The 57,301-nt window shown below is 34.1% G+C and carries 60 protein-coding genes and 2 tRNA genes (2 of these 62 only partly in view); 19 read left to right on the top strand and 43 right to left on the bottom strand.

The features are described 5' to 3' along the window. The 6 genes from clpP to CCY98_RS03730 form a co-directional block, all read right to left on the bottom strand. A protein-coding gene (gene clpP / locus CCY98_RS03750) for an ATP-dependent Clp endopeptidase proteolytic subunit ClpP (RefSeq protein ID WP_112057252.1) crosses the window boundary here: on the bottom strand, nucleotides 1–564 show its 5' portion. It extends 27 nt beyond the left edge of the window; 564 of the gene's 591 nt are visible here — the first part of the coding sequence; its start codon is at nucleotides 562–564; its stop codon lies beyond the left edge, outside the window. Next, on the bottom strand, nucleotides 561–1,865 hold the full coding sequence (gene tig, locus CCY98_RS03745) for a trigger factor (protein ID WP_112057251.1): 1,305 nt from the start codon (nucleotides 1,863–1,865) through the stop codon (nucleotides 561–563). Before tig ends, clpP begins: the two co-directional genes overlap by 4 nt. A 92-nt stretch (nucleotides 1,866–1,957) precedes the next feature. After that, a complete protein-coding gene (locus CCY98_RS03740) occupies nucleotides 1,958–4,522 on the bottom strand; it encodes a DNA translocase FtsK (protein ID WP_181566541.1) in 2,565 nt (854 codons plus the stop codon). A gap of 921 nt (nucleotides 4,523–5,443) precedes the next feature. Further along, nucleotides 5,444–5,542, bottom strand: a tRNA-Sec gene (locus CCY98_RS08430). Between the two features lie 80 nt (nucleotides 5,543–5,622). Beyond that, nucleotides 5,623–6,696 (bottom strand): flagellar biosynthesis protein FlhB, encoded by a 1,074-nt coding sequence (gene flhB, locus CCY98_RS03735; protein ID WP_112057250.1) that lies wholly within the window; start codon nucleotides 6,694–6,696, stop codon nucleotides 5,623–5,625. Beyond that, nucleotides 6,689–7,246, bottom strand: a complete 558-nt coding sequence (locus CCY98_RS03730) for a molybdenum cofactor guanylyltransferase (RefSeq protein ID WP_112057249.1) — start codon at nucleotides 7,244–7,246, stop codon at nucleotides 6,689–6,691. Before CCY98_RS03730 ends, flhB begins: the two co-directional genes overlap by 8 nt. 89 nt (nucleotides 7,247–7,335) lie before the next feature. Between CCY98_RS03730 and moaA the strand changes: the two genes are divergently transcribed. From moaA to CCY98_RS03715, 3 genes are all read left to right on the top strand, one after another. Next, nucleotides 7,336–8,301 carry a GTP 3',8-cyclase MoaA gene (gene moaA, locus CCY98_RS03725; RefSeq protein WP_112057283.1) on the top strand — a complete coding sequence of 322 codons (966 nt, stop codon included), beginning with the start codon at nucleotides 7,336–7,338 and terminating at the stop codon, nucleotides 8,299–8,301. A gap of 111 nt (nucleotides 8,302–8,412) precedes the next feature. Then, nucleotides 8,413–8,850 carry a DNA starvation/stationary phase protection protein gene (locus CCY98_RS03720; RefSeq protein ID WP_112057248.1) on the top strand — a complete coding sequence of 146 codons (438 nt, stop codon included), beginning with the start codon at nucleotides 8,413–8,415 and terminating at the stop codon, nucleotides 8,848–8,850. Between the two features lie 180 nt (nucleotides 8,851–9,030). Further along, the gene (locus CCY98_RS03715; protein WP_112057247.1) at nucleotides 9,031–9,798 is read left to right on the top strand and encodes a complement resistance protein TraT; all 768 of its coding nucleotides are present in this window, start codon (nucleotides 9,031–9,033) and stop codon (nucleotides 9,796–9,798) included. A 49-nt stretch (nucleotides 9,799–9,847) separates the two neighbouring features. Here the strand turns inward: CCY98_RS03715 and dgt are convergent, their stop codons facing one another. Next, nucleotides 9,848–10,939, bottom strand: a complete 1,092-nt coding sequence (gene dgt / locus CCY98_RS03710) for a dGTP triphosphohydrolase (protein ID WP_112057246.1) — start codon at nucleotides 10,937–10,939, stop codon at nucleotides 9,848–9,850. 80 nt (nucleotides 10,940–11,019) lie between these two features. On the opposite strand from dgt, the gene CCY98_RS03705 reads away from it, so the two are divergent. After that, entirely contained in the window at nucleotides 11,020–11,721 is a 702-nt protein-coding gene (locus CCY98_RS03705) for an MBL fold metallo-hydrolase (protein ID WP_112057245.1), read from the top strand. A 47-nt stretch (nucleotides 11,722–11,768) separates the two neighbouring features. Here CCY98_RS03705 and CCY98_RS03700 read toward each other — a convergent pair whose 3' ends face one another. Continuing rightward, complete coding sequence (locus CCY98_RS03700) at nucleotides 11,769–13,403, bottom strand: lactate permease LctP family transporter (protein ID WP_112057244.1); 1,635 nt, start codon at nucleotides 13,401–13,403, stop codon at nucleotides 11,769–11,771. A gap of 229 nt (nucleotides 13,404–13,632) precedes the next feature. Here CCY98_RS03700 and CCY98_RS03695 point away from each other — a divergent pair, with 229 nt between their 5' ends. Genes CCY98_RS03695 through queC form a run of 4 tightly spaced genes read left to right on the top strand, consistent with a single transcriptional unit; the run spans nucleotide 13,633 to nucleotide 17,143 of the window. Beyond that, nucleotides 13,633–14,358 (top strand): (Fe-S)-binding protein, encoded by a 726-nt coding sequence (locus CCY98_RS03695; protein WP_112057243.1) that lies wholly within the window; start codon nucleotides 13,633–13,635, stop codon nucleotides 14,356–14,358. A 10-nt stretch (nucleotides 14,359–14,368) separates the two neighbouring features. Continuing rightward, a complete protein-coding gene (locus CCY98_RS03690; protein WP_112057242.1) occupies nucleotides 14,369–15,811 on the top strand; it encodes a LutB/LldF family L-lactate oxidation iron-sulfur protein in 1,443 nt (480 codons plus the stop codon). Next, the gene (locus tag CCY98_RS03685) at nucleotides 15,804–16,451 is read left to right on the top strand and encodes a lactate utilization protein C (protein WP_112057241.1); all 648 of its coding nucleotides are present in this window, start codon (nucleotides 15,804–15,806) and stop codon (nucleotides 16,449–16,451) included. The genes CCY98_RS03690 and CCY98_RS03685 overlap by 8 nt, the downstream gene beginning before the upstream one ends. A gap of 17 nt (nucleotides 16,452–16,468) precedes the next feature. Next, nucleotides 16,469–17,143 carry a 7-cyano-7-deazaguanine synthase QueC gene (queC, locus tag CCY98_RS03680; RefSeq protein WP_112057240.1) on the top strand — a complete coding sequence of 225 codons (675 nt, stop codon included), beginning with the start codon at nucleotides 16,469–16,471 and terminating at the stop codon, nucleotides 17,141–17,143. A 13-nt stretch (nucleotides 17,144–17,156) separates the two neighbouring features. Here queC and CCY98_RS03675 read toward each other — a convergent pair whose 3' ends face one another. Next, nucleotides 17,157–17,540: a group III truncated hemoglobin gene (locus CCY98_RS03675; protein WP_112057239.1), complete on the bottom strand. Its 384-nt coding sequence runs from the start codon at nucleotides 17,538–17,540 to the stop codon at nucleotides 17,157–17,159. Between the two features lie 9 nt (nucleotides 17,541–17,549). After that, nucleotides 17,550–17,990 carry a copper resistance protein CopD gene (locus CCY98_RS03670; protein ID WP_112057238.1) on the bottom strand — a complete coding sequence of 147 codons (441 nt, stop codon included), beginning with the start codon at nucleotides 17,988–17,990 and terminating at the stop codon, nucleotides 17,550–17,552. A 102-nt stretch (nucleotides 17,991–18,092) separates the two neighbouring features. Here CCY98_RS03670 and CCY98_RS03665 point away from each other — a divergent pair, with 102 nt between their 5' ends. Beyond that, nucleotides 18,093–18,662, top strand: coding sequence for a Crp/Fnr family transcriptional regulator (locus CCY98_RS03665; protein ID WP_112057282.1), 570 nt, complete (start codon nucleotides 18,093–18,095; stop codon nucleotides 18,660–18,662). A 199-nt stretch (nucleotides 18,663–18,861) separates the two neighbouring features. Here CCY98_RS03665 and CCY98_RS03660 read toward each other — a convergent pair whose 3' ends face one another. The 23 genes from CCY98_RS03660 to CCY98_RS03550 form a co-directional block, all read right to left on the bottom strand. After that, nucleotides 18,862–19,986 (bottom strand): NnrS family protein, encoded by a 1,125-nt coding sequence (locus tag CCY98_RS03660; RefSeq protein ID WP_112057237.1) that lies wholly within the window; start codon nucleotides 19,984–19,986, stop codon nucleotides 18,862–18,864. Further along, the gene (locus CCY98_RS03655; protein WP_112057236.1) at nucleotides 19,979–20,668 is read right to left on the bottom strand and encodes an ATP-binding cassette domain-containing protein; all 690 of its coding nucleotides are present in this window, start codon (nucleotides 20,666–20,668) and stop codon (nucleotides 19,979–19,981) included. The genes CCY98_RS03660 and CCY98_RS03655 overlap by 8 nt, the downstream gene beginning before the upstream one ends. 8 nt (nucleotides 20,669–20,676) lie before the next feature. Next, on the bottom strand, nucleotides 20,677–21,471 hold the full coding sequence (locus CCY98_RS03650) for an ABC transporter permease subunit (protein WP_112057235.1): 795 nt from the start codon (nucleotides 21,469–21,471) through the stop codon (nucleotides 20,677–20,679). Continuing rightward, nucleotides 21,468–22,460: an ABC transporter substrate-binding protein gene (locus CCY98_RS03645; protein ID WP_258438425.1), complete on the bottom strand. Its 993-nt coding sequence runs from the start codon at nucleotides 22,458–22,460 to the stop codon at nucleotides 21,468–21,470. Before CCY98_RS03645 ends, CCY98_RS03650 begins: the two co-directional genes overlap by 4 nt. A gap of 11 nt (nucleotides 22,461–22,471) precedes the next feature. Beyond that, entirely contained in the window at nucleotides 22,472–24,364 is a 1,893-nt protein-coding gene (locus tag CCY98_RS03640; RefSeq protein ID WP_112057234.1) for a TonB-dependent receptor, read from the bottom strand. 603 nt (nucleotides 24,365–24,967) lie between these two features. Further along, nucleotides 24,968–27,211 (bottom strand): flagellar hook protein FlgE, encoded by a 2,244-nt coding sequence (gene flgE / locus CCY98_RS03635; protein ID WP_112057233.1) that lies wholly within the window; start codon nucleotides 27,209–27,211, stop codon nucleotides 24,968–24,970. A 212-nt stretch (nucleotides 27,212–27,423) separates the two neighbouring features. Further along, nucleotides 27,424–28,098: a di-trans,poly-cis-decaprenylcistransferase gene (locus tag CCY98_RS03630; protein WP_112057232.1), complete on the bottom strand. Its 675-nt coding sequence runs from the start codon at nucleotides 28,096–28,098 to the stop codon at nucleotides 27,424–27,426. After that, entirely contained in the window at nucleotides 28,099–28,857 is a 759-nt protein-coding gene (locus tag CCY98_RS03625) for a hypothetical protein (RefSeq protein ID WP_112057231.1), read from the bottom strand. It abuts the gene before it with no gap. Then, nucleotides 28,854–30,074, bottom strand: a complete 1,221-nt coding sequence (coaBC, locus tag CCY98_RS03620; protein WP_112057230.1) for a bifunctional phosphopantothenoylcysteine decarboxylase/phosphopantothenate--cysteine ligase CoaBC — start codon at nucleotides 30,072–30,074, stop codon at nucleotides 28,854–28,856. Before coaBC ends, CCY98_RS03625 begins: the two co-directional genes overlap by 4 nt. Before the next feature lie 2 nt (nucleotides 30,075–30,076). Then, nucleotides 30,077–31,894, bottom strand: coding sequence for a penicillin-binding protein 2 (gene mrdA / locus CCY98_RS03615; protein ID WP_112057229.1), 1,818 nt, complete (start codon nucleotides 31,892–31,894; stop codon nucleotides 30,077–30,079). Continuing rightward, a complete protein-coding gene (locus CCY98_RS03610) occupies nucleotides 31,895–32,359 on the bottom strand; it encodes a hypothetical protein (protein WP_250604400.1) in 465 nt (154 codons plus the stop codon). Next, nucleotides 32,326–32,847: a GNAT family N-acetyltransferase gene (locus CCY98_RS03605; protein WP_112057228.1), complete on the bottom strand. Its 522-nt coding sequence runs from the start codon at nucleotides 32,845–32,847 to the stop codon at nucleotides 32,326–32,328. Before CCY98_RS03605 ends, CCY98_RS03610 begins: the two co-directional genes overlap by 34 nt. Beyond that, on the bottom strand, nucleotides 32,844–33,473 hold the full coding sequence (gene yihA / locus CCY98_RS03600; protein ID WP_112057227.1) for a ribosome biogenesis GTP-binding protein YihA/YsxC: 630 nt from the start codon (nucleotides 33,471–33,473) through the stop codon (nucleotides 32,844–32,846). Before yihA ends, CCY98_RS03605 begins: the two co-directional genes overlap by 4 nt. After that, on the bottom strand, nucleotides 33,470–33,937 hold the full coding sequence (gene lptA, locus CCY98_RS03595; protein ID WP_112057226.1) for a lipopolysaccharide transport periplasmic protein LptA: 468 nt from the start codon (nucleotides 33,935–33,937) through the stop codon (nucleotides 33,470–33,472). Before lptA ends, yihA begins: the two co-directional genes overlap by 4 nt. Continuing rightward, nucleotides 33,934–34,506: a hypothetical protein gene (locus tag CCY98_RS03590; protein ID WP_112057225.1), complete on the bottom strand. Its 573-nt coding sequence runs from the start codon at nucleotides 34,504–34,506 to the stop codon at nucleotides 33,934–33,936. The genes lptA and CCY98_RS03590 overlap by 4 nt, the downstream gene beginning before the upstream one ends. After that, nucleotides 34,493–34,984 carry an HAD-IIIA family hydrolase gene (locus CCY98_RS03585; protein ID WP_112057224.1) on the bottom strand — a complete coding sequence of 164 codons (492 nt, stop codon included), beginning with the start codon at nucleotides 34,982–34,984 and terminating at the stop codon, nucleotides 34,493–34,495. The genes CCY98_RS03590 and CCY98_RS03585 overlap by 14 nt, the downstream gene beginning before the upstream one ends. Next, nucleotides 34,981–35,553 (bottom strand): imidazoleglycerol-phosphate dehydratase HisB, encoded by a 573-nt coding sequence (gene hisB, locus CCY98_RS03580; RefSeq protein WP_112057223.1) that lies wholly within the window; start codon nucleotides 35,551–35,553, stop codon nucleotides 34,981–34,983. Before hisB ends, CCY98_RS03585 begins: the two co-directional genes overlap by 4 nt. A 3-nt stretch (nucleotides 35,554–35,556) precedes the next feature. Then, the gene (locus tag CCY98_RS03575) at nucleotides 35,557–36,357 is read right to left on the bottom strand and encodes a septal ring lytic transglycosylase RlpA family protein (RefSeq protein ID WP_112057222.1); all 801 of its coding nucleotides are present in this window, start codon (nucleotides 36,355–36,357) and stop codon (nucleotides 35,557–35,559) included. Nucleotides 36,358–36,360: 3 nt separating this feature from the next. Further along, the gene (locus tag CCY98_RS03570) at nucleotides 36,361–37,434 is read right to left on the bottom strand and encodes a lytic transglycosylase domain-containing protein (RefSeq protein WP_112057221.1); all 1,074 of its coding nucleotides are present in this window, start codon (nucleotides 37,432–37,434) and stop codon (nucleotides 36,361–36,363) included. Nucleotides 37,435–37,521: 87 nt separating this feature from the next. Continuing rightward, entirely contained in the window at nucleotides 37,522–38,001 is a 480-nt protein-coding gene (locus CCY98_RS03565) for a hypothetical protein (RefSeq protein ID WP_112057220.1), read from the bottom strand. Between the two features lie 2 nt (nucleotides 38,002–38,003). Then, nucleotides 38,004–38,636 carry a lysophospholipid acyltransferase family protein gene (locus CCY98_RS03560; RefSeq protein WP_112057279.1) on the bottom strand — a complete coding sequence of 211 codons (633 nt, stop codon included), beginning with the start codon at nucleotides 38,634–38,636 and terminating at the stop codon, nucleotides 38,004–38,006. A 10-nt stretch (nucleotides 38,637–38,646) separates the two neighbouring features. Next, nucleotides 38,647–39,963, bottom strand: coding sequence for a tRNA (N6-isopentenyl adenosine(37)-C2)-methylthiotransferase MiaB (miaB, locus tag CCY98_RS03555; RefSeq protein ID WP_112057219.1), 1,317 nt, complete (start codon nucleotides 39,961–39,963; stop codon nucleotides 38,647–38,649). A 15-nt stretch (nucleotides 39,964–39,978) separates the two neighbouring features. Then, the gene (locus CCY98_RS03550; RefSeq protein WP_112057218.1) at nucleotides 39,979–40,221 is read right to left on the bottom strand and encodes an HP0268 family nuclease; all 243 of its coding nucleotides are present in this window, start codon (nucleotides 40,219–40,221) and stop codon (nucleotides 39,979–39,981) included. Between the two features lie 135 nt (nucleotides 40,222–40,356). On the opposite strand from CCY98_RS03550, the gene pseB reads away from it, so the two are divergent. The 3 genes from pseB to pseF are packed head-to-tail and all read left to right on the top strand — an operon-like array spanning nucleotide 40,357 to nucleotide 43,179. Further along, the gene (pseB, locus tag CCY98_RS03545) at nucleotides 40,357–41,346 is read left to right on the top strand and encodes a UDP-N-acetylglucosamine 4,6-dehydratase (inverting) (protein WP_112057217.1); all 990 of its coding nucleotides are present in this window, start codon (nucleotides 40,357–40,359) and stop codon (nucleotides 41,344–41,346) included. A gap of 1 nt (nucleotide 41,347) precedes the next feature. After that, nucleotides 41,348–42,508 (top strand): UDP-4-amino-4,6-dideoxy-N-acetyl-beta-L-altrosamine transaminase, encoded by a 1,161-nt coding sequence (gene pseC, locus CCY98_RS03540; protein WP_112057216.1) that lies wholly within the window; start codon nucleotides 41,348–41,350, stop codon nucleotides 42,506–42,508. After that, nucleotides 42,499–43,179, top strand: a complete 681-nt coding sequence (gene pseF, locus CCY98_RS03535; RefSeq protein WP_112057215.1) for a pseudaminic acid cytidylyltransferase — start codon at nucleotides 42,499–42,501, stop codon at nucleotides 43,177–43,179. Before pseC ends, pseF begins: the two co-directional genes overlap by 10 nt. Here pseF and CCY98_RS03530 read toward each other — a convergent pair. Further along, entirely contained in the window at nucleotides 43,160–44,575 is a 1,416-nt protein-coding gene (locus CCY98_RS03530; RefSeq protein WP_112057214.1) for a hypothetical protein, read from the bottom strand. The two genes, pseF and CCY98_RS03530, sit on opposite strands and share 20 nt — an antisense overlap. A 48-nt stretch (nucleotides 44,576–44,623) precedes the next feature. Here CCY98_RS03530 and tgt point away from each other — a divergent pair, with 48 nt between their 5' ends. The 4 genes from tgt (at nucleotide 44,624) to CCY98_RS03515 (ending at nucleotide 46,967) form a co-directional block, all read left to right on the top strand. Then, on the top strand, nucleotides 44,624–45,757 hold the full coding sequence (tgt, locus tag CCY98_RS03525) for a tRNA guanosine(34) transglycosylase Tgt (protein WP_112057213.1): 1,134 nt from the start codon (nucleotides 44,624–44,626) through the stop codon (nucleotides 45,755–45,757). Between the two features lie 70 nt (nucleotides 45,758–45,827). Further along, the gene (locus tag CCY98_RS08585; RefSeq protein WP_258438352.1) at nucleotides 45,828–46,055 is read left to right on the top strand and encodes a hemerythrin domain-containing protein; all 228 of its coding nucleotides are present in this window, start codon (nucleotides 45,828–45,830) and stop codon (nucleotides 46,053–46,055) included. Between the two features lie 33 nt (nucleotides 46,056–46,088). Beyond that, on the top strand, nucleotides 46,089–46,496 hold the full coding sequence (locus CCY98_RS08580; protein WP_258438350.1) for a hypothetical protein: 408 nt from the start codon (nucleotides 46,089–46,091) through the stop codon (nucleotides 46,494–46,496). Nucleotides 46,497–46,508: 12 nt separating this feature from the next. Then, nucleotides 46,509–46,967, top strand: a complete 459-nt coding sequence (locus tag CCY98_RS03515) for a hypothetical protein (protein WP_258438348.1) — start codon at nucleotides 46,509–46,511, stop codon at nucleotides 46,965–46,967. Nucleotides 46,968–46,978: 11 nt separating this feature from the next. Here the strand turns inward: CCY98_RS03515 and tet(44) are convergent, their stop codons facing one another. The 4 genes from tet(44) to CCY98_RS03495 all read right to left on the bottom strand — a co-directional run bounded on the left by tet(44) (nucleotide 46,979) and on the right by CCY98_RS03495 (nucleotide 50,289). Then, complete coding sequence (tet(44), locus tag CCY98_RS03510; protein WP_112057212.1) at nucleotides 46,979–48,901, bottom strand: tetracycline resistance ribosomal protection protein Tet(44); 1,923 nt, start codon at nucleotides 48,899–48,901, stop codon at nucleotides 46,979–46,981. 49 nt (nucleotides 48,902–48,950) lie between these two features. After that, complete coding sequence (locus CCY98_RS03505; RefSeq protein WP_112057211.1) at nucleotides 48,951–49,478, bottom strand: PadR family transcriptional regulator; 528 nt, start codon at nucleotides 49,476–49,478, stop codon at nucleotides 48,951–48,953. A 16-nt stretch (nucleotides 49,479–49,494) separates the two neighbouring features. Beyond that, a complete protein-coding gene (locus CCY98_RS03500; protein ID WP_258438341.1) occupies nucleotides 49,495–49,728 on the bottom strand; it encodes a VOC family protein in 234 nt (77 codons plus the stop codon). Nucleotides 49,729–50,025: 297 nt separating this feature from the next. Beyond that, nucleotides 50,026–50,289, bottom strand: coding sequence for a transposase (locus CCY98_RS03495; RefSeq protein ID WP_112057210.1), 264 nt, complete (start codon nucleotides 50,287–50,289; stop codon nucleotides 50,026–50,028). 247 nt (nucleotides 50,290–50,536) lie between these two features. Between CCY98_RS03495 and CCY98_RS03490 the strand changes: the two genes are divergently transcribed. The 3 genes from CCY98_RS03490 to CCY98_RS08425 all read left to right on the top strand — a co-directional run bounded on the left by CCY98_RS03490 (nucleotide 50,537) and on the right by CCY98_RS08425 (nucleotide 53,105). Beyond that, nucleotides 50,537–51,835, top strand: a complete 1,299-nt coding sequence (locus CCY98_RS03490; RefSeq protein WP_258438338.1) for a FapA family protein — start codon at nucleotides 50,537–50,539, stop codon at nucleotides 51,833–51,835. A gap of 317 nt (nucleotides 51,836–52,152) precedes the next feature. Beyond that, nucleotides 52,153–52,671 carry a hypothetical protein gene (locus CCY98_RS03485; protein WP_258438336.1) on the top strand — a complete coding sequence of 173 codons (519 nt, stop codon included), beginning with the start codon at nucleotides 52,153–52,155 and terminating at the stop codon, nucleotides 52,669–52,671. 71 nt (nucleotides 52,672–52,742) lie between these two features. Beyond that, the gene (locus CCY98_RS08425; protein ID WP_112057208.1) at nucleotides 52,743–53,105 is read left to right on the top strand and encodes a hypothetical protein; all 363 of its coding nucleotides are present in this window, start codon (nucleotides 52,743–52,745) and stop codon (nucleotides 53,103–53,105) included. Between the two features lie 523 nt (nucleotides 53,106–53,628). On the opposite strand, the gene CCY98_RS03475 is transcribed toward CCY98_RS08425, so the two are convergent. The 5 genes from CCY98_RS03475 to tyrS form a co-directional block, all read right to left on the bottom strand. Further along, nucleotides 53,629–53,703 (bottom strand) — tRNA-Asn (locus CCY98_RS03475). A 95-nt stretch (nucleotides 53,704–53,798) separates the two neighbouring features. Continuing rightward, nucleotides 53,799–54,638 carry a hypothetical protein gene (locus CCY98_RS03470; protein WP_112057207.1) on the bottom strand — a complete coding sequence of 280 codons (840 nt, stop codon included), beginning with the start codon at nucleotides 54,636–54,638 and terminating at the stop codon, nucleotides 53,799–53,801. Between the two features lie 9 nt (nucleotides 54,639–54,647). After that, nucleotides 54,648–55,733, bottom strand: coding sequence for an N-acetylmuramoyl-L-alanine amidase (locus CCY98_RS03465; protein ID WP_112057206.1), 1,086 nt, complete (start codon nucleotides 55,731–55,733; stop codon nucleotides 54,648–54,650). Further along, a complete protein-coding gene (locus CCY98_RS03460; protein WP_112057205.1) occupies nucleotides 55,727–56,824 on the bottom strand; it encodes a nitronate monooxygenase in 1,098 nt (365 codons plus the stop codon). The genes CCY98_RS03465 and CCY98_RS03460 overlap by 7 nt, the downstream gene beginning before the upstream one ends. A 12-nt stretch (nucleotides 56,825–56,836) precedes the next feature. Then, nucleotides 56,837–57,301, bottom strand: the 3' end of a protein-coding gene (gene tyrS / locus CCY98_RS03455; RefSeq protein ID WP_112057204.1) for a tyrosine--tRNA ligase. 750 nt of this gene lie beyond the right edge of the window; only the last 465 of its 1,215 coding nucleotides appear in the window; its start codon lies off the right edge, out of view — the gene reads right to left on this strand; it ends in the stop codon at nucleotides 56,837–56,839.

Below are 57,301 nucleotides of genomic sequence, written 5' to 3'. Positions count from 1 at the left end.
ATCAATTAGCCCATAATCTTTGGCTTCTTTGGCACTCATAAAAAAATCTCTATCCGTATCTTTAGCAATCTTTTCTAGGGATTGGCTAGTGTTGTTTGCTAGAATCTCATTTAAAGTCGCTTTTAAGCGTAAGATTTCCTTTGCTTGAATCTCAATATCTGTAGCTTGTCCTTGGGCTCCACCTAAAGGTTGGTGAATCATGATTCTTGAATTAGGCAAAGAATAGCGTTTCCCTTTTGTTCCACAACTAAGCAAAAATGCACCCATACTTGCTGCTTGTCCGATACAGATTGTGCAAACATCAGGCTTAATATAATTCATAGTGTCATAAATGCTAAGCCCACTTGTAACTACTCCACCTGGAGAGTTAATGTAGAAATAAATGTCTTTTTGTGGATCTTCTGCTTCCAAAAAAAGAAGTTGAGAGACAATAGAAGCCGCAACTCCATCATCAATTTGACCACTTAGCATAATGATTCGGTCTTTAAGAAGCCGTGAGTAAATATCATAGCTTCTCTCGCCGCGCCCAGTTTTTTCTATAACGATAGGGACATAATAGCTCATTGTGCATTCTTGTTGAGTAGATTAGTCAAGATTCTATCTTCTAGCATTGCCATTTTAATAGCAGGGATAAGATTATTATTTTTGTAGTATTCTAAGACCATTTTTGGATCTTGACGCATCGCCATTGCTTCATAATAAATTGTGTTAAGAATTTCATTTTCATGAATATCAATATTATCGCGTCTTGCAATTGCATCGATAATGAAAGTGGTTTTAACGCTTTTTTGCGCAGCGTCTCTTTGCTCTTCGCGTTTAGCTTTGAGTGCTTCAGTGTCTTTGGCTAATTTTTCTTGTTCTTCTTTTGCGAGTTTGGCAAACTCATTTCTTAAGAGTAAGTCCATCTCTTGTTCGACAATGAGATTAGGCAAATCAAAGTCAATGGCTTTGTGGATATTTTCAATTAATGCAGCTTTTAATTCGTTATTGTAAAGCGCTTGTTTTTTTTCTGCAGCAATTTGTTCCTTGATTTTTTCTTTAAGCAACGCAACATTAGCCTCTTTTTCTTCTGGTAAGAGTGTTTTGGCAAAGTTATCATCAATCTCTATTTTGCCTTTAGTTTGGATTTCATTGAGTTTAACTTTAAAAGTTGCTGGTTTTCCTGCTAGATTTGCGGCATGATAGTTTTCTGGGAATGTTACTTGAATATCTTTTTCTTCATCTTTTTTCATTCCAATGAGCTGATCTTCAAAACCTTCAATGAAAGATTTGCTACCGATTTTTAAGAGATAATTTTCTGCCTTGCCTCCTTCAAAAGGCTCTCCATCAATAAACCCTTCAAAGTTAATTTTTGCGTATTCGCCATCTTTGAGCTTTCTTCTAGCATCTTCTATGCCTACAAGCGGAGCCCTTGCATCAGCAATCTCTTCTAACCTTTTGTTAATTTCTTCTTCAGTAACTTCTGGAATCTTAACCTCTGGAATGCAACTTTCTACATTGTCTAATGGAATCTCTGGTGTTAGACTTAATTCAATTTCTACTTCAATTCCATTGTCTTTTTTATCAAATTTTGTGATTCTTGGATCACCTATGAGTGCATCGGCTTTAACATTAAGTTCTTTTAAAATTTCTTGCAATAAGTCTTGCACACATTCTCTTTGCGCATCTGTTTCTAGTTGTTTGCCATAGCGAGACTTGATAATAGCGACTGGAATTTTTCCTTTTCTAAAACCATCAATCTTGAGATTTTTACTAGCAACTTTAGTAACTTCATTAATTTTCTTATCTAGCTCACTAAGTGCGATAGTAGCTTGTGCATTCGCGTTTGCACTATTGATTTTATTGACCTTTAAACTCGGATTCATACTTTCTCTACTCCAAAAATAAAAATACTTAAAGTAAATAAGTTTATCAAAAATTTACTTAAAATTACATATTTTTTAGAGTAGATTAAAGATTATTCGCCAATGATTTCACGCACTCCTTTAGAGTTTGGCTGACTTAAAAAGCCCCTAGATATCATTTGTTCTACAATATTAGCTGCTTTGTTATAGCCAATTCCTAATCGCCTTTGAATGTAACTTATGGAAGTTTTATTATTAGCAAGCATGATTCTTTTTGCTTCCTCATAGAGTTCATCTGTCTCACCCTCATAATTAAGCCCCAAAGTTTCATCTTCATTGGGCATAAAGTTTTCATTGTATTGCACAGGTCGCTGTAATTTGATAAATTCTACGATTTTTTCGATTTCTTCTTCTGTGCTCCATGGCGCATGAAGTCTCACTATTCCTCCACCTGGGGGTGTGAAAAGCATATCACCACGCCCTAGGAGCGACTCAGCTCCAAAGCTATCTAAAATTACTTTAGAATCAATTTTTTGCCCCACCTTATAGCTAATGCGTGAGGGTAGATTGGCTTTGATAGTTCCTGTAACAACATCAACGCTTGGTCTTTGCGTGGCAACAATGAGGTGAATACCACTAGCGCGCGCCATTTGCGCTAAACGCGCGATAGAAAGTTCAGCTTCTTTTCCACCGCTCATCATCAAATCTGCTAACTCATCAATGACAATTACAATATAAGGAAATGGCTCAAAGCCTTCTATTTCAGCCTTTTTGTTATAACTTTCAATATTTTTGATTCGTGCTTCGCTCATTAGCGTGTAGCGTCTTTCCATTTCTTTAACTGCGTTATCAAGTGCAATGATTGCTTTTTTTGGTTGTGTGATAACTGGGGTTAATAAATGTGGAATATCATTGTAAATGCTAAATTCAAGCATTTTAGGATCAATCATAAGTAACCTTAGTGTATCGGGAGAATTTTTGTAAAGCAAAGAGAGAATCATCGCATTTATTCCCACACTTTTACCGCTTCCTGTTGTCCCTGCAATGAGTAGGTGAGGGAGCTTTTTAAGGTCGGTAACAAAAGGATTCCCTACAATGTCTTTGCCTAAAGCCAAAGTAAGCGGTGAAGTTGCATTTTGAAAAATATCATTTTCTAGAATTTCTCGTAAATAAATAGTTTGGATTTGACTATTTGGAATCTCAATGCCAACGACATCTTTTCCTGGCACAGGAGCTTGAATCCTGATAGTTTTAGCTCTCAAAGCCATCGCTAGATCATCTTGGAGAGTTTGGATTCTAGAGACTTTGACATTAGGGCTTGGTCTAAATTCAAAAGTTGTAACGATAGGTCCAGAATAAGTGCGGACAATATCACCTTCAATTTTGAACATACGAAGTTTGTTAAGTAAATCATTGATTTTTTTATCAATTTCATCTTCGTCAATCTCGATTCTCTCTTCTTGAGGAGTTTGTAGAAATTCAAGCTTAGGCAGAATAAAATCGGTTTGGATAGGCTTTGATTCTGTGCTTGTTTCAATCTCATTGAGAAGATTTTGATTTTCTTCAAGGATTTTAACTTGGGTGGTATTGGTTTGAGATTGTGGAGTTTGGGGAGCTACTTGGGTTATAGATTCTTGGGCGTTTGGAATGGATTGGTTTGGTTGGTTTTGGTTGGATTCTAGAGGAATCTTTGTTGGGGTTGGGGCGATTTCCTCTTTAAATTGTAGGGTTAAATCTCTTTTTTCTCTAATGGCATTTTGCAAAATCTCTAAAGTTTCTTGTTGGGATTGTGGAGTGATAGGTGTAGGCGTATTTTCTTGAGGTTTTTGTTGGGGCAATGTTTGTTGGGCAAAGTTTGGATTTGTCTCTTGTGGAGTTTGACTAAAAGTATTTCCATAGCCATAAACCGGGAAATTGATATTTTGCAAGAGTGATGCTTCTTGCAAATCTTGTGAAATTGAGGTGATTGGTGATTCTTGAAGAGGTGATTCTTCAAAGGTGGTTTGTTGGTTTGTGATTGTTAGATAATCTGAATTTAGCACTATATCTTTTTTTTCTTCAAGCTTTTCTTTGATTATCTCTTGTGTTTCTTGTGTTTCTTGTGTTTCTTGTGTTTCTTGTGTTTCTTGTTGAACAATCTCATCTTCCACAAAATTAGGTGATGATTCTTGTTGAACAGATAAGTAATCTTGAGCTTTTTGCAGCTCTTCTTGGATAGCCATTTGAATGGCACGCATATCCTCATCTTCTAGTTGTTGCTGGATTGATGCTGGTTTGTTTTGTGGGGTTGCTTCAGCTATTGGATCTTCATTGGTTATTGTGGTTTGATTTTGTGAAGTTTCTGTGTCATTGGGGACAAGGCAGTTACGCGTTGCATCGGCTGGATTTTTTTCATAATAAGCACTAAAGGGTGTGGCAGAATAGAGTTTTTTGGGATAGGCTTTGATAGGCTTAGGCGATTCTTTGAGTGATTCTTGGGGTAATTGATCTTCTTTGGGGTTTGGTGCTAGAGATTCTTGTGGTTCTTGCCGCTCTTTTAAGAAAGCAAATGGATTTATCTCTTGTGGTTCTAGATTTTCATCTTGAGTTTTTTTGATTAGCTTAATGGGATCATTATCTTCTTCTTCTTGAAAAAAAATATTTTTTTCAAAGTTCTTAAATCGCTCTAAACTCATTATGGATTCCATTTGGAATTGCTGCAAGTTGTGATTTTTTTGAGTTTTGGCTTCTTGAGTGGAAATGAGCCGAATCTGTGATTCTTGTGATTCTTCAGTGACGCTAGAACTTGGGGTATTTTGGGATTTGCCATCAATGTTTGGCATATTTTGTGGAAAAGTGAGAGATTCTTCTTGTTCTGCTAGATTTTGTGATTCCTCTGGCGATTCTTCCTTGGTCTGCAAGATAGGATTATCAAAATTTAGTTCTTGCTGTGGCGTTTGCGTTGCGCTAGGCGCACTAGGTGGATTTTTGCTAAGAGAAGCCAATTCCTCTAGTGTTAGGGAATGGGGATTTCTTTTGTTAGATATTTTGGTAGGTAGGGTAAAAAAGGCTTTTAGGCGTAGGAAAAAGCTTTCTTTTTTTGGCTGTTCTAGATCTTTTGGGGTTTTTTTAAGATCATCTTTAAGCCCTTGAATGAATCTAGAAAGCAATGTTTTGGCAGATTTTCCAGTATAAAGCACAATGCCAAATAGAGTTAAAACAAGAGTAAGCCCAAAGATTCCAAGTGGATTAATAAAAGACTTTAAAATGCTACTAAATGCGTTGCTAAAGAATCCTGCATTACCTATAAAAAGCCCTTGTAAAATCAATAGGGCTAATCCTATAATAACTACGCCAAGTGTTTTTTCAATGATGCGCTCTTTGAGATTATGAGCGTTTTTGTAAAACAAATAAGCAAGGGCTAAAAGCCAAATATATCCCAAATAGCCAAAAAGGTTAAAATGGAGACTAGCATAAGATTTTCCTATACTCCCCAATAAACCAAATCTTCCAATAATGGATAAGATTCCCAATAACGCTAAAATTTCTACCAATAGTATTTTTTGATTAATTTTTAAAAAATTTGCTTTAATGTTGATTCCTTAAAAAGTATTCAATAATGGCGAGAGGGTGAGAGAATCGAACTCCCCAGCAAATAGACACCTATCCACTCAAATGGGTTTGAAGCCCACGATGCCCACCAGCGACATATACCCTCCAATTATCTTGCATAGAGAAGTAAATTTGTCAATTTAACGAATTTTTACTTAAAAATTCTTGATAGAATCATAAGGATAGATTAGAAATTCACGCCTTTTTTGCGCTCTTCGTTGATTTGTTGAACTTTAATGAGAACTTCTACCATAGCCTGATAGAGAGTTTCAGGAATTTCTTTGTCAATATCAACATCTTTATAAAGCGCCCTTGCTAGGGGTGGGTTTTCAATAATGGGAATTTCATTTTCTTTGGCGATTTCTTTGATTCTTTGGGCAAGAAAATCCACGCCTTTGGCTAAAACTCTTGGTGCTCTTTCTTTGCTGGAATCATAGCGCAAAGCTACAGCATAGTGAGTTGGGTTAGTAACAACAACATCGGCATTAGGAATATTTTGCATCATTCGCTTTTTGGCAGCTTGAAACATTAAAGATCGGATTTTTCCTTTGACTTGTTGATCCCCTTCTTGGTTTTTAAATTCATCTTTGACTTCTTGTTTGCTCATACGCAAGGACTTGAAATATTGATAGCGCTTGATAAGGTAATCAGCGATTGCCATCACTAAAAAAAAGGCTAATAATATGGCAATGAGAATGAGAGCCTTGTCTTTTAGCCAAATCATTTGATCGCCAATAGGAAAAAGTGAAACGGTAGTTAGTTCTTTCATAAAGCCTAAAAAGACAAAAAAAGCAATGATAAAAGCCGTGAGAACTTTAAATGTAATCAAGAATCCATCAAGCAATTTTTTAAGAGAAATGATATTTTTTAATCCACTAATGAAATTGAGTTTTTGGAGTTTGGGCTGGATAGCTTTTGTGGTTAATAAAAAACCGCTTTGAGAGATATTAGCGATTATTCCTATGAGCATTAAAGCACCAAAAATAGGCGCAAGCAAATAAAGCACTTTAAAGACTAGAGAAATTGTGAGAGAAATGGCATTAGAGCGCGTGAGATCTTGATTAAAAATATGATAAACTTCAAAAAAGATGCCACTTAAGCCATTCACCCAAAAATTAAAGCATAAAAAAATCAAAACAAGCCCCACAACTAAGCCTAAAAAAGCATTAACATCGGGGCTTTTGATGACATTCCCTTCCTCACGAGCTTTCTCTATTTTGCGCGCAGAAGGGGCTTCAGTCTTTTCTTCTTCATCAGCCATTTAAATATCCTTGTAAGGCATTTTGATATTCTTTGGGGGTATTGAGATTTTGGGTTTGGAATTCTGGAATCTCTACAAAATTAGCGCTAAGAAGCCCTAATAAGTCCATTAAACGATAATTTTTTTTTGCGATTTGTTGTTGAATGGGAGTAAGAGCTTCATAGGTGTAAATTCCAAGAAGTGGATGGATTTTTTGATTCTTAGCAAAGGTTGGCTTTTTAGCTTTTTGGTAAGAAGCAATGAGTTTTGTAATGCTTTTTTCGCTCAAAAAAGGAGTGTCAATACTAAGGATAAAAATGTCTGTTTTAAGTGTTTGCAAAATGCTTTCTAAGCCAAAAATGGGAGCAAATTCTGTATTTAAATCCAAAAGAGTTTGGAAATGACTTGAGTTAGATATAGGCTTTTTGCCAGAAAAATAGACTTGTGGAAAGATTTTTTGCATTTTTTTGGCTTGAAAATCTGCCAAACTTTCACCAAAAAAATCTAAATTTTCTTTCTTTTGCCCCATTCTTGAGCTTTTTCCACCACACAAAATTACACAATTTTTCATATGCAAACCTTCAAACTTTGAGTGAAATTATAGCTTTTTTTGCTTGGCTTGGGTATGATTGCAAAAATTTTACTCCCAAAGGAGAACTTTTGTTGATTGATAGTTTTGGGCGCGTGATTGATTATATTCGCGTAAGTGTTACAGAGAGATGTAATTTTCGTTGCCTTTATTGTATGCCAAATACTCCTATGGATATAGGTAGGGAAGAAGATGATGTGCCTTTGGAGAGTGTATTAAATTTTATTAAAGTAGTTATTGATGAAGGAGTAAAAAAAATCCGAATCACAGGTGGAGAACCACTGCTTAGGCGTGGAATTGCTGGATTTATAGGGGAGATTTATCGTTATAATTCTAACATTGATATTGCATTAACCACCAATGCCTATCTCTTAGAACCCCTTGCAAAAGATCTAAAAGAAGCAGGGTTAAAGAGAATTAATATTTCTCTTGATTCTCTAAAAAAAGAGGGAGTTGTTTGTATTTCTAAGCGTGATGCTTTAGAAAAGATTCTAGCAGGAATCAAAAAAGCTGTCGATGAGGGGTTAATTGTTAAATTAAATATGGTGCCCCTAAAGGGAATTAATGATGATGAAGTAGTGGATATTTTAGAATATGGAATGAATCTTGGTGTGGGAGTGCGGTTTATAGAATATATGGAAAATACACATGCAAAAGGTGGAACTATCGGACTTAGGGGAGAGGAGATTCTCCAAAGGATTAGCAAGAAATACGAATATAGACTTTTAAAAAAAGATGTATTTGGACCAGCAACATTATATGAAATACCCCAAAGAAACTCTTATCTTTTTGGTGTCATTGCTCCCCATAATGATGATTTTTGTAAAACTTGCAATCGAATCCGCTTAAGCAGTGAAGGGAAGCTGATACCTTGTCTTTATCATGAAAATGCTGTGGATATTAAAGAAGCAATGCTTTATGGGGATGCTGATGAGATTTTGCGTAAGCTTAACCTTTGTGTTCAAAATAAACCTGAAAAAAATGATTGGAATCTAGATGAGGTTTCAAAAAGGGCATTTTACAAAACAGGTGGATAAATTATTAAATAATAATAATTTTCTTTTAAGAATAATTATATATAATTTTATTAGCTTTTTTACAAGCAAAAGTGTATAATTCAAAGATATTAAATTTTTAAGGAGAATATTATGGAAAAGATCGTTCAACAACTTAAACAAATTCAAGCAGACAGTGCAGTTTTTTACATTAAATTACACAATTACCACTGGAATGTTAAGGGAATGGATTTTCATCCTGTTCATGCGGCATTAGAAAGTATGTATGATGATATGGCAGATTTAATGGATGATATGGCAGAGCGTGTTTTGCAAATTGGACAAAAGCCCTATGTTACTATCAAAGACATGTTAGCAGTTAGTAAAATCAAAGAAGAGAGTGGCACAAGCTTTGATTCAAGAACAATCGTTCAAGCAATTTTACCTGAATATGAGTATTTTTTAAAGGCTTTTAGAGAGCTTTCTGATACAGCAGGCGAAGCAAATGATAAGGCGACTACTGCTTTAGCAGATGAAAAAATTGCAAGTTTAGAAAAAGCAATTTGGATGATAAAAGCTCAACTTGCATAAAAATTGATTCCCTTTGGGAATCAAAATATTAACATATCGCAATTCTGACAAATAAAAATAAAATAGATTGATTATGCTTTCAACGCCTTCCCTAAGCCATTTTAAAGATAGAAATTAGCTTTTAAAGTGAAAATTAGTAATATAATAAATCTTAATCCTAAAATTACTCAAGGAGCATTTATGAAAAAAACTTTATTAATACCTCTTGTTTCTGTTTTTTTACTAAGTGGATGCGTAACAACTTCATTGCAAACTACTTCAACAATGTCTCAAAGTATTTTTGTTGATCCTGTGGCAAAATCTGAACAGACTATTTTTGTTGCGATGCGAAACACTAGCGGACAGAATATTAATTTAACGCCCAAAGTAATCGGTTTGCTTCAAAGCAAAGGTTATAAAATCGTTGAAGATCCAAAAGAAGCAACTTTTATTTTACAAGCAAATGTTTTGTATTGCGATATCAAACAAGAAAATAATGCAGCTCCCGCAGCTGGAGTAGGTGCAGTTGCAGGTGCTGGAGTGGGGATATATAATCATTCTTCAGCGACTAGTGGTGTTGTGGGTGGATTAATTGGAGCGGCTGTAGGTGGAATAGCAGGAAAACTCACAGAAGATACAATCTTCCAAATGCAAGTAGATATTAATGTTCGCCAAAAAATAGTTGGAGGCACGATTAATACTAATGCTAGTAGTTCAAGACAGGCTTCTGTGAATGACCAAAGAAGAGCGGGTTTCTTAAATAGCTTTGCAGGTGATGTGGCAAGCACACAAAAAACAGGCAAACTTAATGATAATAGGGCTAATTACAATGAGCAAGTTTATGCTAGTGATTATTCTGAGAAGCAAACCACTCTTTTTGCAGAAGCTACTAAGTTAAATCTTAAACTAGAAGAGGCGATTCCTGTTTTAGAAGATAAAATTGCAACACAAATTAGCGGAATCTTTTAGTATCTAGTCGCTAAAGTAAAGGCTTCACTGGAGCTTTTACTAGATAGCACTAAAATCCTAATTCACGATAAAGTGCCATAGCATAGCGATCAGTCATAGAGGCAATATAATCGGCACATACGCGGTGAATTTTAGCGCCTTTTTCAATTTTATTGCGCATTTGGCTAGGTAGTAAATTAACATCATTATTAAAACATTCATAGAGTTTTTTTACACATTGTTTGCCCATAAACATTTTCCTTGAAATTTCTTCATGGCGATAGAGCTTTTTAAAGAGGAGTTTTTTGAGAATCTTGATTTCTTTTTGTATGATCGGAGTGTGGCTAATGGGGAGTGATTCTTGGGCTTTGTAAATAAAGTGTTGCACTTTATCTTGTGTGCAAGGTTTGTTGTTTTCTATAATATCATAAACAAGCAATGTAATGAGCTTTGAAGTGAAACGATAGCGAAAAATCGGATCATCTTTGGAAATTTTTTCAATGGTTTTGACATAGTTAATAGAATCGCAAACTAGTTTGCTTTCTTGTAAATCTTCAAAGCAGATTAACCCATATTTAACTCCATCATCTATATCGTGGCTAATATAGGCAATCTCATCAGACAAATCAACAATGATTGCTTCTAGGCTTGGGTGAAATTCAGGCTTAAAAGTTTCTTTGTGCCATGGATTTAAAAATGATTTTTCATAGGGATAGGAATGTTTTAAAATACCCTCCAAAGTAGCAAAAGTAAGGTTTAAGCCATCAAATTCTTTGTAGCGTTTCTCTAGGCTAGTTACTACTCTAAAGGATTGAAAGTTATGATCAAAGCCGCAGTGATAACCATAATGTCGCATTATTTTATCAAGCTCATCTCCTCCTGCGTGCCCAAAAGGCGTATGCCCTAAATCGTGAGCTAGAGCGATGGCTTCAGCAAGGTTTTCATCAAGTTTTAAATATTCTGCAAGTGTTCTTGCAATTTGGCTAACTTCCAATGAATGCGTAAGGCGTGTGCGGAAATAATCTCCACTTTGATTCAAAAAAACTTGTGTTTTATATTCTAAGCGCCTAAAATACGAGCTATGAAGGATTCTGTCCCTATCCCTTCGGAAAGGATTCCTAAAATCTGGATTGACTGGAAAAAAGCGATAATATGGATTCATAATAAGCCTAAAATAATTGAATGCTTTTGTTATTTTATCATCTTGTGCTAAGATTTGCAAAAAGATTTAAGGAAATGGTAATGATTGTTTTTGAAAATGATTTTTTTAAGATTTTAAGAGAGCCTTTTGGGGAGTATCAAACAAATTGTTATCTTGCAATTGCGCAAGATGAATCTGAATCGCTTGTGATTGATCCTGGGATTGGAGCGACTAATTGGGTTTTGGAAAATGCCAAAAATCCACTGGCTATTTTAAATACGCATGGACATTTTGATCATGTTTGGAGTAACGCTGCATTACAGGAAAAATTGCCAAATATTCCTTTGGTATGTCCTTTTGAAGATGCCTTTATGTTGCAAAAAGACTTTTTTAATACGGGATTGCAAGAATCTAAGCCAACTATTTTAGTGGGTGCGGATTATGATTCTGTGATTAAAGAATTCCATTCCAATGTTTCTAATTTGGGTAGAAAAAATCAATTACACTATGGAAATTTTGAAATAGAGTTTATTTGTTATCCCGGACACACGCCAGGTTGCAGTGTGATTGTATTAAACCACAAAAATTCCCCTAGTCAAAAGGTAATGTTTAGTGGAGATTTTGTTTTTTATCGCTCTATTGGGCGCAGTGATTTTCCATATTCAGATAGTGCGACAATGAAAGCAAGTTTGGAGGCTTTTATGCGAATTAAAGAAGACATATTGATTCTGCCTGGACATGGCATAGAGACAAGTTTTGAGCAAGAGAAAGAAAATATTCCTTATTGGCTTATGCGATTTTAAAAGTAAAATTTAATTACAGAACCCCCCCTTAAAAAAGGGGAGTGAAATTATCTTGACATTGGGATTGCATCAGGGAAGATAAAAGCTAATGCATAAGTAAAGATTCCAATACCAATGACAAAAATAATTGAATATTTAACGGTAAATCTAAAGAGATCAGATTCTTTTCCTACTAATCCCACTGCCGCACACGCAATAGCAATACTTTGTGGAGAAATCATTTTTCCTACTACACCACCCACAGAGTTTGCAGCAAGGAATAAGACTTCTGGAATATCAAGTTGTCTAGCTGTGAGTTGTTGCAATGTTCCAAAGAGTAAGTTGGAGCTTGTATCGCTGCCTGTTAGGAATACACCAAGCCAACCAACAATAGGTGAGAAAAATGCAAAAGCATCGCCTGTTTCTGCTAAAGCAAGAGCAAGAGTTGCAGATAAGCCACTATAATTTGAAATATATGCAAATCCAACTACCAAAGAAATTGTCAAAAGTGCAAATTTCATTTCATTTAAAGTTTCACCAAACGTTGTTATGGCAGTAGAAATTTTAACTCTTAGAAGTGCCATTGTAATCAAGGCAGTGATGAAAATTGAAGTTCCTGCATTTAAGATAAGTGGTAAGGCAAAAACAGAATTCACTGCTTTTACTTCGCTAGAAGCAGGGGGCGTTTGGAATAATCCTTGAAGATTTTCAAAATTAAACTTCAAGGTTGTGAAAGCTAGAGCCTCTTTAAACCAACCTTGTGTCCAAATAATGATCATTACAATTAAGATGACAAAAGGAAGCCAAGCAAGTGTGATTTGACATATTGAATATTGTTTGGCTTTAAGTGTTTGCTTTCCGCCAACTTCTGAATCAAACTTGAAGGTATTTTTGGGTTTCCAAAATTTTAAAAAGATTGTTGTAGCCGCAATAGAAACAACTGCTGAAGCAATATCGGGTAGCTCTGGTCCAAGATATGTGGCGGTTAAATATTGCACTACTGCAAAACTAAATCCTGCAACAAATAGCGCTGGCCAAGTTTCTTTGATACCCTTAAATCCATCCATTAGGAATACTAAGAAAAATGGCACAAAAAGCGAGAGTGGCGGAAGCATATGTCCAGCAACAGAAGAAATCTCAATAGCAGGAACGCCAACAACACCCGCCATAGCAATAATTGGAATCCCAACAGCACCAAAAGCAACGGGTGCTGTGTTGGCTATCAAACACAATCCTGCCGCATAAAGTGGTTTTAAGCCCATACCCACAAGCAATGCTGCAGTAATAGCCACAGGACCACCAAAGCCAATCGCACCCTCCAAGAATGCACCAAAACAAAAACCAATCAAAATCACTTGCAATCTTTGATCGGGTGTGATAGCGATAATAGATTCACGCAAAATATCAAAATAGCCTGATTTCACCGTGAGCTTGTAGAGGAAAATCGCTGCAACAATAATCCAAGCAATAGGCCAAATCCCATAAATAGCACCATAAATAAAGCTAAAAAACATTTTATTAAATGGCATACCATACACAAATACAGCAATGATAGCCGCTAAAACTACGGTTAAAAATCCGGCTGTATGTCCTTTGGTTTTAAAAATAACCAATGAAATAAAAAAGAGAGCGATTGGTAAAAATGCTACTAATGCACTTAGCCAAAGATTGTTTAGTGGGTCATAAACTTGCGTCCATTCCATATAAACTCCTAAAAGAAATATTTAAAAATGAATCAAGGTAAATTATAAAAAATATTTTAAAAATTTTGTAGAATCTCATAAAAATACGAGATATTTTTAATAAAATATGTTACAAAATTTCATTCTGCATCAAAGAAAATAATCCATACTTTTTTATTTTTAATTTGAAAAAAACTTTTTTGTGATAGATTTTTAAATGAATTTTTTAAATGAATTTTAGGAGCAGATCTTGAAAGTATATTTTTTCTCGACTTGTATTGGTGCGGCAGCTTTTGCTGACACTTGTGTCAATAGCATAAAGCTCTTACAAAAAGAAGGCGTTAAAGTAGTCTTCAAAAAAGATCAAACCTGTTGTGGGCAGCCTAGCTTTAATTCCGGATATTATGAGGAAACTAAAAAAGTTGCCCTTTATAATATGAATCTATTTAAGGGTAGTGAGCCTATTATTCTACCAAGTGGATCGTGTGCAGGAATGATGAAGGTAGATTATATCGAGCTTTTTGAAGGCACACCCTATGAATCTCAAGCAAGAGATTTTAGTAGCAGAATCTATGAGCTAAGCGAGTTTTTAGATAATGTCTTAAAAGTGCACTATGAAGACAAAGGAGCGCCTACTAAAGTAACTTGGCATAGCAATTGCCACGCATTGCGCGTAGCAAAGTGTATTAATTCTGCAAAAAATCTCATAAGAAGCCTTAGCAATGTGGAGTTAATCGAACTAGAACGCGAGGAAGAATGTTGCGGATTTGGTGGAACTTTTAGCGTTAAAGAGCCTGAAATTTCTAATGCTATGGTTAGCCAAAAGGTGCAAGATATAACATCAAGGGGCGTAGAATACCTTTTGAGTGCAGATTCTGGATGTTTGCTTAATATCTCTGGTGCGATGAAAAAGCAAGGCGTAGATGTCAAACCAATGCATTTATATGACTTCCTTGCACAACGAATCGGATTATAAGGAGGCACAAATGAGTGCAAATATCAAGCAACAATACCACGATGTGATACATACCAAACTTGAAGATGCACAATTACGCAAAAACCTTCTAAGCGTTATGGATACGCTAAAAGGCAATCGCAAAAAGCTTATTTCTACGCGTTTTTTGGATTGGGAGGCATTGCGCGAAAAAGGCAAAGAGATTAAACAAAAAAATCTCTCCAAGCTTGATGTATTGTTAGAAACTTTTGAATCTAATGCGCGTAAAAATGGTTTTATCGTGCATTGGGCAAAAAATAGTGAGGAAGCTAATAACATCGTGCTTGAGGTAATGCAAAAAAATCATATCACCAAGATTCTTAAAGGTAAGTCTATGGCGAGTGAAGAAACCCACCTTAATGCTTTTCTCAAAGCCAAAGGATTAGAACCTATTGAGACGGATTTGGGTGAGATTATTATCCAACTCATTGATGAACCACCTGTGCATATCGTCGCACCTGCTATCCACAAAAATCGCTATCAAATTGGCGAAATTTTTCATCAAAAACTCGGTGCTCCACTTGAATCTGAACCTGAAAAACTCAACGAAATTGCACGCACGCATTTACGCAGAGAATTCCAAGAATTCAAACTCGGACTTAGTGGCGTGAATTTTGCCATCGCTAATGAGGGAGCAATTTGGCTTTTAGAAAATGAGGGAAATGGGCGTATGAGCACCACAGCTTGTGATATTCATATTGCATTTTGTGGAATTGAAAAAGTGATTGAAAGTTTTGAAGATGCCTCTACGCTTAATGCCTTGCTTATTCCTTCTGCTACAGGTGCGGCAGTAACTTGTTATAACAATATCATCACTTCCCCCCGCAAAGAAGGCGAACTTGATGGACCAAAAGAAGTGCATATTATTTTGCTTGACAACAATCGCTCACAAATGCTTAGTGATTCGCATTATTACCGCGCATTAAGCTGTATTCGATGTGGCACTTGCCTTAATCACTGCCCTGTGTATGATAAAATCGGCGGACACGCTTATCTTAGCACCTATCCTGGTCCTATTGGTGAGGTGATTTCACCCCAACTTTTTGGATTAAACAAATTTAGTCCTATGCTAGATTTATGCTCATTGTGTGGGCGCTGCTCTGAAGTATGCCCTGTGAAAATCCCTCTTGCAGAGCTTATTAGAGATTTGCGGAGTGAGCGCGTAGGACAAGGGCGAAAAAGTGTGGTAGGCACAGATTCAAGCACACAAAATCCTGCTGAAATCAAGGCAATGAGTCAATTTGCCACTTTGGCAACAAGCCCTAATAAATGGCGATTTGTGCTTACTATGGCAAATATCTTTGCACCACTTGGCAAGGTATTTGCGCCCTTTACGCCATTGCTAAAAAATTGGGTGAAGTATCGTGAGTTCCCAAAAATCAATGGCAATCTTCACAAAAAAGTATCTCAAATGCAAGGAGTAATCTATGAGTAAGGCAGATATCTTAGGGCGTGTGCGAGATTCTCTTAAAAATAATACACATATCCCAAGCCCAAAGGTGCAGTATGCTAACCCTATGAATTACACGCATAAGGAACTTTTAGAAGAATACAAGCTTAATCAAAGCAATAATAAAGCCATCGTGCGTGAATCTAGTCTGGATACTCTAGAATCTACAATCGCAGAAATCCTTGGAGAAGTCAAGGCTAAAGAAGTGCTGTATAACACTGATGTGTCATTAGACTTTAAGGGTATGGAAGCCAAATTTATCCCATACACACAAAGCGTAGATTCTATGCGTGGGGAATTATTTGGAATTGATACCTCTATCGTGGAAGCACGATGTGGTGTGGCAAATCTAGGCATTGTAGGACTAAGTGCCAATCCACAAGCCCCTAGACTTTCTTCACTTATCACCAATAACTGCATTTATCTACTCAAAAAAGAGCATATAGTAGAAAATCTCTATGCTGGTATTGAATGTATCAAAACATATGAGAAAAATCGCAGTGGAAGCGAGATTTTGCCAACAAATATTATCTTTGTCGCAGGTCCTTCACGCACCGCCGATATTGAGTTGCAAACGGTGTTTGGTGTGCATGGACCACGTGTGGTGTATGTGGTGTTGTATTAAAATAGGGATTTTTTAAAATGGATAAAGCAATTGTTCTGGCAAGTGGTGGGCTTGATAGCTGTGTGAGCATTGCTTGTGCTATTAATGATGGCTATGAAGTTTGTCTTTTGCATATCAACTATGGGCAAAGGACGCAAAAGCGCGAGTATCAAGCCTTTAATGATATTGCAAATTACTATGGAATCCAAAATAAATTAATTATTGATATTGACTATTTGCGACAGATTGGTGGTTCTTCGCTTGTGGATTTTTCGATACCCATTGAGGAAGAGACGATTCCAAGCTCTACAGGAAAGATTCCTTTAACTTATGTGCCTTTTAGAAATGCTAACATGATTTCTATTGCGGTGAGCTGGGCAGAAGTCATTGGCGCTAAAAAAATCTATGTGGGGGCAGTGGAGGAAGATTCAAGTGGTTATCCTGATTGTAGGGAAATTTTTTATGAGAAATTTAATGAATTATTAAAAGTTGCCTTGCTTCCACAAAATAATATAGAGATTGTTACACCACTTATTCATCTAAATAAAGCAGAGATTGTTTATCAAGGTATTTTGCTTAAAGCACCGCTACATTTGACTTGGAGTTGCTATCAAAGTGAAGATGAGGCTTGTGGTGTGTGCGAAAGCTGTAAGCTACGCTTAAGGGGATTTGAACTTGCAGGAGAGCGTGATCCAATTGCTTATAGGCAATGAATCTGCAATAAGCTTAATGCCCACTTTCATAAAGCATATATTGGAATCTCTCAGCGATCATTTGCGCCCTTTGTAAAATTTGCATAGAAATTTCAGGACTAAAAACCTTGTGAAGACTCTCCTCAAAAAGCTCAAGCCAAATGCTAAAAAATTCTCTAGGGAATGGAGGTAAATCTAAATGCGCTTTCATTGGCTGTCCTTTGTAATCCCCAATTCCTAAAAGCATTCCCTGCCAAAAGCTTGAAATCTTTTTTTTATGAGCTTCCCATTGCTCATCGCTCGTGCCAATGGCTTTGTTAAAGATATCTCCAACTCCATTTTTATCAGCTCGAATCTTGGCATAAAAAATATCCATTAGTAGATCAATTCCTTCAGTGCAAATTGTTTGGTATTGCATAAAAACTCCTTAGAAGTAAAAAGCAAATTTTGCTAAAATGACAATAAATAACCCTAAAATCAAAGCCAAGGGATGAATGATTTTAGCAAGAGGATTTGGCTTTTTTAGGATATAGTGAAAGGTAAGCGAAGTGATGACTGCAAGGACAATGAGAAGTGCTAAAAAGGTTTTTAGCACCAAAAGCTGTTGTAAGTGAGTGCTAAAATATCCTATATCACTTCCGATATATCGGCTAATCATAGCTCCACCACTAAGCACCAAAAGAAGCAGACAAAAAGGCATTATTTTTCCACCTCTTTTGCCGATGATGCTAAACATTTTGTTGGCAAACTCATCACCTAAAACTTTTCTAATGGGCGTAAGTAGCACTACATCAGTAAAAATAAAGCCTAGAAAAATAATCGCACAAACAAGATGAACTAACAAAAAATAAGGATAAAGTGCTTCCATAAAATACTCCTTTTATTTTAGTAAAATCATAGCAAATCTTTAAAAAATAAAAATTGATATGGGTTAAGTTTGTTATACTTGTTGAAAAATTTTGGAGAGAAAATGCAAGATTACATTAAAATGCTTTATTCTGTTGGTTATAAGCGTTTTTATAATCCAAATGAGTTTTTATTTTTTGAAGGGGAGATTCCAAAGAGAATCTTGGTGCTTTTGAGCGGGAAAGTGAGAATTTATAAGACTAATCAAAATAAAGAGGAAACTTTTCATTATATTCTTGCGCCAAGTTTTATTGCTGAAATGCCTAGTTTTTTAGGATTACCTTATCCTGCAAGTGCGGTTTGTGTTGGAGAATGCGAGATTTTAGAGATTGATTTGGAGACTTTCAAAAAATATTGTGTGGGAAATGCAGACTTTTGCTTTTCCTTTATTGCTTCTTTATGTCAAAAAATTAGAATCTTGGAGAATCATATTTCAAGGTATTCACAAAGTCTTAAAGAAAGGGTTAAAGAGTTTTTGTTGGAGAACAAAGAGGATTTATCAAATTTTACCCAAAGGCAAATTGCTCAAAAGCTTAATACAAGCCCCGAATCGCTCTCTAGAGTCTTGAGAGAATTCAAAAAAGAAGGGTTAATTAAAACGCAAAAAGGCAAAATTATTATATCAACGCAATAAGTTTTTATCAGATTAAAATAAAGAATTCGTTGTTACAAGATTTATTTTATAATAATTTGCAATCCAAATCCCTTTTGTTTTTTTTGATATTGCTGTAGGTAAATTAAGTAATCTGTGCCTTAATTAAAGTGATTTGCCTTATAACCTAAAACTTATTCTTTTAAAAGAGCACTTATGGATAAAATAGTTTTCAGGATTGCTATTTTGGGTCATCACTAAAATCATTATCTCTATAAATAATAAAGAAATCTCTTAAAAAAGCAATAAAAATTACACTAAGCAAAATTGCTGGAAAATTGATATAAAAGAGATCCCATTTTTGCCATAAAAAGACTTTTGTAAGGGTAGCTAAAGCTAAAAGTAAGAATCCAATTTTAGAGTTTAAAGGGAAATTTAGCATAATCTGTCCGCTATGCCTAAGAGAGGCAACATTAAAAACCAGATAAATAAAGCCAATCAAAACAAAAAGTGTAATTCCATGTAAAAATGTGCTTGAATAACTAAAATTAAATAAATCATTTACCCCTAAAAGCACATAAAAGATTCCATTTCCAAGTAATAGAAAATAATAGATTAATGTGTAATGCACTTTTAAAAAAATTTTATAATGCCACTCATAGATTCTGCTAAGCAAGATAAGTCCAGCACCAAGTGCGATAAAACCTTGCAAGGTTTGCGATAAAGAGAGAGTGTTGCAAAGTGCTAACATAAGGATAGCAAAATATGAGAGATTGCGCAAAATAGGATTTGGAATAAATACACAAGAATTTTCACCTTTTATTTTATCTAGTGCAGTTTGTGCTAATACTGTGCTAACTCTAAAGCCAATTACAATAATTCCAGCAACATAGCAGTGAATTAATGCATAAGGTTTTGGTGCAAAAAAAAGACCAAAGTTTTGCAAGAAAACAAGGCACAAAAGCACGAAAATAAGATTAAGATGATTTGTATTTTTGTCCTTATAGAGCCAAAATATACAACTTCCCAGAATCCATAACCAAAATAAAAGCATAAAGATTCTGCCATTTAATGCTAAAAGTTCAGTTAATAGTGCAAAGTTTAGCAAAATAAAAGCTACAATACTAAATGGAAGCAAACTTTTTTTATAATTTGTCCAATCTGGAATTGCAGAAAATAAAAATCCAACAAATGCACAACCGCAAAAAAGATCTATAAAAATAAATTGATGCAAATGTATAAAGTTACCAATTTGAAATAGTAAAATCATAACGCCAAAAAGCGCTAAGATTCCAGCATAAAGAAAAAATATTCGCATAGGATGCGTAAAAAAATCATATAATAATTCTTTGTTTGTTTTAGTCAAAATACATTCTCCCTTTGAATTCTTGCTTAAAGAGTTCTTTTAAAAACTTCTCATTTCTCTCTTGTTGTGTGATATTTAGTGTTTTTTCAATTTGCATTTTATGCGTGGATAGGAAAAGAATTTTGCTTGAGAGCATGCAAGCTTCATATGCATCGTGCGTTACTAAAATCACAGCAACTCCCTTTTCTTTGGCTAAATGTGTGACTTTTTTTATTAAAATCTCGCGCATTTTAAAATCTAATCCAGAAAAAGGTTCATCAAGCAACAAAATATTGCATGGATATGCTAATGCGCGGATAAAAGCAACTCTAGCACGCATTCCTCCGCTTAACTCTTGGGGATATTTTTGTGCATCTTTCTCGCTTAACCCAACACTATTTAAAGCTCCTAAAATCCATTGTTTATCTATCTTTTGCATCACTAGAGCAATATTTTCATATGCACTTACAGATTCAAAAAGTCTATGTTCCTGAAATAAATATGCAACTCTTCCTGTATATTCTACACTTCCATTCCAAGGCTTTAAAATCCTACTAATAATTTTTAGAAGCGTGGTTTTTCCACAGCCTGAAGGTCCAAAAAGTGTTACAATCTCGCCTTGTTTTATGGAAAAGTTAAAATTTTCAATAATGCAGCTATGCGCTAAATAAAAATCTAAATTTGTAATTTTTAAAAGTGGCATTTTTATCCTTATTTTTGCCAAGGTAAAAAAATAATTCTTAAAGGCTTGATTACTAAAAAATCAAATAATAAAATAATTCCAACCATAACTACAACATAGGCTAAAACTTCTGTGGTATCTAAATAGCTTCTTGCATCTGCAATCTTTGCACCAACGCCATCACTTGCACCTAAAAGTTCTGCCATTATCATGATTTTTATTCCCATTGCATTAACCAGACTTAAAGCATTTAAAAGGTGTGGTAAAATATGGGGGATATAGAAATATTTTAAGCGTTTGTATAAATTTAATCGATATACAATGCATACTTCATCAAGTCTTTTATCAAGAGTTATAATGCTTAGCATTGTATTTGCAAAGCTTAAAGGAAAGATTGCGATAAACACTGAAAAAATTACACTAACATTTCCAATTCCAAACCAAAATAATGCAAGCACAATCCAAACAATTGGTGGAATCCCTAAACATATATCCATTAAGGGCTTAAAGAGCCTAGCAAGTGTCTTAAAGCTTCCTGATAAGATGCCAAGCAACGCGCCAAACACAAAAGAAAAAAGAATTGTTAAAAATACGCGATAAAGTGTGATGCCTATTGCACTATCTTTATAAATTAAAAGCTCTAGAGCACGCTCTAAAACAGACAATGGCGAAGGGAGAATGAAGCTTCCCATAAATTGATTTCCAATTTCCCAGATTCCAAAAAGAAGACAAAGAATCCCAAGCCCACTTAAACTTTCTATTAGATAATTACTTATTCTATGAAGTAAGCTTAGCTTTTGTTCTATACCATCTTCTATAATCATAAATACAAGCTTTTAGGAGGCATTTTACCTCCCAATAATTTTGGATTAAGTTGGTAAATAATTGAGAAAAATGCATCTAGGTTTTGTGCAATATCGCTACATTTTTTGGCTGTAAAATTTGCATAGGGGATTGCTGCTTTAATTCCAAATTCCGGCGTTGGTAAATATTTTGCACCAAATTTTGCTGCAGTATCTTGATTGTTTAAAATCCAAGTAATTGCATTATCTAAATCCTTATGGAAGACTTCAAAAAAATCTTTATTCTCTACATAAAAAGATTCTCTTACAATAAGTCCAGCTTGTGGGATCTTAGGACATTCTTTAAAGGTTTGCTCCCATAATTTTTGAACATCAATGTTGCGATATACTGCTACACCATTTTTCTTAGCAAGTAATTGCATTGCTGAAGCCATAGGTTCTTGTGTGATAACCGCATCAAATTCATTTTTATTTACAAATAGCATTGTGGCTTCTGGTGGAGTTTGGACATATTGGATTGTAATTTTATTAAGATTTATATTGTGTGCATTGCATAAGGCTTGAAATACGATATCTGGCAAGTCATTTTTGAAAGGCGCAATAAGTTTTTTGCCTTCTAAATCTTTTAAACTCACAATATTTTTATCTTTTGTAAAAATATAGTTTAATCCATTTGTTAAAATATTTAACATTTTTATATCAATGCCTTGATTATAAAGATTTACTCCTACATTTGAAGGAGAAGCCGCTAAAATAAAATCACCCCCAGCAAATCCAACCCTAAGTTGGTCTGGAGTTTTCCATTCTTTATAATTTAGCGGAATTATATCTCTAGCTCTACCTTGTTTAATTGCAACAGCAAGACTTAGAGAAATAAGCGCTGGTGCACCCCAAATATTTAGTGTATTTTGTGCAAAAAGCACATTTGGAAAGGATAATGCACTAAATGCTCCTAAACCTAAAATCATACTTTTTTGTAAAAAATCTCTTCTTTGTGTGTTGTATTGCATACTATCTCCTTTTAAAAATTTCCATGTAATGCGATATAAAAACTTCTACCGGGGGCATAAATAATATTTGTTGGCGAAACAGCTTCTACATGAGAACCGCTAATATATTCGCTATAATTTTTATCAAATATATTATTCACACCAAAACGCAGCCCAAAAGTATCTTTAAAGCTTAAACTTCCGTAAAGATCTACTACTGCAAAACCTCCCATTTTTCTATCAATTCCTAGACCGCTTTTGGCGTCAAAATCTCCTCTATTTTGGCTTGCAACAGCCCTTATTGCGCTTCCTAGCGCATACTTACCAAAACTTGCATAGTTTTGGTAATCAAAATTTAAAGTTGTTTCAAGTGGTGCAATTTGATACAAGGGGCGATCATCACTTCTATTTTCACCATAGTTATAATAAATATTTGCCTTTACCCCAAAATTTTCTAAAAAATTATAATTTGCAAAGGCACCAAAACTATATAAAGTGGCATCTATATTTCTTGAGATAATATTATTTGATTTGTAATTAGGATTTGTGCCTTGCTGTCCTCTTGCACGATCCCAAATAATAAAATCATTCGCATAATCCATAACTGCTAAAGCTCCAATTTGCCATGCATTATTATCAAAGTGCGATTCCATATAATTTAAATAATTTTCATCTTTTAATGTTAATAGGGCTTTGATTCTATTGCGTCTTTCTGGTTTTAAGTTTGGGTTAGAAGCCCAACCTTGTCCTATTGCTAAGTTATTTGGAGGATTCAGCGCAACAAATCTTTCGTCATTACTGGGAATCCTTTCAATACTCTCTAAGGCAAGTGTATAAGTTTGTGTGGATGAAGGTGTAAAATTATATTTTGAGGCAACGCTAAAAGTATGATGATCTACTTTCCCATTAAAAGTTTCTCCATAATGGTTTTTCCAAATATTTTGTGCGGTGATGATTTGTGTGCCTTGTCTTGCTATAACTTCGTTGATTTTATTTACTTTTGCTTGATTAAAATTATAAGTAAATCCCAAAGCTATTTTGTGATTAGTTTTTGGCACATAAGTTAGTGTATTAAAGGCAGAAAATTCATTTACTTTAACATCTGGAATTCGATACCCGTTAAGAGTAAAATCTTTTGCACTAGGTGCTTTCCCAAAACGCCTTGCAATATGCGTATCATAGGCGTATCCAATTCCAAAAAGATTATGGAATGCAGAAAAATCTACATCATGTTTTATTTCTGTATTAAAAATACTTCTATCCACTTCCATTTTCATACGCATTGCATTATTAGTTCGTAAAGAAAAATTATCCGCCTCTCTATTAAGCACGATATAGGATAAATCAAAATTTAAAGTATTAGATAAATCAGCTTCTCCAAAACGATAATTAAATCGACTAATATAACGTTCTGTTTGTATTGCATCCATATTGTGTTGTGGTTGTTTATCATCGGAGATTCCATCATAAATAAAGGTGAATTTTGCCTCATTTTTAGAATCTAAAATTGTTCCTAAGACAATATTTGCGCTAAATCTATCATAACCAAAATTAACAGAATCCCCATTTCCACTTTTGTAAGAATTTGCATTTGTATGATTAGTATTTAAAATCGCATAAGTTTTTGTTTCTCTTACTTTAAATAAAAGCGATTCGTATCTTGCATTGTCAAAATATCCAACACTAAAATGAAAAGGATTCATTGAAGAATCAAGCGGATTTACAGCGGAAAAGTAGGTATTGCGCGATGTGTGATCAAACTGATTTTCTGGATAAAATCCAAGCGCAATATTTGGATTAATAATTGCCGGTGGTCCAAATTGCTTTAATTGTGTAAATTGTTTGGGTGAGGCAATATTTTCAGTTGCACTTAATTGTTGTGCAAATAATGCACTAGCAATTGCAAAATAGTATAACTTTTTCATCATTTTAACCTTTTTGAAAAAATAGGAATGGGGGTAGAATAATGTTTTTTAAATTAAACAATTATTAAAAATAATAATTGTTACTATTTTTATATTTAAATTGTTACAATTAATAATTCTTATTTAATATTTATTTGATTAAGTATTAATATTATTTGGATAAAAAAATGTGAATAGTTTTATTGAAAATCCACCAAAGACTTATACTTCTAAATATAATAGAACCAAAGAGGGTAGGCGTTTTTGGAATTTCTTTAATGGTAGTTTTTAGTAAAATTGCCCTTTGTGTTAAAGCATAAAACTTTAGTGCAATTTCTTAATTTTAGAATTTTATTTTAAGCTAGATTCTTGGAATCTGGCTATCTACTGCTAATATAAAAATCAGCAAAATTCTTAATAGTTAAAGCTTAGATTGATATAACAATAAGTTTTCTTGTAAAGATAAATAATTTTTAGGAGATTTTGAAAGATATTCACTAGCATATCAAAGTGGCAGAAGGCTAATTAAAAAGTTACAATGCCTAAAATATTTCATCTAGTTGGTGAGATTATCAAAATGCGAAATTTTAATCTTAAGGAGAAAATTCTCCCAAAGTGGGAGAATTATTGTTTTAAGCCAAGGAGTGTATTGAGAATTTGATCGGAAGTGGTGATAGATTTTGAACTTGCTTGGAATCCTCTTTGCACTACGATTAGTTGAGTTAAACCACGACTTAAGTCAGAATTACTCATTTCTAGTTTAGAGGCTTGAATACTTGCTCTTCCGCCTAATCCAGCAGTTCCTATTGTAGGTCCTCCAGAGTTTGGAGATTCAGCAAAGAGATTGCTACCTGATTCTTGTAAGCCTTCATAGTTGGCAAAACTTGCTACAGCAACTTGTGCTAAAGCAAGATTTTGTCCATTGTCAAACTTTCCTATCATTGTTCCTGTGGCATCAAAGTAGAAGTCTTGGAGCATTCCTGCAGTGTAACCATCGCCACTAATATTATTGGCTTGTGATTCAGCAGCGGTGCTTGTTAGCCCATCATATCCTCCGCTTGTTCCAAAATCCAAGTCGATACTTTGTGGGAATGCAGCACCATTGTTTGGCTTAAATTGAACGGTTGATGGGTTAAACCCTAGAATCTCACCTTGTTCTCCAAAAGTTACGCTACCTCCCTCTAGGATATTAGGTCTTTGTGCAGTTCCACCGATGAGTTCAGCAGGTTCTGGCACGATGATACGCCAATTCCACTGATTTCCAGCGACTTTAGTAAATTGTATAGTGAAATCGTGTTTATTTCCAAGACTATCATAAATATCAAGTGTTTGAGAATAAGTTGCCATTCTTAAACCTGCGGTGCTTGTGATATTTCCTCCTTCTACTAATACTCCTGTATTCATTGCTTTCATTTGATTTTTGAAAAGCACATTGGTAGTGGTTAGAGTATCATTATAGGCTGAAACAAAGATATTGAGATTATCATAAGCAGCACCTTGTTGGTTATTTGCGACATTGACCCCATCATCTCGGTTATTGATTTCAAATTGTCCATTTCTATTGAGCTTCACACTCACGGTGTAGTTGCTTTGGAGGAAAGTAGCACCAGCTCCTGTCATTCCTGCAGCAGCCGCCGCTGAATCTCCACCAAATTCTTTGACTTTATTGGCATCTTGTTGCATGAGTGCTCTTAAGTCTTCTGTGGTTCTAAATTGACCTGAAGTTGAATCTGCATCAGTTTGGAGTGTGTAGTTGTATTTGAAAGCAGTGGTAACGGTTGTAGCAGAATCAAGATTGTTTCTATTGTCTCCAAAACCTAATACAGCGCCACTTCTTCCCGTAACGCGAATATTTTTATTGCTACCATCACCATCAAGTTGGTTAGTGTTTTGTAGGATAAGCGTATTTCCTCTTGTGAGTGCTTCTACTCCAGTGGTGTCTTTAAGATTATTAATCGCAACTTGTGCAGCAAGAAGGTTAGAAGAACCACTCGCATTTGGATCATTATTCCAAGTAATTTCTACACCATTAATGGTAATGCTTGCAGCTCCAGCTGTAGCAGAATCAATTTGTAATGGTTCAGTGGTAGCAGTTTGGTAGCTAACCCAAATCCCTTGTCCTTCTTGGAGTCGCATTGCCTCTCCTGCATCATTAAACATTACACCCATATCTTCAGGAACTTCAAGTTGTTTATCGGTAGTATCATAAAGTCTATCTAAGCCGCCTGCAATATAGTTATTAGCTGAAGTGCTATCTAATGGGCTTGGACAAGTAGTATTTTCTGTTTTGTTTCCGCTTGTTAGATTGATATTTCCAGTAACGCTTTCAGTAGCTTTTGCAGGGATAGTAAGGCGTGGATCAATAGTGATATTTCCAATAGGCCCTGTTGAATCAACGCGATTGATATTTCCGCTACCACAATTGCAATTTAATTTAGAAAGATCTCTCACCCAGCCTTGCACAATATAACCGCTTGTAGTTACAAGGTTACCTACAGCATCAAAGCTAAATGCACCATCTCTTGTATACATATTAGTAAAACCACCATTGTTGCTTACAACAAACATTCCATTGCCTTCTAAAGCCAAATCCGCTTTTCTGTCAGTATTTTGCAAAGAACCTTGTGAAAAGATTTTTGTGGTAGTTTCAATCCCTGTTCCAAGTCCCACAGAATAGTCATTCACCCCACCATAACCTGCATAAGGAATCGTAGCGGCTCGTTTGGTTTGGCTAACCATTGTTGAGAAGTCCGCACGAGAATATTTAAAACCATTGGTATTTACATTGGCGATATTGTTTGATTCTACATCAAGAGCCACTTGATGAGCTTGCATACCGCTAACACCTGACCATAAAGATCTTAACATTTGCAATCCTTTTTAAAAAAGTATTTTGCAGAAAATAAAGCAAATATTATTCCAAATTTGAATTTTGTAGTCGCAAAAGCCGAGGAATTCAATCTCCAGCTAATTATCGTTTATAAAATGTTCATTGGGTTTTCAATTTTAAATTTATAGCATAAGCAATTAAAGATTTGTTACTTTTTAGAGCTTTAGAGAGCATGTAGTAGGCAAAATTATCAAATTGCGCCAAAGCGCCTTTGTCTTGTCGCAAATTTTTCTATCATTGCTTCAAGTTCATCGCTTCTAAAATCAGGCCATAAAGTTTTGGTAAAAAAGAGTTCAGCATAAGCACTTTGCCAAAGTAAAAAGTTTGAAAGCCTCTGTTCCCCACCAGTGCGAATTAGCATATCTACTTCAGGGATTCCTGCTGTATCGAGGTTTTGCGTGATTGATTCTTGTGTTATGGGGAGATTTTTGCTTTGGATTTTTAAAAATGTGCGCCTTAGCTCATCTTTTGCACCATAATTTAGGGCAAGAATCTGTGTTAAGCCATTGCAAGATTCTGCGGTAATAGATTGTAAATGGTGGATTTTTTCTTGTAATTTTGGGCTAAAAGCGGAAATATCGCCAATAACCTTAAAAACAATATTTGAATTAAGATAGGTTTGGGTTTGATCGTGCAGATATTTTTCTAACAAATTCATTAAAAAATCAATTTCTTTTTTGGGGCGATTCCAATTTTCCGTGGAGAAAGCATAGAGACTTAGGTATTTTATGTCTTTTTTTACGCAGGTTTCAGTGATAGAATGAATGATTTTTGCTCCCTCTTGATGACCAAAAAAACGAGGTTTGAATCGGTTTTTTGCCCATCTCCCATTGCCGTCCATAATAATTGCAAGATGATTTAACATTTAACCTTCTAAATCAAGCAAAGAATCGCTAAAATCATAAAGTGGGGTGATTGTGCTATCCACATTAATATTAGTTTGTGCGATAAATTTTAGCTCACTAAGATTGTTTTTTAGGATTCTAGCCACGCTTTCATACATAACATAAATATCAAGTCTTGTCCCTAAATCAAGATTATACAAGACTCCCCAAGTTGCACCAAGATTTGCAAAAACCGAATAAAATTCTAGGGCGTTTTGATTGGCTATTTTCTTTTTGCGCAATTGCATAAAGCCATTTTTCTTTTCATCATCATAATGCAAGGGGAGAGTTAAAACTTTGTGTTTGAGCGACATTAGCATATGGCTTAAAAAGGCAAATTCCCACTTGCTCTCGGCATTTCCAAGTCGTTCGGTTAAAAATCCACGCATAACTTCAAAGGGACTTTCCCCCTGTAAAAATTGTTGCATCGCCTCATTGCTTAGTTTTAGTGGTATATTTTCATCTTTGAGAAGTTTTGGTTGTTTAATAAGATTTGAAAGTGTGATAGATCCGCTTGTATTTTTTCCCATCATCGCCCAATATTTGCCACCAATTTCCAAATCTTTAATGCTTTTTGTTTCCATTGCAATATTGCCTACTTTTATCATATAGCGGATTCCTTGTAGTTTTTCCATTACTTCAAGCTTCATAGGCAATGTGGCATTAAATTGCGTGGTTTTACCTGCTGCATTTTGGAGTTGATTTTGCACTTGCGTGAGTTGCCCCATTTGCTTTATCATAAACTTTTTGCCTCATTAAGAATTTGGAATGCAAGGGTTAATTTATCACTTTTGCCTAAGTTTTTTTGAGATTTTTGGCTAACCCATGTAATTTGATTTTCTGTAGCATTCATAGGATTTAAAGAAGGGGAGATTTCATTAAGGCAAATTGCATCTAAATTTTTATTTTGCAAGGCTTTGATGGCATTTTCTAATCCATTTTGGCTTTCTAGTTTAAAGCCAATTGTAGTTTGTTTTTTGCTAATAGTGCTTAAAATATCAAGATTCTTTTGTAAGCATAGATTCCACTCTTGCCCTATGGTTTCTTTTTTGAGTTTGCCTTGAAAGGATTCTTTTGGGGTATAATCGCTAATGGCTGCACTCATAAATAAAAAAGAATCTTTAGAAAAAGCATTAGATTCTTGCCATTTTTGGATAGATTGGAGAAAGTCTTGAGTGCTTTGTACGGAATTATAATTGATTCTAAGTGGGAGAGGGTAGGGGCATAGGCTACCTATATAAGTAACCTTTGCGCCTAGAAAATATCCCGCTAAAGCCAAAGAAGCGCCCATTTTTCCGCTAGAATGATTTGAAAGATAGCGCACACTATCAATATTTTCTTTGCTACCTCCACTTGTGATACAAAGGGCTTTATTTTCCCAAAACTTTTCTTGATAAAATGCGCGAATGGTTTGGTAAGTAATTTCTAAAGGATCGGCTAATGCGCCATCGCCTATAGTTTTACAGGCAAGTTCTTTACTTTGGGAGGGAATAATGGCGATTCCTCTTTGAATAAGAAGATTTAAAGCACTTTGGGTGGCAGGATTTTGGAGCATTTTGGTATTAGCAGCAGGAGCGATGAGTTTTGGACCATCAAAGGCTAAAAAACTCTCCAAAAGAATATTATCTGCTATTCCATAAGCGACCTTATTAAGAGAATTAGCACTAATTGGAGCTATTAAAAATATATCGCCCCACGAGGCTATTTCAATGTGATTGTGTGGAATCTCTCCCCAATTTTGGGATTGCGTGGTTAGCACTTGGTAACCACAAAGTGCTTCAAATAAAAGCGGATTGATAAATTTTTGCGAATCATCACTCATTACAACGCGCACACTCGCACCAAGTTTTTGGAGGTTACGCAAAATTTCTATTGATTTATAAATGGCAATACTACCGCAGATTCCTAGAATGATTTTTTTGTTTGCAAGGAGTTTTGGGAGAAAATCTAAAGTCATTACTATTCCTTTTTTTTGCGCGTCCCTTTGACATAGCCCCAGTCTATTAGGGCATTAGCAAGTTCTGCTAAAAGCGGTCCCCCAGCACCAGATCCGCTACCGCCGTGTTCTACCATAATTGTAATTACATATTTAGGATTATCAATGGGTAAAAATCCTGTAATCCAAGCTTGTGAGCGATGAAAATAATCCATTTCTTCTTCTTTGATTCTTTCTTCATCTTCTTGCGAGATTCCAACAACTTGTGCAGTTCCTGTTTTACAAGCTAGTTTCACTCTACTGGCGCGTGTGGCATAATAAGCAGTGCCATCTGTTTCGCTACAGACTTGTCGCATTCCCTCGCGTAAAACTCCCATTTTGCTTTTTTGAAAATCATTTAACACATCTTTGGGTGGGTAGGATTGGATTTTATCTTGAATGTGTTTGGCAAAATGAGGAGTGGGGAGTTTGCCTGTTGCAATAAGGGAAGTGTAGTTTGCAATTTGCAAAGGAGTAGTAAGAAACATACCTTGTCCTATGGAGCTAATAATACTATCACCTTCATACCATTTATCTCTAAAGCGCTTGAATTTCAGGCTAGGAGAAGGGACAATTCCGCGCGATTCGCTAGGCAAATCAACTCCAGTTTTTTCGCCTAATCCCATTTGTTTTAAGACATTGGCAATATCTTCAAAATCAACCTTTTGAGAAAGGAGATAAAAATACACATCCACACTTCGTTTTAGGGCTTTATAGAGATCAGATTTTCCATGACCTCCTTTTTTCCAATCACGAAATTTTCTTCCACCTGATTCAATAAAAGCAGGAGTATTAAGCTCTTCTTTTTCATCAATTTTTGCATATTCCAAAAAGGCTAATCCCATTCCCATTTTTATTACCGATCCTGGCGGATATAATCCATTGGCAAATTTGTTAATAAGGGGTTTGTATGGGCTATCACGCAAGGCATTCCAATTGTCGTGTGAGATTCCGCCAATGAATTGATTTAGATCGTATTCAGGGTAGCTTCCTGCGGCTAGAATCTCTCCATTGGTAGCATCCATAATAATAGCAGTGCCATTTTTTCCTTCAAAAGCTTGATCCATTGCTTTTTGTAATTCGATATCCAAAGTAGTAATTAGAGAATCGCCCTTTTTAGAATCTTGGTGAGAGAGGGTTTGAATCTCGCGATTTAGGGCATCAACTTTTATTACTCTCTTGCCAAGTTGTCCTTGTAAAAAGTCATCATATTGCTTCTCTAGTCCATCTTTGCCAATGTTTTGAGTATAATTAGAAATAGGCTGAAGCTCTATGTCTCTTTCATTTGCTCTGCTAACATAGCCAATAATATGCGAAGCGCTTTGTTTGTGGGGATAATAACGCCTTGCTAGAGGGCTGATTCTTAAAATTTCATTTTGAAAAAAATACGGATAATGTTTTAGGATAAAGCTGTGCTCCACAAAATCAATAATGGGAATAAAATCGTGGTTATAAGGCGAATCTTTTTGTCGGTATTTTTTTATCAATTCTTCTTTGGTGTGTTGCGGAAAAAATGTCAAAAGATATTCAATTTCTTTTTCTAAAATGGGTAAATTTGATCGTAAAGATAAGTTGGGTGGGAGTGAAATTGTAAAACCTATGTTATTTGTGGCAAGTGGTTCCCCATTGCGATCAAAAATTTCTCCCCTAATAGGGGCAATGATTTCTTCACGCAGGATATTTTTCATAGCTTGTTCTTGATATTGTTCATTTTTAAGAATACTCAAGTTAAAGATTTTTATTAGTAAAATCAACCAAAAGACGATAAAACAAAAAAAGACAAAATACAAACGCTTATGCATTTAAAATACCCATAAAAATAGCCAAATTAACACAATCTCAATCCCAGCATAAAAGCTAAGAAACCAAGAAAATGGTGGCACATCATAATCCAATAAAAATCCCATAAAGTTTAAAAATATAAAATAGCCAAAATAGGCATAAATAATAAAAAATGGGATAAAAACTTTACTAAAGCCAAAAAATTTTCTAAATTTTGGTAAGATGACTTTAAAAGAAAAAGCCATAAACAAAAGAGTGCTTAAAAAAGGCAATCCCTTGCTTGTTTCAAGAAAAATTAAAAGGGGGATTAGCCAATAAAAGGCGTTAATATCATTTGCTTCATACCTCTCCTGTGCTAATACATAAATAACTCCAAAAAGTGGAGGCAAAAGATAGTAAATATCACTAATAGAAATATAAAAAACAATGCCAATAACTAAGAAAAAGATTCTTAGAATTTTTTTATCAGTGCGATTTCGTCGCATAGAGGAAAATGCTTGCATAAAATACAATCCGCCCAAATTTTTTGATTAGGAATCTTTTCTTTGCTAATTTCATTAAAGCCCATTTTTTCAAACAAAACCCTTTTGTAAGTTAAAACTAAAACTTCACCAATACCCAAAACTTTGCCCTCTTTAAGACAATCTGCTATCAAGGCACTTGCTACGCCTTTTCTTTGTGCAAAAGGCACAACAATAAGGCTGCGAATCTCTGCTAATTCCAAAGAATGAATATGTAACGCACAAAAACCTAGCATTATTGGTTTTTTTAAATCCTCTAGCTTTTTATTTTCTAAATTGAGTTTTTGCTGTGAGCTTAGGATTTCTTCTTCTTCCCAAGCAATATGATAAGATCGAATCATATTTGCCATTATATCTAAGGGTCTCTCTAAAATCACTCCACGTTCAATTTCAGGCTTAAGAATCTCGCGCATTTGCGGGATATTTTTGAGTGTGGGTCGCGTGATAATCATTCTGTTTCTCCAAGGTTTGTTTGAATTCCTAGCGTGTGATTAAGGATAAAATCGCTCATTTCTTGAAGGTTGTTTTTCTGTAAAGAGCTAGAAAATAGCGCATTTGGAAATTCTTTTTTAAGATTGATTTTTTGGGTAGTGTTGAGTTTGTCAAATTTGGTAAAAATTTGTAAGATTTTTTGATCTTTTCTTAAAAAAGGTCTTAAAAATTCAACAAGATTAGAATCAATTTCTAAATGAGGGTGGCGACTATCGCGCAAATGCACAAAAAGTCGGATACTATCACGCTTTTTTAAGAATTCAATGAGATTTTTATTCCAAAGCTCTTTTTGTGTTTTGGAGACTTTAGCATAACCAAATCCAGGTAAATCAACCAAATAAATTTGTAAAATTTCATCACTATCTTTTTGTTTCCAATGTGTTAAAAAAAAGTTAATAAGCTGTGTTTTTCCTGGTGTTTGAGAGCTTTTTGCTAGATTTTTTTGTTTGCATAAGAGATTAATAAGGGTGCTTTTACCCACATTACTTCGCCCTAAAAAAGTAATTTCACTTAGGAGTGGTGGAGGGCATTGGGAGAGATTTTGCGCTGAGGTAAAAAAACTGGCTTTAGAGAGTGTGTAAGTCATTTTTTTGCTTCTTTGTCAAGTTTAAATATTAGTCGTGCAGGAGCTTTGTCATCTCCAACAATGTTAATATAACCCTCTTTATAGCGGATAATGATTTTTTCTCCTTTAACTTCGTTTTTTTTAGCAGGTTCTTCTACAAAAGCGCTACCAATAATTTGATATTCTTGAGTGTTTGGAAAATAAAGAAGTTCATTGGCTTTGCCTTGAATCTTGCGATTGTTTTCTAAAGTTAGCCAAAACTTCACATTTCCTAGGGCTTGCATTTTGGTGGGCTTATTATTTTTATCTAAGAAAATATAGGCTTCATCACAATTTAGCTTATCGTGCAATCTTGTGATTTGCACATTTCCTTTTAGTTGGGTAACTTTGCTTTTTTCATCGGCAATAAGCTCTTGGGCATCGATAACTATTTCATCGGCAATCAAGGGCAATAAAAAGGCAAGTATTAAAATGAAAAACCTCATTTTTTATCCGTTGTAAGAGTTCCATGAACATTATTGGCATAGATTTTGCCATTTTTATAAAGAATATTTTTGCCCCGAATATTGTAGGTTTCGCTAAAAATCATAAAGTCTCCCTTTCCTAAAATTTCTTTTGTTGGGATAGAATAATTAGCCGCTTCACTCCAAAATTTAATGGCATCACGCGTGTAATTAACGCCTTTGGGGAAAAGAATGTCTTGCCTATTGAAAAAGGCTAAACTAGATTGCAAAAATTCTGATTTTTGCTCTTCAAACAAATAATGATTAACACTAATTTGCTCTAAAATGCCACTTTCTTTGCTGGTTTCTTTAGCATTTTTGCCTATAGCATAAGTCTCTACACCTAGTGATGAGATTTTGTAATATTCAAAATCAAAAGCTTCAAAGCGTGAAATATTTGCAAGAGCTTGTTTTTTCTCCTCTTGTTGCTTGTTGAGTATAAAAACCATTGCAATGCTAAAAAGCGAAAGGCATACAAAAAAGCCTGTTACGATTCTTCCACTTTTTGGCTTTGAGGGGTTTTTGTGTTTTCTTAGACTAGAAAATCTCATAGAGTTTATCCTCTAGGTTTTCTTGTTTGATAAGAATATCAATCATTTCTCTAACAGCACCTTTGCCACCTTTTTTACTTAGGACCATGTGAGCAATTCTTTGAATTTCTTTAGCAGAATCTTTAGGCGCAAAAGTGTATTTGGCGATTTTAAACATAGATAAATCATTTAAATCATCGCCAATAATAGCAACTTCATCAATGTGAATTTGAGATTGATCTAAAATCTCATAAAGTGCGTTGGCTTTGTTAGAGATTCCTTGTTTGATGTAGGTGATGCCAAGCTCTTTGGCGCGATTTTCTACGATTTGTGATTTTCTGCCTGTAATGATTGCCGCTTTTTTGCCAAGCTTGATCCAAGCAGCAATCCCAAGTCCATCTTTGACATTAAAGCTTTTAAGCTCATTTCCTTCATTATCATAAGTGATTTTACCATCAGTTAGGGTTCCATCAACATCAAGCACGATTAGTTTAATCATAAGATACCTTTGGTGCTTGGGATTCCTATTTTCTCGTTTTTAACACAAGCGCGACGCAAGGCAACAGCAAAGGCTTTGAAACTAGCTTCAATAAGGTGGTGACGATTCTTGCCTCTTTTTTGTATGATATGCGCTGATAAACCGGCATTAAAGACTAAAGCCCTAAAAAACTCCTCAACCAACTCGCAATCAAAAGTGCCAACTTTGCCCTCTGTCTTGACTTCAAAAACCAAAAAAGGACGATTGCTAAGATCCAAATCACATTCTACACAAGCCTCATCCATTACAACTGCACTATTACCAAAGCGCTCGACATTTTGAATAGGAAAAAGAGAGTTTCTAAGAAGCTGTCCAATAACGATTCCGCAGTCTTCAACACTATGATGATAATCCACCTCCAAATCCCCCTTGCACTCTAGGGTTAGATTCCAAGAAGCGTGTTTGCAAAGCGATTGTAACATATGATCAAAAAAACCAATTCCTGTTTGGATATTTGCTATACCAAAACCATAGACTTCTAAACTAGCAGAGATTTGAGTTTCTTTGGTGTTTCTTGTTAAAGTTTCCATATTTTACTCCGTAGTGATGAATGCACCAGCGATTTTTTGGAGAGAGATAAAATCTCTTGCTTCAGCCTCACTTTGAAATCCACTTAGCATAACGCGATAAATAGGTAAGCCATTAAGAGAATATTCTTTGATAATCGCTTTATATCCGTGAGAGTTTGCGTGAGTTTGTTGAAATCTTTGTGCTCCATTTTTATTTCTAAAGGCTCCAATTTGAACTAAGAATTTTGAAAGCTGAACGCTTGTTTGCGTGGTAGCAACTTTGTATTCACTTGTAGCAAGTGTTTCTTTGGTAAGTGGAATAGAATTAGAGATTGCGCCATTAAATCCAATCACTTCGATTCTGACATTTGCAGTCCCTTTTTGGAGCATATCTATATCACGCGCTGCACTATTAGATAAATCAATGATTCTGCCACTAATAAAAGGTCCGCGATCATTGATTCTAACGATGGTAGATTTTCCATTTTCTTTGCTTGTAACACGCACGATAGTATTCATCGGCAGAGTTTTATGAGCGGCTGTGTGAGCATACATACTATAAGTTTCACCATTGGAGGTTTTTTTGCCGTGGAATTTTGGTCCATACCAACTAGCTATCCCCTCATAAGTTTCGCCTAAAGCAACCATAGTTGGATAATACCATTTGCCATTGATTTGATAAGGGCGCATCGTAGCTTTTTGGCTTTGCTGGCTGTTATTCATCGTTCCATAATTAGGAGTTTTATTGTAGTAAAGATTGTTTTTGCTACTACAACCAAAGAACAAAAATGTAAATATTAGGCTTAAAAAAAGAGTTTTTTTCATAGTTTATCCTTGCTCTAAAGGAATCACAATCTCTTGATTGATAGAGAGTGAATTAGCATTTTTAATAGCATTGTATTGAGTAATAGTTTTTGAAGAAACCCCATAGTGTTTAGAAATGGAGTAAATTGTGTCGCCTTTATTGACGCGATGAAGTATGTAAGGCTTGTTTTGAATGGCGACTTTATCAATAGTATTTGTTTTGTAAGTGGCTAAGAATTGATAAGGTAAATAAACAGAATAGATTTTGGCATATGTTGGGGTAATATTGCGCTTAAATTGTGGATTGTAGGCTTTGAGTTTATTTAAAGGCAGATTGGCTTCTCTTGCAATTTTTGCAAGTGGAGTAGCAGGCGCAACTTCAATGGTGGCTAAGAGCGAGTTAGCACCGCGGTTTAAAAAATAATCATAGTCGTTGGTTTTAAGCATATTGACATTGTGAAACAAGAGTGAAAGCGAAAGAATCTTTCGTATATACATGCGACTTTCAAGGGGAATATACTTTTTTTCTGTATCTAAGAGTATGCTAAGTGAATCGCTATTGGCTTCTTTGATAGCTTTTCTAAGTCTGCCTTCTCCACAATTATAAGCAATTGCTGCAAGATACCATTTCCCAAATTGTTGCTTTAGGCTTTTTAGATAAACAATGGCTGCTTTAGTGGATTTGATAAGATCTTTGCGTTCATCAATTTGGGTGTTAATATCTAATCCCAAAGATTGTGCAGTTTTTGGCACGAATTGCCACATTCCAACGGCGCGTTTATTGGATTTTGCAGAGAGTGAGAAACCTGATTCAATCATTGCAAGATAGAGAAATTCTTGAGGAATATCTTCTTCTAAAAACATTGCTTTTAAAGTGGGAATAAATTCATAATTATCTTTAAATTTTTTAAGTAAATAATCTTGTTTGATTTCTCCTAAAAAGGAATTTTTAACATCAATGAAGTAGGGATTGTTTAAAAAATCTGGATTCACATCAAAAGTTTTTAACACTTCTTCGCTTTTGAGATCGTAAGTAGTGGAATTAAATTGCGATAAAGCATAACTAAAAGATAAAAGTAAAATAAGAATAATTTTCATTAAATGCCTTGTTTAAAAGTGTGATATTAATTTTGTTAAAAATGTCTTTTTTATTCTAACAAAGTTTGATAAAAAATCTGCTTAAACTTAAGATTTATTTAATGATGATTGCTTTTTTGCAAGGTCAATTTTTTCTTTGAGTTGCTTAAACCATTGCGCATAATTTTCTATGGCTTCTTTTTCGTCAGGTGTTGGCTTGTTAAAGAAATAAAGAGTGGCGTATTCTTTACTAAAGGCATCATAAATCCATTGAATCTCTAAAAGTTCTTGTGGAGTTATGGAGGGACTTTGGAGTAGTTTTGAGACTTTTTTATAATAATCTTGCGTTTTTTGTAAGAATCTTTGGAGGTTTAGTCGTTGTTTGGATTGATTAGCAATGCTAAAGGCTGAACGATTATAGGGGTCTTCTTTGAGTGCAAGCGTGGCAAGTTGATAAGATTCTTGGTAGTTTCCTTTGGTAAATTCTTTCTTGGCTTGAGAGCTTAAGGTATAAGAAGGTGAAAAAAAATACCCTAAAATCAATAAAAGAATCGCACCTAAGAGCAAATATAAAAAAGTATTTTTCAATTTCAAGTTTCCATAATGTGTTGAATTTTGGCTTTTGCTTTATCTAAGTCTAAGTTTTCAATCCACAAAGGCTCTTTTAAAATATGGGTAATGCGACTAAAAGGCTTTGGTATTTGGAATCTATCCCAACTCTTAAATTCCCAAAATTTTTGGTAATGGATTTGTGAGGAAACAATAGGTCTTTTTGATTTTTGGGAGAGTAGCACGATTCCATCTGCAATGCTGTGATAGGGTCCTCTTGGTCCATCTGGAGTGATGACTATAAAATCATTTTCTTGAAGTTTTCTTAGAGCTAAAAGAAGCACTTTAATATTTCCCTTAGAACTAGATCCTCTTAATGAATCAATCCCAAAGAGCTTGATTGCGCGACTAATAATATCTCCATCAAAATGTTGGCTAATAAGCACATAGGCTTTTTGAGGGCTATTTTTTAGAATTTTCTTAAAAAGGCAAGGTTGCATAAGTAGATTCCCATGCCAAAAGGCTACTATAAAATTTTGTTGTTTTTGAAGCAATTCTAGTGTTTTGGGGTCAATTTGGTATTCAACTTTACAGGTTTTATAAAGAAGTTTGATGAGAAAAAAAATCAAAGAGGGAGAAAAGAAAAGAATGAGTTTTCTTTTGATATTTTTCATCTCTAAGATTCTAAAGAAGCTCTCCAATGAGCTGCGCACCTTTGATTTCAGAGATTTTTACATTACAAATTTCTCCAATAAGGTTTCTCCCTGCCTTAACTCTTATAAGTTTATTAGTATCGCTTCTGCCTTCTAAAAGAAGGTTTTCTTCATCATAGCTTTCAAATAATACAAGGTGAATTTTGCCAAGTTGCTTAGCGTTTTCTTGTGCTAGGATTTCTTTGTGTCTATCTTTTAGAATCATTAATCTATTTTTGGCAATTTCCTCATCAAGAAGCTGGATTTCGCCATTATCAAGCCAGGTTGCAGCTTGTGTGTGTGGGCGTGTGGAGTAAATAAAACTATAAAGCGTGTCAAAGCGCACTTTCTCTAGTACATCTAAGGTGTCTAAAAAATCTTCCTCACTCTCTGTTGGAAAGCCCACAATAATGTCAGTTCCAATACTTAATTCAGGAATTAAAGAGCGCATTTTTGCCACACGATCTAAAAACCATTCCTTAGAGTATCCGCGCTTCATTTTTCGTAAAATCTTTGTAGAACCACTTTGCAAAGGCATATGGATTGCCTTGCACACTTTTGGATTGGTTGCAAATTCATTGATAAATTCATCATCCATATGCAAGGGATGTGGAGAAGTAAATCGGATTCTCTCCAAACCATTGATTTGTGAAATTTCATTCAAAAGTTGTGTGAAGTTAATTTTGCGATGATCATTAGAAAAACGCCGACCATAATTATTCACATTTTGCCCTAGAAGCAAAATCTCTTTTGTGCCATTATCTACAAGCTTCTTAGCTTCTTTTAAAATCAAATCAGCAGGGATTGAGATTTCATTGCCTCGTGTGTGTGGGACAATGCAATAAGTGCATTGTTTATCGCAGCCAATGGAGATGTTAATCATGCCTTTGAGAGTTGAGTTATGTTTGGAGCTAAAAACATAGGTGCTATCATCATAATCAATATCTACCCAAGCAACACGATCTTTGTGTAGAATTTGAGAGATTTTAGAAACATTTCTAGCGCCAAGCACAAAATTAACAGCTTTGGATTTTTTTAAAATTTCATCACCTAAGTGGCTTGCAGTGCAACCACAAATGCCGATTTTTGCATCTTCTTTTTTGATTTTTGCGTATTGTCCAATTTCAGAAAAAAGCTTTTTTTCGGGCTTTTCACGCACACTACAAGTGTTAATAAGAATCAAATCAGCTTCTTTTGGATTTTTTGTTAGTGTGTAATTTTCTTTTTCTTCAAGTTCTGCGATGATGTGCTCACTATCGCGTTCATTCATCGCACAACCTAAGGTTTCAATATAGAGTTTCTTGTTCAAGTCTAGCTCTTTAAATTATAATATGTGGAATTCATACATATAATCACCTTCATCTAGTCCATATTTAACTTCTCTAAAATAAACATGTTTCCCTTTTTTTTCAAAGTATTCCATTAATGCCATCATATCTTTATGGGAATTTTCTTTATCGCAATAAAAAATATCCATTTTTTGAGCTTCTAGCATTTCTTCTAATTTTTTTATTGTAACTTTTTGAGGTTTTTCACTAATGTGTTCGCGAACTAATTTAATATCCATAATCTTACCCTTAAACTTTTTAGAAAAATGGTTAATTATATACCTTTTTTACTTAAATAATAATTTTATAAAGATGCTTTTGAATAATTAAAGGGATTTATGGCAAAATAAGGTATCCAAACTTAAGGGGAAGTTGTGTTTGATGGTAAAAATATTTTAATTACAGGTGGGACAGGTAGCTTTGGGAAGCAATATACAAAAACCCTGTTAAAGCGTTATAAGCCTCAAAGAATCGTGATTTTCTCTCGCGATGAACTCAAGCAATATGAAATGGCACAAGTTTATAGTGATTCTTGTATGCGGTATTTTTTGGGTGATGTGAGAGATGAAGCAAGATTAAAAGAGGCTACAAATGGAATTGATTATATCATTCACGCAGCAGCGCTTAAGCAAGTGCCTGCTGCAGAATACAATCCTACAGAATGTATTAAGACAAATATTTATGGGGCGCAAAATGTGATTAGCGCAGCCTTGGCTAATGGAGTGGAAAAGGTGATTGCTCTCTCTACAGATAAAGCTGCTAATCCCATCAATCTTTATGGAGCTACAAAACTTGCTAGTGATAAACTTTTTGTAGCGGCTAATAATATGACAGGAAGCCGAAAAACTCGTTTTTCTGTTGTGCGTTATGGGAATGTTATTGGATCAAGGGGATCTGTCGTGCCATTTTTTCAAAAATTAATTGCTAAAGGAGCTAAAGAATTACCTATTACTGATACAGAGATGACGCGATTTATGATTACCTTGCAGCAAGGGGTGGATTTTGTTTTGAAAAATTTTGAGAGAATGAAAGGTGGAGAGACTTTTGTCCCTAAAATTCCCTCAATGAAAATCACTGAAGTAGCTAAGGCTCTTGCTCCAAATTTGCCTCATAAGATTATTGGGATTCGTCCTGGAGAAAAAATCCATGAAACAATGTGTCCAAGTGATGATAGTCATATTACATATGAGTTTAATGATCATTTTGTGATTGCTCCAACAATTCAATTTAATTTTATTACAGATTTTAGCACTAATGCATTAGGTGAAGTGGGAAAATTAGTTCAAAGAGGTTTTGAATACAATTCTGGTTCTAACACTCAATGGCTTAACACAGAAGCATTTTTAAAGCTTTTAGGAGATTAAGATGATACCTTATGGGAAACAAGAGATTATTCAAGAAGACATACAAAGTGTGCTAGAAGTTTTGCAGTCTCCTTTTATTACTCAAGGACCAAAGGTTGCAGAATTTGAATCGCAGGTTGCAACAAAGGTAGGTGCAAAGTATGCTGTGGGAGTTAATAGCGCTACTTCGGCATTGCATTGTGCGATTTTGGCTTTGGGATTGCGTGAGGGAGATTGGCTTTGGACTACATCTATTAGTTTTGTAGCATCGAGTAATTGCGCACTTTATTGTGGAGCAAAAGTAGATTTTGTAGATATTGACAAAAAAACCTATAATCTTGATGTGGATTTATTAGAAGAAAAACTTAAAAAAACTAAGAAAAACAAATTGCCTAAAGTGTTAGTAGCAGTTCATTTTGCGGGGCAAAGCTGTGAAATGGAGAGGATTTGGCAGTTATCCCAAAAGTATGGTTTTAAAATCGTGGAAGATGCTTCTCACGCGCTAGGTGGTAAATATCGCACTTATCCCATTGGAAATTGCAGATTCAGTGATATTGTAGTTTTTAGCTTCCATCCTGTGAAAATCATCACTTCTGCAGAGGGTGGAATGGCAGTTACCAATAATCTTAAATATGCTCAAAAAATGCAAAAATTAAGAAGCCATGGAATCACCAAAGATAAAGAGGAATTTGAAAATAAAAAAAATGTAGCACCTTGGTATTATGAACAACAAATTCTGGGCTATAACTATCGCTTGAGTGATTTGCATGCGAGTTTGGGAATCTCTCAGTTAAAAAGATTAGATACTTATGTCCAAAAACGCAATGAATTGGCTAAAATCTATAGCGAAAGATTGGCGGATTTAGAAATTACCTTGCCTTTTGTGGAATCGCACAATTATAGCGCTTTTCACCTTTATGTGATTTTGCTAAATAAAAATTCTGGAATCAAACGCAGGGAACTTTATACGCGTTTGCTTGATTTGGGTATTGCTCCACAAGTGCATTATATCCCCATTCATCTACAACCTTTTTATGCGCGATTTGGATTTAAAAAGGGTGATTTTAAAAATGCAGAAAAATATTATAAAAATACCCTAACACTCCCTTTGTATCCAACACTAACTTTTGAAGAACAAGAAAAAGTGATTGAAGCTTTAAGGAAGTGGATTGTATGCAAGTAGAATGCATTTGCATTATTCCTGCGCGTGGAGGTAGTAAAAGGATTCCAAGAAAAAATATTAAAAATTTTTTAGGCAAACCAATTCTTGCTTATAGTATTGAAAATGCAAAGAATAGTGGAATTTTTTCTAAAATTTATGTCTCTAGTGAAGATTGTGAGATTTTGGAGTGTGCAGAGAAGTTTGGGGCTTTACCACTTAAGCGAACAGAGGCTTTGAGTGGAGATTTTATAGGGACAAGAGAAGTGATTATAGAGGGAATCCAAAAGCTAAAATTACAAAAAGAATGGGTGTGTTGTCTCTATGCAACAGCACCACTTTTAAATCCAAAGAGATTGCAAGAGGCATTTTTATGTCGCGATGACTTGTGTTATCTTTTATCGGCGGTAGAATATGATTACTCTCCCTTTAGAGCCTTTAGAATAAAAGAAAATAAAAATAAAATGCTTTTTACTCAACATTTTACTAAGCGTTCCCAAGATTTGGAAAAAATTTATCACGATGCAGGGCAATTTTACTTTGCTAGGGCAAAAGTATGGCAGAACAAGGAGAATATTTTTGAAGATTCAAGGAGTTTTTTGCTGCCAAGGAGAGAAGTTCAAGATATTGATACGCTACAAGACTGGGAAGAAGCCGAGATTAGGTATCAGATTCTTAAACAGAGAGAGGAATAAAAAGCTGTGGCACATTAGGAAGATGTGTGCTTAGATTTTCTATTTCAGTGAGTGAAAACCATAAGGGCTTTTGGAGTGTTTCTTTTTTAAGCGGTAAGATTTGCAGGGTCTGCTCTTGCCTATTTAGCCAAATAATGGGATTTAGCGTATCAGATTTAATAAGCTCAATTTTCTTATCAAAAACTTTTTCAATATGATGGTAATAATCAGCGGCTTGTTCATGATAGTTTTTATCAGGATCAAAATCATAAAGTAAAATTTTTAAGCCCATTTGGGTAGAAAAATCAAAGACAACTGAAGAGATTTTTTCAGCTTCTTCGGTTTTTTTAGGGATTATAACAGCGCTATGAGTTAATGAGTTAAGCGGAGAATTTCCAAATTTAAGCAATGGAATCCCTAAATCAAAAAGGAAATTTTTATGACTTTCAAAAATATTTTTGTCAATCAAAATAAGTCCGATATTTTTATTATTTTTGTCCCTTAGAATAATATTTTTAAGCGAGGTTTCATAAAATTCAATATGCCACGAAATATTATCTTTATTTAAGTCTGGGTGATTTTTAATTGTTTCAAGATCTTGCAGTGAGGAGGGATTATAAAAACACAAATGCAACCGCTTGTTTTTAAATTTGCTAAAAAGCCATAAAGTTTGTTCTAAACATATCTCTAAAGCTTTTGGCTTAAGTAGATTAAAATATAAAACCACATCACGCCCAAAAGGTGTTGGAAATTGTCCTATTTCCTCTTTGATTCGGTGATAAATATCCCAAAGTGTAGTAGGATCTCCAACTAAAAGCAAGGAATCGTTGGGAAAAATAGTTGTAGAGTATTTGGGTAAAATCACTTCATTATTGCGGTAAATTACAGCAATTTTCCATTTTTTTTGTTTAATAACTCCAACGCTACGATAAGCATAAGGACTACCAAATGGCACATTAATTTGCATAATTTCGCCTTGCCCTAAGCCAATATATTTAGCTGTTCGTGGAACATTGGGGAATTTTTCAAAAAGCTTAGCGCTTAGCACATTAGATTTGCTAATTAAATTAAGTTGCTTATCTTCTTTGATTTCTTTAGATGGAGTGAGTTCTCCAAGTATGGTAATTTGAAAATTTTTGCTATAGGCGCGTAAAGTATTGTAGATAATTTCTCTATCTTCTTTTTGCTCTGTTATAATGTAGCAATCTGTGATTTGTGGGCTTAGAATCTCTTTTAATTTTCTAGAAGAGCAAGGGTCAAATTGATAAGATTCGTGATATTCGGTTGTATTTTTGGGTAAGAGATCTTTATCTATAGAGACAAAAATATAATAATTTTCATCAAAATATTTGTTCATAATGGTGGTGGCAAATTCTTTTGCTACAATTCCATCTAAAATTAAAAGCACTTTTCGCATAGCAAACCCTAAATAATTTTTTAAAAATGTAACAAAAAAAGGTTGAAAATGGAATTTAATTTGCAAAATATTGATGGTAAAGCAAGGGCAGGTATCCTTAAACTCGCACATGGAGAAATCCAAACACCAATCTTTATGCCTGTTGGCACACAAGCTTGTGTAAAAGCTCTAGATTTTAATGATTTATTAGCGCTTAATGCTCCTATTATTTTGGGGAATACTTATCATCTTTATTTGCGACCAGGATCAGAAGTTATAAAGCAGCTAGGAGGATTGCATCATTTTAGTCAATTCCCAAGAAATTTTTTAACTGATAGTGGCGGATTCCAAGCTTTTAGTTTGAGCGATAATGTTAAAGTTTCTGATGAAGGAATTTTGTTTAAGAGCCATATTGATGGAAGTAAACACTTTTTTACTCCTCAAAAGGTGTTGGAGATTCAATATGATTTAAATAGTGATATTATGATGATTTTAGATGATTTGGTGGGGTTACCAGCAAGTAAAGAGCGTATTTTAAAATCTATTAATCGCACGAGCAAATGGGCTAATGAGGCAATCACATTTCACAATGCCCAAAAGATTCGAGCAAGGGAGCAGGGCAGGGAATGGACTAATCATATTTTTGCAATTAATCAAGGTGGAACCGATAGAGAGTTTAGAGAAATAAGCGCAAGAGATTTGACTTCAATGGCAGATTTTGATGGTTATGCTATTGGAGGATTGGCAGTGGGAGAGCCTAATGAATTAATGTATGAAACGCTAGAATTCACCACTCCGCTTTTACCCAAAGATAAACCTCGCTATTTAATGGGGGTTGGCACACCACAAGATATTATAGAAGCTATCGCAAGAGGTGTGGATATGTTTGATTGTGTGATGCCAACAAGAAATGCGCGCAATGGCACGATTTTTACCCATTTTGGCAAACTTTCTATTAAATCATCTCGGTTTAAGCTTGATGCTATGCCTTTGGATTCTAAATGCCAATGTTACACTTGCAAAAATTTTTCAAGAGCTTATTTGCATCATCTTTTTAGAGCGGGAGAAATGACTTATTTTCGTCTTGCAAGTATTCATAACCTTGCTTATTATTTGGATTTAGCTAGAGAGGCTAGAGAGGCTATTTTAAAGGGTGAATTCCAAGATTTTTACCAAAATTTTTATTCTAATTTAGAAAACTAATTTTTAAACATAATTAAAGTTTTGTGGGTTATAATGATTCGCTACTAAAATAATCAATGGGAGTAGCCCTATGCTAGAATGGAGCGAAGAATTTAGTGTTAAGAATCAGCTTTTAGATGATGAACATAAATACCTTTTTCAATGTTTAGCAATTGCTAATCGTTTGGCAAATTCTCCCATTGAAAACAAAGAAAAATTATTACTAGCACTCATTAATCGTTTTTTGGAATACACTGTTACTCATTTTAAAGATGAGGAAGCTTATATGGATAGAGTTTGTTTTCCTTTTGCAGAATAACATAAAAGATTGCATAAGGGCTTGATTAATATCTTGCAAAATTTTAAAATTGATTCTAAAGATATTCAAAAAAGTTGTGAGAAATTTTATGGTTTCTCAAAAAATTGGTTGGTTAATCATATTTTAAACGAAGACAAACGCTTAGAAGCTTACCACAATCATTTGATAGATGTAGGCGAGATTCCTTATTCCTTGGAGCAGCAAACTAAGATTATAGCTCTTAGCCAAAATATCCATAGGATTGAAGAACAAAAGCATCATAATTATATTTGCCTTTGTCATACAAAAGTTTTTGAAGTTTGTGATTCTTTGCATGAAATGATGCAAACAAAGCGAACTTTTTTGCGTTGTAAGGTTTGTAAGCAACCATTGGTTTTAATCGATGAGCGATTACAAGAAGAGCAATATTATGAAATGCTTATTAAAAAATACTTTCAATAAGGAATATTGTAAATGGTTTTTGCTTCAAGAGGCTATAAGATTTTTGAAAAAATTGAAAATATTAAAGCTTTTTTAAAAGAACAAAGTCAAATTTATCAGGAAGAAATGGATTTTTATTTTTTAGGTTTTGCTACATTTTGTAATCGCCACGGAGAAAATAATTTCAAAAAAATCCACTTACTAAATCTCTTTGATAAAGATGCTAATTACATTGCAAAAGTTGATATTAAGCAAATTTATAGGGTTGAGTTATGCAAAAAGGAAGAAAGAGAAAACTTACCTTTTAAAGTTGAATTAATACCCCAAGCAGATACAACGCTAATGGCAACTTTGATTCCAAAGGTTAAAGTAGAATACTATGGAAAATTAAAGGTTGATATTTATCAAGAGCTTTATCGAGCAATGATTCTAGAAGGCTATTTTGTTGGAATTAGAGAATCCAAGCAATTAGAATCGCAAATTGTAATTTAGTGAATATTAACTTAATTTTCTTTTTTATTAAACATATGGCGTACTTTATCTATTCGATTATTTGGTCTACGTGATTGAATAACTGGTTCACAAGTAGCAATTTGATAATCTTTTAATTCTGTCAAAAAAACTGCTTGCCCATTTGTATATAGAGTTAAAGTATTACGATATTCATTAATACAACGTACAGGAATATGTCCTGTAAAAATAACTTCATCATTTTTTGATTGACTTGTTTCAATTATTGCACAATGTTTTTGTGCATCATTATATGCACGAGAAAAGTATCCCTGTGGTGTAAAAAGTATAAACGAAAAATATGGCTCTAATAATTGCGTTCCCGCTTTTTTCAATGTTTGTTCAAGTACAATTGGGGCAAGAAAGCGAAAATCCGAGGGAGTACTAACAGGGCTATAATAAACACCATATTCAAAACATATTTTACAATCTGTTACTTTCCAACCATACAAACCTTGCTCCAGTCCATAATTAATACCTTCTCTTACTGCATTTTGGAAACTTTGATTTAAATAACCGAGTGAAACTTTGCTTTCGTACTGTATTCCACTTCCAATTGGAAGTGGAGTTATTGATAATCCAATTGATGCCCAAAATGGATTTGGTGGTACTTCAATATGAATAGTATAATCTGCCTTTTGTAATGGCTTTTCCAAATAAATTACGGTTGGATCTTCGATTCTTATGTTTATGTGATATTTTTCAATCAACAGAGAACAGATAACTTCTAACTGCACTGTTCCTAAAAAAGAAATGACGATTTCATGTGTTATCGTATCAACATAATAACGTAAAAGAGGATCAGTATCTGCAATTTCTGTAAGAGCATCCAATAATTTTTCTCTCTCTTCTATTTTTATCGGTTCAATTCTTGTTCGTAGTATTGGTACAGTCTTGTCATTCCATACATTGCATGGCAAAATCTTTTCATTTCCTATAATATCGTTCAATCTTAATGTATTGTTAGGTATAATAAAAATATCTCCAGAACAAACTATTTTTGTCTGTATCATTTCCCCATTTGAAGGAATATATATTTCTGTAAGTTTCACTTTCTTTTTCGATGGCAATATAATTGTATCTCGTAAGTGTAATGTTCCACTGTAAAGACGCAAATAAACTAATCTTTGCTTATGGTCTGTATATTCAATTTTAAAAACTCTTCCACATAGTTCTGAATCATTCTCATTCATTTCAGAACAAAAAAGATTTGAAATAGCTTCGATGAGTTGTTGAGTCCCTATATTATTTCTAGCACTTCCATGGTATATAGGAAACAACGAACCTTTTTTAACACACCTAGATTCTTCATACCTTAATTCTTGTATAGTCAATTTTTCTCCTACAATATATTTTTCTAAAAGTTTATCATTTTTGGAAATTACAGGATCCCAATCATCTAAATCAATGATATTTTTAATTGATATTTCTGGAGTTAATGTTACATTTTGCATAACAATAATATCATTTGAAAGTTTTTCTTTGATATTTTGATAAATATTATTTAAGTTAATTCCATACTGATCTATTTTATTTATAAAAATAATTGTTGGTATATTCATTTTTTGAAGTGCATGGAATAGTATTCGGGTTTGTGCTTGTACACCATCTTTAGCAGAAATTACTAAAATAGCTCCATCAAGAACAGATAAGGAACGATACACTTCTGTTATAAAATCTGTATGTCCAGGAGTATCTACAATATTGATTTTGTAGTCATTCCAATTAAAAGAAGTAACTGCTGCCTGAATTGTGATTCCACGCTGACGTTCTAAAAACATAGTATCTGTCCTTGTTGTTCCCTTATCTACACTGCCTAATTCTAAAATCGCTCCACTTGTATAAAGCAGACTTTCCGTTAAAGTTGTCTTTCCTGCATCTACATGAGCAAGAATACCAATGTTGATTATTTTCATGGAATTTCCCTCCCTACAAATTTATCTTTTAACTTAAAATCAATATTTACTAATTTTGTTCTTTTAAACTATTCTCAAAATCAATTATCCACTTTTCTAATGTTTCTACTAATGCTAATTGTTGTTTAAACATTTGTTTTCCAACATTAGGAATATGTTGTCTATGAGATTGTCTTTCATTTAGTAATTCTTTTAATTCTAATATCTTTGATTTTATATTAGAAACAAGAATCTTTTTTTGTTCATCATCTACTAAATCTAAATTCGTGATAATAACATTAAAATCCAAATATAGACTAACATCAGAATTTGAAATATCATTCATAAGTTTATTAAAATAATCATTACCTTTGTCAGTAATAGTATATACTGCTTTATCTGGCATATTTCCCTCTTTCTCTTTATGGCTAACAATATATTCTTTTGATTCTAATTGTAATACTTTCTTATAAATAGACTGTTCACTAATTTTTACCCATCTTGGTATATTACGATATTCTATATTTTTTTTAATATCATAAGCACTTTGTGATTTTTGTTTAATAAGTCCTAATAATACTAAATCTATATTTGACATAATCTCTACTCCTTACTTAATATTCTGTAACGCCAAGTCTATTTCCAAATGGATCTTCAAACTCGACTGCATTACCAGTTCCAATTTTAAAAGGCTCACTCAAAAACTTTATACCATTGTTCAACATTTCTTTATAGAAGATTGCAACATCTTCTACTTCAAACCATATTGTAGGCTTTAAATTCTCAAATTTATTTTTGTCTTTTAAAATTATTGCAGGTTCTTCATTTCCAATATTATAAGCAACCATTCCCTTATTAGAGAAATCAAATTTCTTTTTAACCCCAATATTTCCTCATAATATCTTTTTGCTTCTTCCATATTATCTACAGGAAGAAAATAGTTGTCATAATTTTTCATATATTTAATGTTCTCCTCTTTGCTATAAACTACGCTACTATATTTTATAGTAGTTATCATTGAAAGTCAATATATAATAAAAAAATAGATTAGTTGCACTGAACTAATCTATTTGTATAACTGCCTGTCGTACAAAAAAGACTGTCATTACTGACAATCTTTTCGGTAAATTACTATAAATCAATAACTATAAAATTAAACTATTAATTACTAATGTATTAAAATTATTTTCTTTAAAATATCTTTCTACTGGCAAATGATATATTCCTGTTGATTCCATGAAAATAGTTAAATCTTCTAAATTAAAACTTTCAATTTTATCTTTTAATTCATTAAAATCACGAAAATTATGTTTTATCTCTTTAGGTTCAATCAATACTTCTCCATATTCAGTAGATAACATTATCATACTTTTTCCTTTAGCTACATCAACACTTAATACTGATTTCATTATTTACTCCTTTCTGAATTTAAGTCTCTTGTTTCCACCATTATTTCATCAAGCTTGTTATATAGATTCTACGACCTCACTATCTTAAACTAAATTAATAATAGAAATAAAAGCTGAACTGTCAATTTGTTAGATTCTATGACCTCTGTAATTTGCCGTTCTCACTTAAACTCTTGGTAAATAATTTAACATAAAAAAATAAGATATAAATATTAAATTATTTACATCTTAAAGTATACTTGATATTTTGATTGAGAAGCTTAAATTTCGTAGTATCACATCAAAAATTACCCTTAAAGTCGCTTCTGGAGTAGCAAGTGTTGAGGGAAAAAGTGAGAAGCTTGAAATTTATCATAAAATGCAAGATGAAAGTGCGATTTGTGATTTGCAAACTAAATTTACCCCTAAAGTTTGTTTGAAGGCTGTTCATAAAGGGGATTTGCTTTTGGATTATACCAAAGCCATTAAGGGTCGTATTGGCAGGGATTTAAAGGGTCATATTTTGCCAGCTAAATCTATTCAATCACATCAGATTAAAAGTGATTTAAGCATTGTTGCTTTAGAAGATTCTGCGCATATTAAATTTTGTGCTAGAAAAGATGGATTTTTAAAAGAAATAGCACCCTTTTATTTTATTATAGATGATGAGTTGAATACCAACAAGCAAGAAACTGCCAATCTTTTTAAAATACTAAAAATTGATGGCTTAACTCATTTTGATTCAAAAATTGAAGCTAAAATCGCCTATATTAAATCGCATAAAGGAAATGTTAAAGCCGATATAGCAGTGATTGATGTTCTAGAAAAAGGCATTGTAGAGGCTAAAATAGCTTATGTGGAGAGTATGCTTGGTGGAAAGATTGTTGCTGATTATATTTATGTGAAAAATGTCCGATCTTATAATGAAATTTATTTTCGTTATTCTTTAGTGGTGGATAATATTTTGGGGGAGCACAATCTCTTTGAGTGCAATCCTGCTAAATTTGCATTTAATAAAAAAGATAGAACAGAATATTTAGTGTTAAAAAAGCAGTTGCAGGTTAATATTAAACATTTAAGAAAGAGAATGGATGAGATTTATACTTTTTTGTTTACTATGCAAAATAAAGTGCATAAAATTACTTATACTCTTCAAGGCAAATCTATTCCAAAAAATCTTCAAAATATTGTAGATCAATATGATAAATCGCTTAAAAATTATCAAAAACTCCTAGAGGAATATCGTGATATTGTTAATATTAATTATCATAACGAAAGACTTTTAAGGAATATTGATAAGGCTGTTTTGGAGGCTAAAGTTATAATTCGTGGAGAGATTGGATCAGCAGAAACGATGATTAGATTCAAGTTTTATAATAATGAGCAAGAAGAATTTCTTAGGGTGTTATTTAATAAAGAGAATCCTGAAAGATTTTTTGAAGTTGTAGAAGATAATAATCGCTTTAAGATTCGAGCATCAGAGAATTATGATGAAAAGCAATGTGATTGGATCGCAGAGTTTTTCCCCAAAGAAGATTTTACAAATCTCACCCCAAAGGCTTCTTAGTCTTTGAAATGTTTGGCAACATTTGCATTGGTTGTGCTAAGTATTAAAAATAAGGCTATAGAAATATAACCCAAATTCTTTTTATATATCATCACATTCTTCCTTTTTTTAAATTTAATAATAAATATTATTATGGAATTTAAAAAAATAATTAAATAGAAATCTCGCTTACAATATTATTGATAAAATTTTTAATTTAAGCATTCTCTAATGGGGGGGGGTAAAATTTTTCTCTTTAGCAAAAAGGAGTAAAATGAGAGAGAATGCTAAACAGGCTTTACTTGAAGCTTTAGCAGAATACGATGATTCTAAGGAATATGAACATTAGAGATCAAGAAGAAGTGATTGTGGATATTTTTTCGCAATATCCAAGCAATAATGATAAAAAATCTGTGCTTTTAAAGGTTTGTGTTTTGGACAGCTTTTATAGCACAAATTTAAAAATTTATGGAATACATGAGGTTGTTGAGCAAATCCTAAACTTAAATATTGATGAAGCTTTAAAAGTGGGCGATACAAGTATTATTGAAAAAATTGCAAATTTTACAAACCCTAAAGGCAAACAAGCATTTTTATATTCTTTTGCAAGTAAATATTGCTTTCATCACAATAAAGATAAATATGTTATTTTTGATAGCTTCGTCCAAAAGAGCTTAATTCATTTTAATAATAAAGATAAATTTTGTTCTTTTAAGCTTAGTCAAAATAGCTTAAAAAATTATGAGAATCTACTAAAGGCTATTAAAGAAATTAGAACTTTTTATGGTTTGGAGGAATTTAATAATAGGCAAATGGATCATATGCTTTGGGTGTATGGTAAAGAAAATTTAAAATAAGGAGGGTAAATGAAAAAGATTAATTTCAAGATGGCTTTAGGTGCTTTGGCGTTGGTTACACTTTTAAGTGGTTGTGGAGAAAAAATCCAGATGAGTATTTAGCGCTTGAGCTTACATATGAAAGTTATGAGAATATTTCGCAACCTACACTTAAAATTCAAGCAAAAAATGATATTGTTATCAATTCTGTAAGTGTTAATAGGGGAAATTGCAAGATTGCTTTAACGGGCGAAATGAGTATGCTTTTAGGCTATGGTAATATGTTGGGCATTGCACTTGTTGATAGTTTGTTACCCAAATTTACCCTAGAAAAAGATTTGCCAAAAGAAATGGCATTTTCTGAAGAGATTAAATTGCCAATTGGTTGCAGTATGGATTCGGTCTTGGAAACTACAATTAACACAAATCAAGGTATTTGGACTTGGAGCAAATAAATAAAATAATTAATTTGGGGGTATTTATAGGTTTTTCAAACCACAAGCAAGAAAACTCTTGCCTCTTAGGTAGGAGATGAGTTGCACCACCACTTTGGCGGTATAAAAAATTACTTTAAAATATAACATTCTATAATTAAATTTAGTTATATTTGCTATATAAAATAAAAACAGAGACCCAGAAAAGAAAGAGAGAATCTATTTAAAAGCTAAAAAAAATAGATTCTTGCTTAGGAGTTGATTTAAATATCTACATTTCTTCTTCATTCTATCCATTCTTCCAATGCTTAGAATAAAAGCAAGGTGTAATGGCAAATTCTCTGCAGTTATTTGGGTTAGGAATTAGCCTATAAACAAAAAATCTTTTGTGTTAGCTAACATTAGTTTGGGAGCTCTTGCTTTTTTTAAGTAGGGGGTAACTTACCTAATAATTGATAGTTTCATTTCTTTTATTTTTAAAACTTTTAAAGATTAAAGGTTTGATTTTTGATTATATAAAGAAGCTATTGAAAGAGATTAATGATGGCTCCGGATGTAGGATTCGAACCTACGACCAAGCGGTTAACAGCCGCCTACTCTACCGCTGAGCTAATCCGGATTAAAAGCCAGAATTATATACTTATTTTTTACAAAAGTCAAGATAAATTAGAAAAAAATTGTATTTATTTTTTGTGGATTTAAATAAAAGGGGAATCAAATCGAAGTTTTGGTGGTTAGTTTTGTCATCCAGCTACTGCACCACCCAAAAAGCATAAGAAAATAAAATGCCTTTCGCATTTCAAAGTATGATTCTCCATCAACAAAAGTATGGGAGATAAAAAGCATAATAAGGCAGATTGCCCATAAAAGCAATAGGTTAAAAAACTCATAGGAGCCAATGAGATATTTACGCTTCCAACAAAGAAATATTACCATTGATAACCCAGCTAACATAAGCACTAAATCTACATAGCCCAGTGCGCCATTTTTAAAAAAAGGCATAATAGCAAAGCCAGATAAAGCAACAATGATGACATTTAAGCTAGGTTGTGTGAGTTGTAAGATTCTGCCAATTTTTGTGTTTTTGTCAAAATTGAGCTGAAAAAGATAAATGGCAAAAGGAAAAACAATAAAGAAACAATAAACGCTATAATCTAAATAGAGCTGATAAAAGTCTTTTTTGAAAATACTTTCTTTAGTGAATTTTAAAGAATCTTCTAGTGAAAAAATATCATAAGTAAATCGCTTAAGCCAAAAAAACTCATAATATAGTTGCAAAGCAAAAAGGCATAAAGCTACCAAAATTGCCACACTATAGAATTTTGGTAAGTGGCTAGAATAGATTCGCGCCATATGAAAAAGGCTTATAATGATTCCACAAGCTAAAAATGTGATTCCGATGCAATAATACACACCATAAGGTTGTGTAACAAGTCTAAACATTTGCCTAAAATCCCAAACAATTCCGCTTAATAGCAATGTTAAAAGGGTAAAAATAGCTAAAATAAAAAATAATGACGAAAAAAGAGTGGTTTGTAAAGCAATTTTGCGCATTTTTTGCCTCTATGGATTTTTTATGAAGTAATTATCAATGCCATCAGCAATTCCTTTGGCAATATTTTTTTGGAATGCGGTTTGTGTTAGTCGTTTGCCTTCTGTTGGGTGTGTGATATATCCAACTTCCAGCAAAACTGATGGCATCAAAGCTCCCACCAAAACCCAAAAAGGACCTTCCCTAACACCACCATCAACAATTTTATAGTTTTTTCTTAAAGATTGTAGCATTCCATATTGTATGTCAATGGCAAGTCGGTTTGAGGCAATGATTCTTTGGGTATTTAGAGTATTTAAAACAGATTGTTTAGAAAAGTAATTCATAGATTCAATGTCATCTTTATTTTCTAGCGCAGCAACATTTTTTGCTTTTTCGCTTCTTGCAGTTGAGAGAAAATAGCTCTCCACCCCTTCTAGCGAATTTTTATTATCAACAATGGCATTAGCATGGATTGAAATAAACAAATCAGCCTCTTTGTCATTGGCAAAACTCGTTCTTTCTCGCAGTTTGATAAATTTATCGCTACTTCTTGTCATATAGACCTTGTAGCCACGCTCTTGCAGGATATCTCTTAGATATTTTCCAATGCTTAGCACAATAATTTTTTCACATGTCTTATTAACCCCAATAGCTCCACAATCTTTTCCACCATGCCCAGGATCAATTACTATTGTTTTGCGATCTTTTTTTAAAGATTCCTGTTTTGCGTTATTTTCAAATAGCGATGGGATAGAGATTTCTTTAAGAAAAGAAAAGCGAGCTTGCTTTTTAGAAGTATTTAAAGAAATGGTTAGTTTTTTGGGGCTTTGGATAACTAAGCGCACTTTTGTTGGAGAGTTTTGTGCGATTCTTAAGCTAATCTCTCCTTCAAATTCTAAAAGTTTTGCCTTGCCCATAAGGACTGCTGGTATATCATAGACATAGCGAAATCCCTCTTTATTTTCTAGGACAAAGCTTTTGAAATCTTTTTTTTCAATAGTTTGGTTAAAATTTAGAGCAACTCCATTTGTGGTTTGCTTAATAGATTGGATTTCTAAAATACCGCCCCAAGCAAAATGAAAAAAACAGAAAAATAAAGCGATGATTCTTAGCATTGTGTTAATTCATCAAGGATTTCTTTGACGCTTTGGATTTTCTCAATTCGGTATCCATTAGCTCCGGTAAAATATAATCCATTGATGGGATCGCCAAGATACCCATCGCCTAAACCATCAGCTATACAATAGCCCACTTTTTTTGCTTCTTGTCCGCGGTTACAAGGTGAAACGCAGTTGCTAATACAAGCAATTTTAGGCTTTTTGCCCTCGCGTAATTTTTTAATAATGCCTGTAACAATAGCTCTTGCTGGGTAACCAACGGGTGATTTAATAAGTTCAATATCTTCTTTTTTAATTTTTGGCATTAGTTCTTTGTAATAGGGGGCATCGCATTCTTCTGATCCTAAGAATCGCGTTCCCATTTGCACTCCACTTGCTCCTAATGCCATTATTTTGTCAATATCGCTTCTATCCCAAATTCCCCCTGCAGCAACAATTGGAATCTCACCCCATTTTTTACTTTCTTCTAGCACTTCAGGAACAATGCTTTCAAGCTGATATTCAGGTTTAAAGCAGTCTTCATAACTCACACCCTGGTGTCCGCCACTAAGCGGTCCCTCTACAATCACTGCATCGGGGATTCTTTTGTATCTCCCCTCCCAACGCTTACACAAAATTTTCAAAGCTTTGGCTGATGAGACAATGGGAATGAGTGCTACATTGGGGAAATTGCTTGTAAATTCCGGCATATTAGTAGGCAATCCTGCACCCGTGATAATCATATTTGCGCCTGCTTCACAAGCATCGCGTACCACGCGCCCATATTCGTTAATAGCATATAAAACATTTGCACCAAGTGGATTGTTGCCACAAATTTTTCGTGCATTTTTAAAAATTTCAAATAAAGATTCTTTGGAGTAAAAATTAATGGTATCAAAAGGGCGGTGCTTGATGACTTTTTGCACAAAGGCACTTTTTTTGTAATAGCCACTTCCCACGCAAGAAATTACCCCAAGCGCTCCATGTTTTGAAACATTACCTGCAAGGTTATCCCAGCTAATTCCAACTCCCATTCCACCCTGAATAATGGGGAATGGAATCGTGTATTTTCCGATTTTTAAAGGCTTTAATTGTGGTTTAGATAGCATAAATTCCCTTTTTTATTTGATGATTGCGCGGACAAATTTTCTCTTTCCAGCTTGAATGACATATTCGCCTGTTTGTAAATTTAATTTAGAATCTTCAAGTTTTTGTCCATCAATTTTCACTCCACCTTGTTTGATAAGGCGTAATGCTTCGGAGTTTGAGGCACACAAACCACATTCGCTCATAAGTTGTGCTATCCAAATTCCGCTACTTTTTTCAAAGGTGGGTATTTGGCTTGGCATTTCATCTTTGCTAAAGACTTTGTCAAATTCCTCTTTGGCTTCTTTGGCTTTTTGCTCATCATAGTAGCGCGTGATGATTTCTAGTGCGAGATTTTCTTTTGCTGTTTTTGGGTGTAAAACCCCATTTTTTACGCCTTCTTTAATTTCTTGGATTTCTGCTAGACTTTTGGAACTCAAAAGCTCATAATATCTCCACATTAGCGTATCTGAAATACTTAACAACCGCCCAAACATTTC

The organism is Helicobacter sp. 11-8110 (assembly GCF_003288905.1).
GTDB lineage: Bacteria > Campylobacterota > Campylobacteria > Campylobacterales > Helicobacteraceae > Helicobacter_D > Helicobacter_D colisuis.
Note: the sequence above shows the minus strand (reverse complement) of the source record. Positions and strands in the feature narration are given on the sequence as shown.

Coding starts and splice junctions, on each gene's coding strand:
- tig (WP_112057251.1), bottom strand. CDS start 1,865: ATGAATCCGAGTTTAAAGGTCAATAAAATCAATAGTGCAAACGCGAAT.
- flhB (WP_112057250.1), bottom strand. CDS start 6,696: ATGGCTGATGAAGAAGAAAAGACTGAAGCCCCTTCTGCGCGCAAAATA.
- CCY98_RS03730 (WP_112057249.1), bottom strand. CDS start 7,246: ATGAAAAATTGTGTAATTTTGTGTGGTGGAAAAAGCTCAAGAATGGGG.
- CCY98_RS03720 (WP_112057248.1), top strand. CDS start 8,413: ATGGAAAAGATCGTTCAACAACTTAAACAAATTCAAGCAGACAGTGCA.
- CCY98_RS03715 (WP_112057247.1), top strand. CDS start 9,031: ATGAAAAAAACTTTATTAATACCTCTTGTTTCTGTTTTTTTACTAAGT.
- dgt (WP_112057246.1), bottom strand. CDS start 10,939: ATGAATCCATATTATCGCTTTTTTCCAGTCAATCCAGATTTTAGGAAT.
- CCY98_RS03705 (WP_112057245.1), top strand. CDS start 11,020: ATGATTGTTTTTGAAAATGATTTTTTTAAGATTTTAAGAGAGCCTTTT.
- CCY98_RS03700 (WP_112057244.1), bottom strand. CDS start 13,403: ATGGAATGGACGCAAGTTTATGACCCACTAAACAATCTTTGGCTAAGT.
- CCY98_RS03690 (WP_112057242.1), top strand. CDS start 14,369: ATGAGTGCAAATATCAAGCAACAATACCACGATGTGATACATACCAAA.
- CCY98_RS03685 (WP_112057241.1), top strand. CDS start 15,804: ATGAGTAAGGCAGATATCTTAGGGCGTGTGCGAGATTCTCTTAAAAAT.
- queC (WP_112057240.1), top strand. CDS start 16,469: ATGGATAAAGCAATTGTTCTGGCAAGTGGTGGGCTTGATAGCTGTGTG.
- CCY98_RS03675 (WP_112057239.1), bottom strand. CDS start 17,540: ATGCAATACCAAACAATTTGCACTGAAGGAATTGATCTACTAATGGAT.
- CCY98_RS03670 (WP_112057238.1), bottom strand. CDS start 17,990: ATGGAAGCACTTTATCCTTATTTTTTGTTAGTTCATCTTGTTTGTGCG.
- CCY98_RS03665 (WP_112057282.1), top strand. CDS start 18,093: ATGCAAGATTACATTAAAATGCTTTATTCTGTTGGTTATAAGCGTTTT.
- CCY98_RS03655 (WP_112057236.1), bottom strand. CDS start 20,668: ATGCCACTTTTAAAAATTACAAATTTAGATTTTTATTTAGCGCATAGC.
- CCY98_RS03650 (WP_112057235.1), bottom strand. CDS start 21,471: ATGATTATAGAAGATGGTATAGAACAAAAGCTAAGCTTACTTCATAGA.
- CCY98_RS03645 (WP_258438425.1), bottom strand. CDS start 22,460: ATGCAATACAACACACAAAGAAGAGATTTTTTACAAAAAAGTATGATT.
- CCY98_RS03640 (WP_112057234.1), bottom strand. CDS start 24,364: ATGAAAAAGTTATACTATTTTGCAATTGCTAGTGCATTATTTGCACAA.
- flgE (WP_112057233.1), bottom strand. CDS start 27,211: ATGTTAAGATCTTTATGGTCAGGTGTTAGCGGTATGCAAGCTCATCAA.
- CCY98_RS03630 (WP_112057232.1), bottom strand. CDS start 28,098: ATGTTAAATCATCTTGCAATTATTATGGACGGCAATGGGAGATGGGCA.
- CCY98_RS03625 (WP_112057231.1), bottom strand. CDS start 28,857: ATGATAAAGCAAATGGGGCAACTCACGCAAGTGCAAAATCAACTCCAA.
- coaBC (WP_112057230.1), bottom strand. CDS start 30,074: ATGACTTTAGATTTTCTCCCAAAACTCCTTGCAAACAAAAAAATCATT.
- mrdA (WP_112057229.1), bottom strand. CDS start 31,894: ATGCATAAGCGTTTGTATTTTGTCTTTTTTTGTTTTATCGTCTTTTGG.
- CCY98_RS03610 (WP_250604400.1), bottom strand. CDS start 32,359: ATGCGACGAAATCGCACTGATAAAAAAATTCTAAGAATCTTTTTCTTA.
- CCY98_RS03605 (WP_112057228.1), bottom strand. CDS start 32,847: ATGATTATCACGCGACCCACACTCAAAAATATCCCGCAAATGCGCGAG.
- yihA (WP_112057227.1), bottom strand. CDS start 33,473: ATGACTTACACACTCTCTAAAGCCAGTTTTTTTACCTCAGCGCAAAAT.
- lptA (WP_112057226.1), bottom strand. CDS start 33,937: ATGAGGTTTTTCATTTTAATACTTGCCTTTTTATTGCCCTTGATTGCC.
- CCY98_RS03590 (WP_112057225.1), bottom strand. CDS start 34,506: ATGAGATTTTCTAGTCTAAGAAAACACAAAAACCCCTCAAAGCCAAAA.
- CCY98_RS03585 (WP_112057224.1), bottom strand. CDS start 34,984: ATGATTAAACTAATCGTGCTTGATGTTGATGGAACCCTAACTGATGGT.
- hisB (WP_112057223.1), bottom strand. CDS start 35,553: ATGGAAACTTTAACAAGAAACACCAAAGAAACTCAAATCTCTGCTAGT.
- CCY98_RS03575 (WP_112057222.1), bottom strand. CDS start 36,357: ATGAAAAAAACTCTTTTTTTAAGCCTAATATTTACATTTTTGTTCTTT.
- CCY98_RS03570 (WP_112057221.1), bottom strand. CDS start 37,434: ATGAAAATTATTCTTATTTTACTTTTATCTTTTAGTTATGCTTTATCG.
- CCY98_RS03560 (WP_112057279.1), bottom strand. CDS start 38,636: ATGAAAAATATCAAAAGAAAACTCATTCTTTTCTTTTCTCCCTCTTTG.
- CCY98_RS03550 (WP_112057218.1), bottom strand. CDS start 40,221: ATGGATATTAAATTAGTTCGCGAACACATTAGTGAAAAACCTCAAAAA.
- pseC (WP_112057216.1), top strand. CDS start 41,348: ATGATACCTTATGGGAAACAAGAGATTATTCAAGAAGACATACAAAGT.
- pseF (WP_112057215.1), top strand. CDS start 42,499: ATGCAAGTAGAATGCATTTGCATTATTCCTGCGCGTGGAGGTAGTAAA.
- CCY98_RS03530 (WP_112057214.1), bottom strand. CDS start 44,575: ATGCGAAAAGTGCTTTTAATTTTAGATGGAATTGTAGCAAAAGAATTT.
- tgt (WP_112057213.1), top strand. CDS start 44,624: ATGGAATTTAATTTGCAAAATATTGATGGTAAAGCAAGGGCAGGTATC.
- CCY98_RS08585 (WP_258438352.1), top strand. CDS start 45,828: ATGCTAGAATGGAGCGAAGAATTTAGTGTTAAGAATCAGCTTTTAGAT.
- CCY98_RS03515 (WP_258438348.1), top strand. CDS start 46,509: ATGGTTTTTGCTTCAAGAGGCTATAAGATTTTTGAAAAAATTGAAAAT.
- CCY98_RS03505 (WP_112057211.1), bottom strand. CDS start 49,478: ATGTCAAATATAGATTTAGTATTATTAGGACTTATTAAACAAAAATCA.
- CCY98_RS03500 (WP_258438341.1), bottom strand. CDS start 49,728: ATGGTTGCTTATAATATTGGAAATGAAGAACCTGCAATAATTTTAAAA.
- CCY98_RS03495 (WP_112057210.1), bottom strand. CDS start 50,289: ATGAAATCAGTATTAAGTGTTGATGTAGCTAAAGGAAAAAGTATGATA.
- CCY98_RS03485 (WP_258438336.1), top strand. CDS start 52,153: ATGAACATTAGAGATCAAGAAGAAGTGATTGTGGATATTTTTTCGCAA.
- CCY98_RS03470 (WP_112057207.1), bottom strand. CDS start 54,638: ATGCGCAAAATTGCTTTACAAACCACTCTTTTTTCGTCATTATTTTTT.
- CCY98_RS03465 (WP_112057206.1), bottom strand. CDS start 55,733: ATGCTAAGAATCATCGCTTTATTTTTCTGTTTTTTTCATTTTGCTTGG.
- CCY98_RS03460 (WP_112057205.1), bottom strand. CDS start 56,824: ATGCTATCTAAACCACAATTAAAGCCTTTAAAAATCGGAAAATACACG.